This window comes from Bradyrhizobium ottawaense (assembly GCF_002278135.3).
Classification (GTDB): Bacteria; Pseudomonadota; Alphaproteobacteria; order Rhizobiales; family Xanthobacteraceae; genus Bradyrhizobium; species Bradyrhizobium ottawaense.
In genome coordinates, this window is record NZ_CP029425.2 from 5,513,137 (window position 1) to 5,570,807 (window position 57,671).

General features: G+C 65.3%; 49 protein-coding genes and 2 riboswitches (1 of these 51 running past the window's edge). Of the genes, 19 read left to right on the plus strand and 30 right to left on the minus strand.

What is annotated here, in order from left to right; translation table 11 throughout:
- The first annotated feature begins 406 nt into the window (after positions 1-406).
- From CIT37_RS26395 to CIT37_RS26405, 3 genes are all read left to right on the plus strand, one after another.
- The gene (locus tag CIT37_RS26395) at positions 407-1,753 is read left to right on the plus strand and encodes a lipopolysaccharide biosynthesis protein (RefSeq protein ID WP_028142498.1); all 1,347 of its coding nucleotides are present in this window, start codon (positions 407-409) and stop codon (positions 1,751-1,753) included.
- A gap of 237 nt (positions 1,754-1,990) precedes the next feature.
- Positions 1,991-3,166 (plus strand): glycosyltransferase family 4 protein, encoded by a 1,176-nt coding sequence (locus tag CIT37_RS26400; protein ID WP_038947968.1) that lies wholly within the window; start codon positions 1,991-1,993, stop codon positions 3,164-3,166.
- A 28-nt stretch (positions 3,167-3,194) separates the two neighbouring features.
- Entirely contained in the window at positions 3,195-4,730 is a 1,536-nt protein-coding gene (locus CIT37_RS26405; protein ID WP_095426531.1) for a glucosamine inositolphosphorylceramide transferase family protein, read from the plus strand.
- Here the strand turns inward: CIT37_RS26405 and CIT37_RS26410 are convergent.
- The 7 genes from CIT37_RS26410 to CIT37_RS26440 form a co-directional block, all read right to left on the minus strand.
- Entirely contained in the window at positions 4,713-6,434 is a 1,722-nt protein-coding gene (locus tag CIT37_RS26410) for an FAD-dependent oxidoreductase (RefSeq protein WP_095426530.1), read from the minus strand. The two genes, CIT37_RS26405 and CIT37_RS26410, sit on opposite strands and share 18 nt — an antisense overlap.
- Positions 6,435-6,480: 46 nt before the next feature.
- Positions 6,481-6,948: a MarR family winged helix-turn-helix transcriptional regulator gene (locus CIT37_RS26415; protein WP_370126384.1), complete on the minus strand. Its 468-nt coding sequence runs from the start codon at positions 6,946-6,948 to the stop codon at positions 6,481-6,483.
- 189 nt (positions 6,949-7,137) lie between these two features.
- Entirely contained in the window at positions 7,138-8,085 is a 948-nt protein-coding gene (locus CIT37_RS26420; protein ID WP_028142493.1) for an ABC transporter substrate-binding protein, read from the minus strand.
- Between the two features lie 87 nt (positions 8,086-8,172).
- Positions 8,173-9,213, minus strand: coding sequence for an ABC transporter permease subunit (locus CIT37_RS26425; protein ID WP_028142492.1), 1,041 nt, complete (start codon positions 9,211-9,213; stop codon positions 8,173-8,175).
- On the minus strand, positions 9,206-10,729 hold the full coding sequence (locus tag CIT37_RS26430; RefSeq protein WP_028142491.1) for a sugar ABC transporter ATP-binding protein: 1,524 nt from the start codon (positions 10,727-10,729) through the stop codon (positions 9,206-9,208). Before CIT37_RS26430 ends, CIT37_RS26425 begins: the two co-directional genes overlap by 8 nt.
- A gap of 130 nt (positions 10,730-10,859) precedes the next feature.
- The gene (xylB, locus tag CIT37_RS26435; protein WP_095426529.1) at positions 10,860-12,305 is read right to left on the minus strand and encodes a xylulokinase; all 1,446 of its coding nucleotides are present in this window, start codon (positions 12,303-12,305) and stop codon (positions 10,860-10,862) included.
- Positions 12,306-12,317: 12 nt separating this feature from the next.
- Positions 12,318-13,241, minus strand: a complete 924-nt coding sequence (locus CIT37_RS26440) for a LysR family transcriptional regulator (protein WP_038947957.1) — start codon at positions 13,239-13,241, stop codon at positions 12,318-12,320.
- A 107-nt stretch (positions 13,242-13,348) separates the two neighbouring features.
- On the opposite strand from CIT37_RS26440, the gene CIT37_RS26445 reads away from it, so the two are divergent.
- From CIT37_RS26445 to CIT37_RS26495, 11 genes are all read left to right on the plus strand, one after another.
- Positions 13,349-13,672: a Dabb family protein gene (locus CIT37_RS26445; protein WP_038947956.1), complete on the plus strand. Its 324-nt coding sequence runs from the start codon at positions 13,349-13,351 to the stop codon at positions 13,670-13,672.
- Complete coding sequence (locus tag CIT37_RS26450) at positions 13,669-14,748, plus strand: maleylacetate reductase (RefSeq protein ID WP_038947955.1); 1,080 nt, start codon at positions 13,669-13,671, stop codon at positions 14,746-14,748. The genes CIT37_RS26445 and CIT37_RS26450 overlap by 4 nt, the downstream gene beginning before the upstream one ends.
- 4 nt (positions 14,749-14,752) lie before the next feature.
- Positions 14,753-16,117 (plus strand): amidohydrolase family protein, encoded by a 1,365-nt coding sequence (locus CIT37_RS26455; RefSeq protein WP_095426528.1) that lies wholly within the window; start codon positions 14,753-14,755, stop codon positions 16,115-16,117.
- A 20-nt stretch (positions 16,118-16,137) separates the two neighbouring features.
- Positions 16,138-17,040, plus strand: coding sequence for an NAD(P)-dependent oxidoreductase (locus CIT37_RS26460; protein ID WP_095426527.1), 903 nt, complete (start codon positions 16,138-16,140; stop codon positions 17,038-17,040).
- An 18-nt stretch (positions 17,041-17,058) separates the two neighbouring features.
- Entirely contained in the window at positions 17,059-17,943 is an 885-nt protein-coding gene (locus CIT37_RS26465; protein ID WP_095426526.1) for an intradiol ring-cleavage dioxygenase, read from the plus strand.
- A 58-nt stretch (positions 17,944-18,001) separates the two neighbouring features.
- The gene (locus CIT37_RS26470) at positions 18,002-19,396 is read left to right on the plus strand and encodes an FAD-linked oxidase C-terminal domain-containing protein (RefSeq protein WP_038947952.1); all 1,395 of its coding nucleotides are present in this window, start codon (positions 18,002-18,004) and stop codon (positions 19,394-19,396) included.
- A gap of 10 nt (positions 19,397-19,406) precedes the next feature.
- On the plus strand, positions 19,407-20,930 hold the full coding sequence (locus tag CIT37_RS26475; RefSeq protein ID WP_028142483.1) for a sugar ABC transporter ATP-binding protein: 1,524 nt from the start codon (positions 19,407-19,409) through the stop codon (positions 20,928-20,930).
- Entirely contained in the window at positions 20,923-21,873 is a 951-nt protein-coding gene (locus CIT37_RS26480) for an ABC transporter permease (protein WP_028142482.1), read from the plus strand. Before CIT37_RS26475 ends, CIT37_RS26480 begins: the two co-directional genes overlap by 8 nt.
- Positions 21,870-22,847: an ABC transporter permease gene (locus CIT37_RS26485; RefSeq protein ID WP_028142481.1), complete on the plus strand. Its 978-nt coding sequence runs from the start codon at positions 21,870-21,872 to the stop codon at positions 22,845-22,847. The genes CIT37_RS26480 and CIT37_RS26485 overlap by 4 nt, the downstream gene beginning before the upstream one ends.
- 42 nt (positions 22,848-22,889) lie before the next feature.
- Complete coding sequence (locus CIT37_RS26490; protein WP_028142480.1) at positions 22,890-23,867, plus strand: sugar ABC transporter substrate-binding protein; 978 nt, start codon at positions 22,890-22,892, stop codon at positions 23,865-23,867.
- A 73-nt stretch (positions 23,868-23,940) separates the two neighbouring features.
- The gene (locus CIT37_RS26495) at positions 23,941-24,228 is read left to right on the plus strand and encodes a YciI family protein (protein WP_095426525.1); all 288 of its coding nucleotides are present in this window, start codon (positions 23,941-23,943) and stop codon (positions 24,226-24,228) included.
- Between the two features lie 90 nt (positions 24,229-24,318).
- On the opposite strand, the gene CIT37_RS26500 is transcribed toward CIT37_RS26495, so the two are convergent.
- The 12 genes from CIT37_RS26500 to hydA all read right to left on the minus strand — a co-directional run bounded on the left by CIT37_RS26500 (position 24,319) and on the right by hydA (position 39,189).
- Entirely contained in the window at positions 24,319-25,311 is a 993-nt protein-coding gene (locus CIT37_RS26500; protein ID WP_028142478.1) for an ABC transporter ATP-binding protein, read from the minus strand.
- Complete coding sequence (locus tag CIT37_RS26505; protein WP_028142477.1) at positions 25,308-26,297, minus strand: ABC transporter ATP-binding protein; 990 nt, start codon at positions 26,295-26,297, stop codon at positions 25,308-25,310. The genes CIT37_RS26500 and CIT37_RS26505 overlap by 4 nt, the downstream gene beginning before the upstream one ends.
- A gap of 15 nt (positions 26,298-26,312) precedes the next feature.
- The gene (locus CIT37_RS26510) at positions 26,313-27,236 is read right to left on the minus strand and encodes an ABC transporter permease (RefSeq protein ID WP_028142476.1); all 924 of its coding nucleotides are present in this window, start codon (positions 27,234-27,236) and stop codon (positions 26,313-26,315) included.
- A complete protein-coding gene (locus CIT37_RS26515; protein WP_028142475.1) occupies positions 27,233-28,174 on the minus strand; it encodes an ABC transporter permease in 942 nt (313 codons plus the stop codon). The genes CIT37_RS26510 and CIT37_RS26515 overlap by 4 nt, the downstream gene beginning before the upstream one ends.
- A 17-nt stretch (positions 28,175-28,191) precedes the next feature.
- The gene (locus tag CIT37_RS26520; protein WP_028142474.1) at positions 28,192-29,793 is read right to left on the minus strand and encodes an ABC transporter substrate-binding protein; all 1,602 of its coding nucleotides are present in this window, start codon (positions 29,791-29,793) and stop codon (positions 28,192-28,194) included.
- Between the two features lie 138 nt (positions 29,794-29,931).
- Entirely contained in the window at positions 29,932-31,602 is a 1,671-nt protein-coding gene (gene nikE, locus CIT37_RS26525) for a nickel ABC transporter ATP-binding protein NikE (protein ID WP_095426524.1), read from the minus strand.
- On the minus strand, positions 31,599-32,447 hold the full coding sequence (locus CIT37_RS26530; RefSeq protein ID WP_018315991.1) for an ABC transporter permease: 849 nt from the start codon (positions 32,445-32,447) through the stop codon (positions 31,599-31,601). Before CIT37_RS26530 ends, nikE begins: the two co-directional genes overlap by 4 nt.
- The gene (locus tag CIT37_RS26535) at positions 32,444-33,478 is read right to left on the minus strand and encodes an ABC transporter permease (protein ID WP_095426600.1); all 1,035 of its coding nucleotides are present in this window, start codon (positions 33,476-33,478) and stop codon (positions 32,444-32,446) included. The genes CIT37_RS26530 and CIT37_RS26535 overlap by 4 nt, the downstream gene beginning before the upstream one ends.
- A 28-nt stretch (positions 33,479-33,506) precedes the next feature.
- Positions 33,507-35,126, minus strand: coding sequence for an ABC transporter substrate-binding protein (locus CIT37_RS26540; protein WP_095426523.1), 1,620 nt, complete (start codon positions 35,124-35,126; stop codon positions 33,507-33,509).
- 114 nt (positions 35,127-35,240) lie between these two features.
- Positions 35,241-36,677 carry an NAD(P)-binding domain-containing protein gene (locus tag CIT37_RS26545; RefSeq protein WP_095426522.1) on the minus strand — a complete coding sequence of 479 codons (1,437 nt, stop codon included), beginning with the start codon at positions 36,675-36,677 and terminating at the stop codon, positions 35,241-35,243.
- 51 nt (positions 36,678-36,728) lie between these two features.
- Complete coding sequence (locus CIT37_RS26550) at positions 36,729-37,703, minus strand: NAD-dependent epimerase/dehydratase family protein (RefSeq protein ID WP_095426521.1); 975 nt, start codon at positions 37,701-37,703, stop codon at positions 36,729-36,731.
- A gap of 16 nt (positions 37,704-37,719) precedes the next feature.
- Positions 37,720-39,189 carry a dihydropyrimidinase gene (hydA, locus tag CIT37_RS26555; RefSeq protein ID WP_095426599.1) on the minus strand — a complete coding sequence of 490 codons (1,470 nt, stop codon included), beginning with the start codon at positions 39,187-39,189 and terminating at the stop codon, positions 37,720-37,722.
- 55 nt (positions 39,190-39,244) lie between these two features.
- Here hydA and CIT37_RS26560 point away from each other — a divergent pair, with 55 nt between their 5' ends.
- Positions 39,245-39,907, plus strand: a complete 663-nt coding sequence (locus CIT37_RS26560) for an aspartate/glutamate racemase family protein (protein WP_095426520.1) — start codon at positions 39,245-39,247, stop codon at positions 39,905-39,907.
- On the opposite strand, the gene CIT37_RS26565 is transcribed toward CIT37_RS26560, so the two are convergent.
- From CIT37_RS26565 to CIT37_RS26585, 5 genes are all read right to left on the minus strand, one after another.
- Positions 39,904-40,572, minus strand: coding sequence for a flavin reductase family protein (locus CIT37_RS26565; protein ID WP_038970516.1), 669 nt, complete (start codon positions 40,570-40,572; stop codon positions 39,904-39,906). The two genes, CIT37_RS26560 and CIT37_RS26565, sit on opposite strands and share 4 nt — an antisense overlap.
- On the minus strand, positions 40,569-41,501 hold the full coding sequence (locus CIT37_RS26570; protein WP_095426519.1) for an N-carbamoyl-D-amino-acid hydrolase: 933 nt from the start codon (positions 41,499-41,501) through the stop codon (positions 40,569-40,571). Before CIT37_RS26570 ends, CIT37_RS26565 begins: the two co-directional genes overlap by 4 nt.
- A 130-nt stretch (positions 41,502-41,631) precedes the next feature.
- Positions 41,632-42,927 carry a class-III pyridoxal-phosphate-dependent aminotransferase gene (locus tag CIT37_RS26575; protein WP_095426518.1) on the minus strand — a complete coding sequence of 432 codons (1,296 nt, stop codon included), beginning with the start codon at positions 42,925-42,927 and terminating at the stop codon, positions 41,632-41,634.
- 10 nt (positions 42,928-42,937) lie between these two features.
- Complete coding sequence (locus CIT37_RS26580) at positions 42,938-44,518, minus strand: hydantoinase B/oxoprolinase family protein (RefSeq protein WP_161966478.1); 1,581 nt, start codon at positions 44,516-44,518, stop codon at positions 42,938-42,940.
- Positions 44,515-46,524, minus strand: coding sequence for a hydantoinase/oxoprolinase family protein (locus CIT37_RS26585; RefSeq protein ID WP_095426598.1), 2,010 nt, complete (start codon positions 46,522-46,524; stop codon positions 44,515-44,517). Before CIT37_RS26585 ends, CIT37_RS26580 begins: the two co-directional genes overlap by 4 nt.
- 583 nt (positions 46,525-47,107) lie before the next feature.
- On the opposite strand from CIT37_RS26585, the gene CIT37_RS26590 reads away from it, so the two are divergent.
- The 3 genes from CIT37_RS26590 to CIT37_RS26600 all read left to right on the plus strand — a co-directional run bounded on the left by CIT37_RS26590 (position 47,108) and on the right by CIT37_RS26600 (position 49,546).
- Entirely contained in the window at positions 47,108-47,956 is an 849-nt protein-coding gene (locus tag CIT37_RS26590; protein WP_244611283.1) for an AraC family transcriptional regulator, read from the plus strand.
- Positions 47,957-48,062: 106 nt separating this feature from the next.
- Positions 48,063-48,755, plus strand: a complete 693-nt coding sequence (locus CIT37_RS26595; RefSeq protein WP_095426516.1) for an O-methyltransferase — start codon at positions 48,063-48,065, stop codon at positions 48,753-48,755.
- Between the two features lie 122 nt (positions 48,756-48,877).
- Complete coding sequence (locus CIT37_RS26600) at positions 48,878-49,546, plus strand: siderophore-interacting protein (protein WP_244611284.1); 669 nt, start codon at positions 48,878-48,880, stop codon at positions 49,544-49,546.
- A 49-nt stretch (positions 49,547-49,595) separates the two neighbouring features.
- Here the strand turns inward: CIT37_RS26600 and CIT37_RS26605 are convergent, their stop codons facing one another.
- Positions 49,596-51,017, minus strand: a complete 1,422-nt coding sequence (locus CIT37_RS26605; protein ID WP_095426514.1) for a PepSY domain-containing protein — start codon at positions 51,015-51,017, stop codon at positions 49,596-49,598.
- Between the two features lie 12 nt (positions 51,018-51,029).
- Positions 51,030-53,378 carry a TonB-dependent receptor gene (locus CIT37_RS26610; RefSeq protein WP_161966479.1) on the minus strand — a complete coding sequence of 783 codons (2,349 nt, stop codon included), beginning with the start codon at positions 53,376-53,378 and terminating at the stop codon, positions 51,030-51,032.
- 116 nt (positions 53,379-53,494) lie between these two features.
- Positions 53,495-53,696, minus strand: a riboswitch (cobalamin riboswitch).
- A 72-nt stretch (positions 53,697-53,768) separates the two neighbouring features.
- Between CIT37_RS26610 and CIT37_RS26615 the strand changes: the two genes are divergently transcribed.
- Positions 53,769-54,341, plus strand: a complete 573-nt coding sequence (locus CIT37_RS26615) for a histidine phosphatase family protein (RefSeq protein ID WP_028142456.1) — start codon at positions 53,769-53,771, stop codon at positions 54,339-54,341.
- On the opposite strand, the gene cobT is transcribed toward CIT37_RS26615, so the two are convergent.
- The 4 genes from cobT to cobA all read right to left on the minus strand — a co-directional run.
- Positions 54,334-55,386, minus strand: a complete 1,053-nt coding sequence (gene cobT, locus CIT37_RS26620; protein ID WP_028142455.1) for a nicotinate-nucleotide--dimethylbenzimidazole phosphoribosyltransferase — start codon at positions 55,384-55,386, stop codon at positions 54,334-54,336. The genes CIT37_RS26615 and cobT overlap by 8 nt on opposite strands.
- A 10-nt stretch (positions 55,387-55,396) precedes the next feature.
- A complete protein-coding gene (cobF, locus tag CIT37_RS26625; RefSeq protein ID WP_028142454.1) occupies positions 55,397-56,146 on the minus strand; it encodes a precorrin-6A synthase (deacetylating) in 750 nt (249 codons plus the stop codon).
- 46 nt (positions 56,147-56,192) lie between these two features.
- Positions 56,193-56,870 (minus strand): energy-coupling factor ABC transporter permease, encoded by a 678-nt coding sequence (locus CIT37_RS26630; RefSeq protein WP_028142453.1) that lies wholly within the window; start codon positions 56,868-56,870, stop codon positions 56,193-56,195.
- Positions 56,871-56,907: 37 nt separating this feature from the next.
- Positions 56,908-57,126: riboswitch (cobalamin riboswitch) on the minus strand.
- A gap of 45 nt (positions 57,127-57,171) precedes the next feature.
- Positions 57,172-57,671: the 3' portion of a uroporphyrinogen-III C-methyltransferase gene (gene cobA / locus CIT37_RS26635; protein ID WP_095426513.1), read on the minus strand. Its footprint extends 232 nt past the window's final position; 500 of the gene's 732 nt are visible here — the last part of the coding sequence; its start codon lies beyond the right edge, outside the window; the stop codon is at positions 57,172-57,174.

Consider the following 57,671-nt stretch of genomic DNA (forward strand, 5'->3'; position numbering starts at 1 on the left):
GCAGGACCAAACGCGATCATTTCTCGGTATCGAGGTTAATGAAGCGGGGGAGCCGGCCGCCCGGACTAAAGCCGGCACGCCTCTTGCTCGGGATTCTCCGTAAATTCCGGCTTCTGGCAGTTCTGCGGTCGGTCCCGGGGAGGCATTCGGCATTCAAGCCGCTGATCTCGCCTTTCTCGGCCGTCGATGCGGCGCTATGCCGTCAGTCGGCCTGAGCTCGGCCCTGGTCTATTTGGGACAATGGGGACGGTGATGTTCCACAGTGAAGCAACCGGCATGACCGCGACATCGACGCCGCAGGCGAGATCCTGGATGCCCTGCATTAACACTCGCATTTCTTCGGCATGCTAGGTTGTCACCGGTATCGGAACATGTCTCTTCAGGAGAGAGCAGCTCCTTAAACTTCATGATCAAATCCATCCTCCAGCTCATGCGGCGCGACGTCACGCGCGGTGTCGTCGGGACCATCCTGCTCAAGGTTGGTAGCGGCGCGCTCGCGTTTGCGCTGTTTTCGCTGGCGGCACGAACGATGTCGCCCGACGGCTTCGGTATCTTTGCGACCTGGCTTTCGGTTGCCCAGATCGCCGCCGTCGTGGGACTGGTCGGCCAGGAATCGTTGCTGGTGCGGTTCCTGAACGAGTATCAGGTCGGCGACAGGCCGGATCTCACCAAAGGTGTCCTCTTATCGAGCTTCAAGATTACCTCGATCGCAATGCTGATCGTGATCGCGGGGATCGCCATCGCGGCGAACATGAGAGGCGATGGGTGGCTGCTCATACTTGCGGTATCGGCCTACACGGCCGCGAATGCCGGCGTAATGCTCGGCAGCCAGATCGCACGCTCACTGGTCAGCATTCTCACGGGCGAAGGAAATCGCGAGTTCTTCTGGCGAGTCATCGTCGTCCTGTTTCTGCTCGCCATGCTGCTCGGTCATCGGCAACTCGATCCCGCCGAGTTGATGGCGGTGATGACAATTGCCATATCGGTGGGCCTGGTTGCGCAAATCGTTTCGATCGCGCGCGTGCTGCCGGATTTGCGCGGTACGCCGGCGCGCTCCGAAACGTCCCGCTGGCGCTCGAGCGCCCTGCACTTCTGGCTTGCATCCATTCTTGAAGCCGCAAACCAGTATTTCGACGTCATTCTGGTGTACTGGATGCTGGATCCAGTAACTGCCGGTATCTACTTTGCCGCATCGCGCCTTGCCAATATCTTCGCCATGCTGTCTGCGGCGCTATATACGTTCGGAGCCCGCCGGCTTCCCTCGCTGTATTTCAGCAAGAACCACCAGGAGTTCGAGCGAACCTTGCAGCTGATGGCGGAGGTGACCGCGCTATGCGTGGTCGCCGGGCTCGCCATGATCTGGATCGGCGGCCCCTATCTCCTCAACCTGTTCGGACCTCATTTCACCGCGCAGCACTCGGTCTTGATCGTGCTCGCAATCGGGACGGCCATCCAGGCCGCAGGCGGCCCATCTGCTGCGATCCTGCAGCTGACCGGCCACGAACGGATCTACGTTCCCGTGGTTGCCGCCAATGTCGCGCTGCGGCTCGTGGGTTTTCTCATCCTCATTCCCTGGCTCGGCGTGCTTGGCGCGGCGATTTCGGCGACCGTGTCGCTGGCGCTCGCGACCATCGCCCTGAACGTCCTCTGCCGCCGGCGAACAGGGGTGGATCCTTCGATCCTCGTGCTGCTGCGCTTCTCCGCCTTGAAGCGCCGCAATTATGCAGTGCGCGGCGCCGACTCCAGCGACTAGGCTCAATCACGCCGTCGCCCGATGGTCCGCAATCACGCGCTGGCCGCGCGCAAGATCGATTGGTTAACGCGCTCGCCGCGCAGCAGCCGGGAACCAGCGAAATGCCTGCGGGAACGATGTCGACTGCCAAGCCTGGCATTAACTCCGTTTGCTGCTAGTCGGTGTCCGCGCGATCCCCGCATGATAGGTACGGAGTTAAGAAGGTGAAGATTTCGTTTCTTTAGCGGGTCGGGATCGGTGCTCCACTATCAGCCGAATAAGGAATTGGGCGAGACGACCGCGACGGCACCCGCGCGGTCGAACGGCAGCAGACGAAAGCTGCACGTGCTTCTCGCGCAAACCCAGGCCGAGAACGCCGGAGCGCAGGAGATCTCCAGGCTTCTTGGCGCCGGGCTGACCGCGCGCGGCTACCGCGTCACCAATCTGTTCTTCTTCCGTAAATCGCATTCCTTCGATGAGCCGCCCGATACGCTCTACTGCGCGCCGAGCCGGCCGGGCAATCCGATGGCGTTGCTGCGGATGCTGTGGACACTCGGCCGCCATATCAGCACCATCAAACCCGACGCCGTCCTGACCTTCCAGCATTTCGGCAACGTGATCGGCGGCGGCGTGACGCGCCTCGTCAGCCGCGCACCTGTCATCGCCAATCAGGTTTCATCCGCGCTGTCGATGAGCTGGCCGGTCCGCACGGCCGACATCTTCATGGGTAGCCTTGGCTTCTTCGACCGCATCACGCTCAATTCGCAGGACATGCAGCGCGAATATTCGCGCTACCCCGCGGCCTACCGGTCGCGCATGGTGCATGTCCCGCACGGCTTCGATGACAAGGCCCTTACCCTGTCGAAGGAAGCCGCACGACAAAAACTCAGCCTGCCGCCGGATCGCATATTGCTCGGCTGCGCAGCGAGACTGCATCCGCACAAGCGTCTCGATCTGGCGATACGTCTGTTACCGGATCAGCCGTCCTGGCACCTTGCGCTTGCCGGCCAGGGAGCCGACGAGGGCCGGCTGAAGCTGCTGGCGAGTGAATTGAAGGTGTCGGACAGGCTGCATTTGCTTGGGGAAATCCCGCCCACCCGGATGGCGGACTTTCTCGCCTGCCTGGACGTGTTCGTATTCCCGACACAGGCCGAGACCTTCGGTCTGGCCGCGGTCGAGGCTGCGAACGCCGGTGTTCCCTCCGTCGTCACCGATCTTCCCGTCCTGCGCGAAGTGTTGTCCTACGAAGGAAGACCGACGGCACTCTTCGTCGACGCTTCCGATCATGCGAAGCTCTCCGCGGCCGTCTCCAGGCTGCTGACGGACCAACATCAAAGCGACGAACTGCGACAAAACGCCAAAGGCTTGCGGTTGCGCTATTCGGTAGATGCCATGGTGGAGGAATACGTTCGAATTCTCGGCCAGGTCATCTGACCGGACGATTGGAATAGATGGGCTCGACATGATCATCGAGTTTCGCTGTGAACGTGAGTACGCGCGGCGGTGGATGGGTCGCGAGACGCTGCTGATCGACGGCCGGGAAGTTCCGGTTCAAATCGCGTGGACGGCGAAGGCCGAGCCGCGGCCCGCAGGTCTCGACGCCCTGTTCGAGCTCGAACGCATGGTGCTGCACAAGGGCAAACACAGCAGCGTCCACAGGCTGAACGTCATTCCGGGACCGACGCGGGCTCGCACCGAGACAGCCGACGTAATCGTCGACTTCACCGGCGGCGCGCGCGATCCGAACGACTCCGCTCGGCTGTATCTCCGTCCGCTGTTCAATGGCGTTGCAGGCGAGAACGCCGCGCTCGCCGCCATTCTGACTGGCGACCTGCCGGTGATCGACATCGTCAACGAGGTCGACGGTTCGGTCCGCGATCGCGGCCATCCATCCGGAGAAATTGCCGCCGGCCTGAGCGGCGCACTCGAAACCGTCATGGCGCGAACCCTGACCATGGTGGCGGCGATCCTATCGGGACGACCGCGGCTTGTGCCGCAACTGGCGCGTCCGGCAGCGGATGGCCCGCGTCGTGGCCCCGTTGGCTATGTTGCGCGCGGCCTTGCCGTGTCGATCGCCAAGGAGATTTATCGCCTGTGCTGCTATGCCCCTCACTGGCATGTCGGGTGGCGCTTCAATGACGGCGCGGGCGTCTGGCAGACCGGAGATCTATCAGGTCCAAGCTGGAACGTTCTGGGAGATCCTGGAAACCACTTCTACGCCGATCCCTTTCCCATGACCTGGCAGGGACGAACATTCGTCTTCTTCGAAGACCTCGATCACCGCGTTGGAAAAGGCATCATATCGGCGATCGAATTCAACGACACCGGCCCGGTAGGACAAGTCGTGCCCGTGCTGGAAGAGCCCTGGCACCTCTCCTACCCGTTCCTGATCGAAGACGGCGGCGATTTGTGGATGATCCCGGAGAGCTCGCTCCACGGGGACGTCGCCCTCTACAAATGCGTTCGGTTCCCGGACAAATGGGAGCGGCACGCGACGCTGCTGTCAGGCCTTGAGCTGGCAGACGTCACGATCACGCGGCACAACGGCCTGAACTATCTGTTCGGCGCCTGGCGCGACGGAGCCGGCGGTTACTCGGATTCGCTGGCGATCTATTACGCCGTGCACCTCCTGGGCCCCTGGTTGCCCCATGCCAGCAATCCGGTCCTGATCGACCGCGCGAGCACGCGGCCGGCGGGGAATTTCGTCACGATCAATGACAAATTGTGGCGACCGGTTCAGAACTGCACCGACGGATACGGCGCTGCGCTCGCGCTGGCGGAAGTGATCGAACTGTCGCCGACCGCCTTCAAGCAGATCGTGCGCCATTCTCTGAAGCCCGGACCGGTGTGGCCCGGCAGGAAGCTCCACACCCTGAACCGCTGCGGCCGGCTCGAGGTGATCGACGGATCGCGTGTCCAACCCAAGACCCGCGCCTTCGCGGGCAGATTTCCGTCCGCCGTTCAGTCTCCGCGCACCAGTTCATACACCGCCGGCTGAAGCCGCCGGCGCGCTGTCGCTTGCGCTGCGTCCGAGCGCTCGGGCAAGGACGTGCCCGAGCGTTCCGGCCTGTGACGCGCCGCCGCGCCAGGCCACGATCTGGTCGGGGCGTATCATAGCGAGGTCCGCCTCATAGAGGTCGCGCAAGGATGCCGGCAGCGTGACGAGCTTCACGTCGACGCCGAGGTTGCGGACGGCATCGGTGACCGCCGCGTGAGACGACGCGATCTCGCCGAACTGGAGCAGCGTCCATTCGAACCCGAACAGGTCGTACAGGGACACGCCATCGTCCAACCACGCATGCGGTGCGCGGCCACCGGGGCAGGCGCTGGGAACGTAGACGTTTGCGGCATCGGGCGGCGGCTGGCTGCCATCGGAGACGATGATCGGCGAGCCGTGGTACCGTCCGCCGAAGGTGACACCGGGGATGTTGAATTCGGCACGGGCGTGCTGCTCGAGATAGATGCCCGCCGTCCGCCGCGCCTCGCTGCCTTCGTCGGTGCCGTCCTCGATCTCAGGCGCCGGTGCGAACAGACCAAGGGAGTCCGCAAAGCGCCGCGCATAGTCGGTATTGCGGAGCGCCACCGGACGCCGCTCGACCTCGTAGCTGTCGAGCAGCGTTGCCGGGCTCAGACTCTTGACGACGCTTGCGAGCTTCCAGCCGAGATTGACCGCATCCTCGATCGCGGTGTTGTATCCGAGCCCGCCGGTCGGCGTGAACAGATGCGCGGCGTCGCCGCCGAGGAACACCCTGCCCCGTTGCATGCCGTCCGCCACCAGCGCGTGACCGGCGGTCCAGGTCAGGAAGGACAGCACCTCGCAATCGATCGGCGCGCCGCACGCGCGTTGGAACGCGGCCTTGGCCTCGTTGATCGTGATCGCACTTTCGTCCTCGCCCGGCCGAAGCTGCGTGTGAAACGCGAATTCGTCACGCCCGTTCACCGAGGCCATGAAGGCGCGGCGGTCGCCGTTGAAGCAATTGTACATCCACGCCTTGGCATGCGGGATGCTCGCGTAGAACTCCGGTGAGCGGAGATAGACCGCCAGCATGCGGCCGCCCATGAAGTCACGCTGCGTTCCGGTCTCGCCGCCATAGACAATGCCGAGCGACTGGCGGACCGTCGAGCGCGGCCCGTCCGCTCCGACCAGGAAGTTGGCCCGGACCTGAAAACGGCTGCCGTCCTCAAGACATTCGATCTCGCCGACGATGCCGTCATCGCTTTCGACGTAGCCGATCAGCCGGTGGCCATAGTTCAGCTTGATGCCGGCAAGCCGTTCGGCATGGCGACGCAGCACCGCCTCGACATATTTCTGCGAGACCCGGTGCGGCAGCTCCGCCGCGCTCCAGGAGCCCGACATGCCCTTGATCAGCTCGCCCGCGCGCGACGAGGACGGCAGGGCAAACCGCGCCAGCTCGTAGCCGGCATAACGGGTGAAGTACGCAACGTCGGTCGGGTAGTCCGCGGGCAGGCCTTCGCGCCTGATCTCGTCGGCAAAACCCAGCCGCCGGTAGTGCTCCATCGAGCGCGCCTGCGTTGCATTGGCCTGCGGATTGAACGCGGTCCCCGGCTTCTCGTCGACCAGGATCGCGGACACACCGCGACGGCCGAGCTCGTTGGCCAGCATCAGCCCGCAGGGCCCCCCGCCCACGATGAGCACCGCGGCCGTCAGACGTGTTTCCAAGACGCTTCTCCCTACCAGCATTATCTTGCATGGTAAGGAAGCCTGACGATATCGTCAAGTCGCCTGACTAATCGACATCCTCGAGCGTGTCGAACCTCTCGCCATAGACCGCCAGTCCCTTCAGGATCGCGTCCATCGTGGCCTTGCCGAGCTCGGCGCGCATCTCCTGCTCGGCGATGTCCACGGCATCGCGGAACGCATCCAGCCATTTGCGCCCGGCGGGCGTGAACATGACGATGCGCGCGCGCCGGTCGGTCGGATCGGCGATACGATTGACGAGGCCGAGCTCGGCGCATTGATCGACCAGCTCGCCCATCGCCTGCTTGCTCATGGAGGCGCGGCGGGCGAGCTCGGTGAGCCTCGTTCCCTCGACGTCGAGATTGCGGGTCAGGCTGACATGCGCGATGCGCGTCTCGTCGTGCCCCTTCTCGCTCATCAATTCGAGCACGCGGCCTTCGAAGCGCCGCACGGCGTTGTTGAGCAGGCGACCGATATTGGCATGCCGCCACGCGGTGCCGGATGTGGCGCCGGATATCCTGGATTTCACGAGAACTGCTTCCGATTCGGACTGATCGAGATTGCGCGAGGCTAACACATGAGGCAGGCCGCGCGCTCATACGGCAGATCAGCACGTGCATTGGCGGCTATCGCACCACGGGCGGCGTGGTTTCAAAACGCCGCCCGCCATCCCCCGTTTCAAGCGCTGCCGGTAAGGGACGGCATCTTACTGGGAACGATCCGAGGTCCAGCCCTTGTACTCGGCGACATTGTCTCTGGTCACCAGCTTGGACGGCAGCAGCTCGACGGTCGAGGCCGGCTTCTGGCCATTGAGAATGCCGACGCCCACCTGCACAGCCCGCCGCGCCATGAAGAACGGGTCCTGCGAAGCCGAGGCCTGGATCTGCGGCGACTGCGGATCCTTCAGCGCGGCCTCGATATCGGGCGCGCCGTCGACCGCGGTGATGACGATTCCGCTGCGGTTCTGCTGGCGCGCCGCAAGGTCGGTGCCGATCGCCTGCGGGTCGTTGATGGCGAAGATGGCGTCGATCTTGGGGAAGCGCGTCAGATAACCCTGCGCGACGGTGAGGCCGCCTTCGCGCGAGCCTTTGCCGTCCTGGTCGTTGGACAACACCTTGATGCCGGCATTCTTCGAGAAGACGTTCTTGCAGCCGACGACGCGGTCGATCACGGCGGAGACCTGCGGCCCATTCTCGATGATGACGTCGCCCTTGCCGCCCAGCTTGTCGACGATGTACTGGCAGGAGATCTCACCGGCCTGCACGTTGTTCGTGGTCACGGTGGCGTCGGCGCCTTCGGCCGCGGTGTCGACCGCGACGACGACGATGCCTGCCGCCTGCGCCTTCTTGATCGCCGGCCCGATTGCCTTGGGATCGCCGGGGTTGAGCAAGATCAGGTCGACACCAGCGGCAATGAAATTGTCGATCTGGGTGACCTGCTTGCCGAGGTCGTATTCGAAGCCGACGGCGGTGATCTTCACATTGGGATTGGTCTTCTTCGCCTCGAACTCGGCGCCCTTCGACAGCGCGACGAAGAACGGATTGCCCATCGATCCCAGCGAGACCCCGATCGACTTGAGCTCCTTGGCGAAGGATGGCGCGGCGCTGAGGGCAAGCGCCGTCGCGGCGCCGGCGAGCATGATCGTCTTCAACATGGACTTCCTCCCTGGTCTGTCTTCGTCCCCGGCGCGGCAGACCAGTTGCCGCAACGGAACCTCGCATTCACGTTCTGGCAGAGCCCTTCAAGTTCTGGCGGAGCCCTGCAGCCGGTAGCGATCGAGCGCCACGGCGCCGATGATCACCAGGCCCTTGATGACATATTGCCAGATGTCGGAGACGCCGACGAGGATCAGGCCGTTCGACAGCACGGCGATGATCAACGCGCCGACCAGCGTGCCCCAGATCGAGCCGATGCCGCCGACGAAGGAGGTGCCGCCGAGGATCACGGCGGTGATCGCGTCGAGTTCGTAGGACTGGCCGAGCTGCAGGCCGTTGGCCGCATAGAGCCGCGCCGCCTGCATGGCGCCGCCGAGCCCGGCGAAAAGCCCGGAGACGCCGTAGACGAAGATCAGCACGCCCCAGACCTTGATGCCGGCAAGCCGCGCCGCGCTTTCATTGCCGCCCACCGCATAGATGTGCACGCCGAGTACGGTCCGGCGCAGCACCAGCCACGAGACGAGGATGACGAGCAAGGCGATCACCGAGAGCCACGGGATCGACGCGACGCCGGGGATGAGGGTCAGCGAGCCGTTGCCGATGAAGGCATAGGGAATGGACGGATTGAACACGGTGGTATCGGCCCCGAGCAGTCGCGCCAGGCCGCGTACCGCAGTGAGCGAGCCGAGCGTGACGATGAAGGGCGGCAATCGGAGCAGCGCGATCAGCGCGCCGTTGACGACACCGAAGCCAAGGCCGGTGAGCAGCGCGGCCGGCAGCCAAAGCATCCCGAGCTCCGGCATCTTGGAGAGCGTCAACCCGGCCATGGCGGAAGCCGCCAGGATCGAGCCGACCGAAAGGTCGATGCCGCCGGTGAGGATGACGAAGGTCATGCCCGCGGCGAGCACGGTGTTCACCGCGGCCTGCTGCAGCACGATGCCGAGATTTTGTCCGGTGAAGAAGCGGCCCTCGGACAGGAAGTGGAAGCCGATGCAGAGGATCAGGAGCACCGGCAACATACCGAGCGCGCTGATCAGCACCCTCACCCGCTGGCGCTTTGACTCTGCGGCAGCACCGTTGGTCGTCGCCGGTGCGGGCTTGGCCTGCGAGGCACCATTGTCAGGCATCGAGATGCTCCATCCCCGTGGCAAGCGCCATGATGTCTTCCTGGTTCAACGGCGCCGTCTCGGTTCGCCGGACCTCGCCTGCAACCAGTCCCGACCGCATCACGACGACGCGGTCACAGATACCGATGATCTCGGGCAGGTCGGACGAGATGACGAGGATCGCGGTGCCGGCTTTGGCAAGATTGTCGATGATCGAATAGATCTCGGATTTGGCGCCGACGTCGACGCCGCGTGTCGGCTCGTCGAGGATCAGCACCTTAGGCGCAATGGCAAGAAGCCGCGACAACAGCAGCTTCTGCTGATTGCCGCCGGACAGGCCGCCGGCGGGAACGCCGACATTGGCGGCGCGGATGCTGAGCCCTGCGAAGGCCCGATCGGCGCGCTCGCGTGCCTTATCGCGATCCAGGAACCAGCCGAGCTTCGCATCGCGGCTGAGGACCGCGAGGTTGATGTTGTCCAGACATGACATGTCGAGAAACAGGCCGAGCGCCTTGCGGTCCTCCGTCAGATAGGCGATGCCGGCCTCAAGCGCCTCACCCGGCGTGCGGATCTCGACCGGCCGTCCCTCCAGCTCGAGCCGGCCGGAGGTTTTTGGCAACGCGCCGATGATGAGATGCGCAAGCTCGGTACGCCCGGCGCCGATCAGGCCGGCGAGACCGACCACCTCACCCGCGTGCACGGTCAGCGAGCAGCCCTTGACGCGCAGGCCATCGGCCATGTCGATCGCGGCGAGCACGGGATGGCCGCGTCCCGCCTCCGGATCATGGTCCTTCTTGTAGAACGATGAGACGTCGCGCCCGACCATCAGCCGCACGATGGTGTCCGCACGGATCTCGGGCTTGTCGAGCGAGCCGACCAGCCGGCCGTCGCGCAGCACGGTGACGCGGTCGCCGAGCGCGTAGACCTCGTCCATGCGATGCGAGATGTAGATGATGGCGAGGCCCTCGGCGCGAAGCTGGCGGATCAGCGCGAACAGCCGTGCGCTCTCGCCGGCCGACAGCGCCGTGGTCGGCTCGTCCATGATCAGGATCCTTGATCTCGCGTGCAGCGCACGCGCGATCTCGACCAGTTGCCGCTGCCCCATGGACAGATGCGCCACCAGCGTCGACGGCAGGAAGTCCGCACCGAGCCGCTTCAGGATGGGACCGACGCCCTCGCGCATGGCGCCGCGCGCCAGCAAGCCTGTCCGCGATATCTCTCGCCCCAGATAGATATTCTCGGCAACGCTGAGATTGGGCGCGAGCGACAGCTCCTGATAGATGATGGAGATGCCTGCCGCGCGGCCGCCGAGCGGACCTTCGATCCGTACCGGCTGTCCTTCGATGCGGATCTCGCCGCCGGGATCCGGCCGATAGGCGCCGGACAGGATCTTCATCAGCGTCGACTTGCCGGCGCCGTTCTCACCCATCAGGGCATGAATTTCACCGGCATAGACAGTGAGATCGACGGCGCGCAGCGCCTTGATGCCGAAGAAGGACTTTGAGACCCCGCGCATCTCGAGGATCGGATCGTTCATCGTGCCTCCCGGCGCACAATGCGTTTCCCACCCGCGTCTCAATCATTCTGTCAGCGCGGCTTGCGCATTAAACAAAAGGCCGCGGCACAGGGCAATACCGAACAGACGGGAATGTAGCATCGAGGCGATGCTAGTGGCGCGGCCGATACAGTTCGCGCCAGGCGGGAAGCCGCTCGGCATAAGCATCAGTCAGCCCGGTGTCAGGTTTGTACGTCTCGATGCGCTGCGGCCGGGTGCAAACGGTGGCGATCGCCTCACCGGTGACAGCAAGTCGCCCCAATCTCGCCGCACCGAACGCTGCGCCGGTCTCACCTCCGGCGAAGCGGTGGATCGGAATATTCAGCACGTTCGCCAGCACCGAGAGCCAGAAGCCGGACCGTGAACCACCGCCAATGGCATCGGCTTCCGTAATCACAATGCCAGCATCGGCGAGCGCGTCGCGGCAATCGGCTAGCGCGAAGGCAACGCCCTCGAGCACCGCCTGCACGATCGCCGCGCGATCGGTGCCATGGCTCAAACCATCGAGCATGCCGCGCACGACGGGATCGTCGTGCGGGGTCCGCTCACCCGCGAGATAAGGCAGGAAGCTCACCGGCGACGGCGCCTGTGGATGCGATCCAAGCGGCGCCAGCAACTCGGCCTCGCTGACGCCGAACAGGCGCGCGGCCCAGGCGAGGCAGGAGGCGGCCGACAGCATCGCGCCAGCCTGAATCCACATGCCGGGAATGGCGTGGCAGAAGGTATGCACCGCACAGTCCGGGTTCGCAGCGATTGTGCTGGTCGGCGCCAGCAGGGCACCCGAGGTTCCCAAAGATACGAACGCGGTTCCCGGCTGGATCGCACCGATGCCGACGGCGCCCGCCGGATTGTCGCCAGCGCCGCCCGCGATCACCGGCTGCCTCACCATGCCCCAGCGCTGCGCGAGGTCGCTGCGCAATGTTGCTGCTGCCGCGCATCCCTCGACCAGCCGCGGCATGTGATCGCGCGACAGGCCGGTCGCGGCCAAGGCCTCGTCCGACCAGTCCCGGCGCGCGACGTCGAGCCATAGGGATCCCGACGCATCCGACACGTCCTCGACGGCCTCGCCTGACATCACCAGGCGCAGATAGGCCTTTGGCAGCAGCACCAATTTCGTCGCTGCAAAGACTTCAGGTTCGTGCGTCGCGACCCAGAGCAGTTTCGGCGCGGTAAAGCCTGGCATCGCCTTATTGCCCGTCACGGCACGCAAGGCAGGCCAGCGCTGCTCCAGGACGCGACACTCGGCGGCAGCGCGTCCGTCGTTCCACAGGATGCAAGGCCGCAGCGGCCTCGAGCTCGCATCGAGCAGCGTGGCGCCATGCATCTGGCCGGACAGCCCAATGCCCTCGACCGTCGCCAGCTCTTTTCCATGCGACGTCTTCAGGGCATCGAGCGTGGCGAAGGTCGCCTCGATCCATTGCGCGGGGTCCTGCTCGTAATAACCCGATTGCGTCGAGGTGATCATCAGCGGCCGGCTCTCGCTTGCAATCACGCGCTGGGCGCCGTCGACGAGAACGGTCTTGACTGCGGAGGTGCCGAGATCGATGCCGAGATACATGACTGCTTCCGCTCACTTCGCCGCGTCGATCCAGATCCCCGGCTCGGAATGCTCGCGGATGTGGCTGACCAGGAAGTCGGAAAACACCCTGATCTTGGCAGGCAGCCGGACGCGGTTTTGATAGGCGATGTTCATGGTGAGCAGCGGCAACTCCCAGCCCGTCAGGACAGGCACCAGCCGGCCGGCCGCGATATCGCTCTGCACGATGTAAAGCGGCTGGATCAGGATGCCGAGCCCCGCGCGTGCCGCACCGCAGATGATCTGGCCATCATTGCTGTCGAGCGTCGGCGCGATCCGCACCGTCTGCGTCGTGCTGCCCTGGCTGAGCCGCAGCGAATAGGGATCGTTGGCGAGATTGTAGATCAGCATGTTGTGGCGGGCGAGATCGGCGGGGTGCTCCGGCCGGCCGTGCTTCTCCAGATATGACGGCGCCGCCGCGAGCACGCGGTGCATCTGGCCGATGCGGCGGACGATGATGTTGGAATCCGGCTCGTGCTCGCGCGTGCGGATCGCCACGTCGATGCCGGCCTCGATGAAGTCCAGGTAGCGGTTTGCGCTGATGATCTGCACGCTGAGATCAGGATACAGCGCGCGGAAGGCGGGCAGCATCGGCGCGAGATAGATCATCGCAAAGGACAGCGAACTCGTCACGCGCAGCATGCCCTTCGGCGACAGCGCGCGGTCGGAGACGGCATCCTCGGCTTCGGCGAGCTCGTTCAACAACGTGCTGCAGCGCTGCAGAAGCTCCTGCCCTGCCTCCGTCAGCCATAGCCGGCGCGTGTTGCGTTCGATCAGCCGGACTGCGAGCCGTTCCTCCAGCGCGCTGAGGTGGCGGCTGGCGGCCGCGTTCGACATCCGCAGGATTTCGGCGGCCTTGGACAGGCTGCCGAGTTCGGCGGTTTTGGAGAAGACTTCGAGTTGGAGCAGCCGGTCCATTTTTGCTAAATGAGGAAAAGAGACTTACAAATTTTGGCCTTTATTTCCGTTTTCTGCAAGGCAAAATAGCCACAACGAGACATAATCGCAGGCGAGGAAATCAGGAAATGTCGGGCCCGATCAGGCACATCGTGATGTGGCGGTTGCGCGGGGAAAGCCCCGAGGAGCGCTCCGCCGCCCGGGTCAAGGTCAAGACCCTGTTCGAGGGCCTCAAGGGTAGGATCGATGGCCTCACCCATATCGAAGTCGGCATGGACGTCAGTGCGGTCGACTACGCCTGCGACGTGGTGCTGTTCTCGGAATTTACCGACCAGGCCGCGCTCTCGGCCTATGCCAACCATCCCGAACATCTACGCGTGCGCGAGGCGCTTGGCGACTTGCGGATCGGGCGCTTCCAGGTCGATTATCCCATCAAAGAGACCGGCGCATGATCGGTTCGTTCACCTTTGAAAACCTGCCCTGCCGCGTCGTCTTCGGTAGCGGAACGCTTGGCTCCGCCAAGGCCGAGGTGGAACGGCTCGGCGGCAAGCGCGCGCTTGTGCTGACGACGCCGCAGCAGGAGGCGCAGGGCAAGAGCCTTGGGGCGGCGCTCGGCCCGCTCTATGCCGGCATCTTTCCCGGCGCCACCATGCACACGCCGGTCGAGGTCACGGAGCGTGCGCTCGCGGCAATGAAGGCGTGCGAGGCCGATTGCGTCGTCTCGCTCGGCGGCGGCTCGACCACCGGCCTCGGCAAGGCGCTGGCGCTGCGAACCGGCGTCAACCAGCTCTGCATTCCCACCACCTATGCAGGCTCGGAGATGACGCCGATCGTCGGCCAGACCGAGAACGGCCTGAAGACCACCGTGCGCGATGCGGCTATCCTGCCGGAGACCGTGATCTACGATGTCGATCTCACTTTGACGCTGCCGGCGGGTCTCGCCGCGACATCAGGCATCAACGCGATCGCCCACGCGGTGGAAGCGCTTTACGCGCGCGACACCAATCCCGTGACGTCGCTGATGGCGGAAGAAGGCATCCGCGCACTGGCCCGCGCCCTGCCCGCCATCGCCGCCAAGAGCGACGACCGTGAGGCCCGCACAGAAGCGCTTTACGGCGCCTGGCTGTGCGGTGTTTGTCTGGGCACCGTCGGCATGGCGCTGCATCACAAGCTCTGCCACACGCTCGGCGGAACCTTCGACCTGCCGCATGCCGAGACCCACACCATCGTGCTGCCGCATGCGCTGGCCTACAATGCGCCGGCGGTGCCCGACGCCATGATGCGCATCTCGCGCGCGATTGGCGCTGCCGATGCATCGCAGGGACTTTTCGAACTTGCGAAGCGGCTGGGTGCGAAGACGGCGCTGCGCGATATCGGCATGCCCGAGGGCGGCATCGACAAGGCGGCTGATCTTGCCGTCACCAACGCCTACTGGAATCCGCGCCCGCTCGAGCGCGGCGCCATTCGCGATCTGATCGCACGCGCCTGGGCCGGCGAGCCGCCGGGCGCTGTCAAAACGGCGGCGTGAGATCATGCGACGCACGCTGATCAGATCCGCGACCGTCATCAGCATGGATGACGCGATCGGCGACCTCGGCACCGGCGACGTGCTGGTCGAGGGCAACCGGATCGTCGAGGTGCGACCATCGATCGATGTCGCGACCGATACGGAGATCATCGACGGAAAGGGTCGCATCGTCATCCCCGGCCTGATCAACGCGCATATGCACACCTGGCAGACGGGCCTGCGCGGCTATGCCGCGAACTGGACACTGCTGGAATATTTCCGCCGCATGCATGCCGGGCTGGCCACCGTGTTCCGGCCCGACGACATCCATATCGCGACGCTGGTCGGCGCGCTGAACCAGATCAACTGCGGCACGACAACACTCGTCGACTGGTGTCACAACAATCCGACACCTGATCATACCGACGCTGCCGTGCGCGGCCTGATCGAGAGCGGCATTCGTGCCGCGTTCTTCCATGGCTCGCCAAAGCCGGAGCCAAAGCCCGGCGAGCCGCATTTCTCGGAAGTGCCGCATCCGCGCCGCGAGGTCGAGCGGCTGCTCACGGGTCCCCTCGCCGACCGCGACGGCCTGGTCACGCTGGGCCTGGCGATCCTCGGCCCGCATTATTCGACGCTCGAGGTCGCCATGCATGATTTCCGCATGGCGCGCGAGCTCAAGCTGATTGCATCGATGCATCAGGGCGGCGGTCCGGCCAAGACGCCCGGCGGCTGGGAGAAGTTGATCGAAGCCGGCCTCGTCGGCACCGACATCAACATCGTCCATGGCAACGATTTGCCCGACAATCTCCTCGACATGATGGTCGATCTCGGCGTCTCCTTCTCGGTGACGCCCGAGAACGAGATGATCCAGGGCCATGGCTTTCCGATCACCGGACGGTTGCTCAGGCGTGGCGTGCGGCCGACCATCGGCATTGACCTCGAATCCATCCTGGCCGGCGACCTGTTCTCCGCCGCGCGCATTGCGCTCTCGATGCAGCGGTCGCTCGACAATGCGGAGTCCCGCAAGACCCGCGGCACCATCCCCGCGACGACCACGATCCCCGTGCGCGAGGCGCTGCGCTGGATCACGACGGAAGGCGCCCGCATGCTCGGCCGCGAGCGCCAGATCGGCTCGCTGACGCCAGGCAAGCTCGCCGATCTCGTCATCATCAACGTCTCCGATCTCAACCTCGTCCCGGTGCATGATCCCGTCGCCACAGTCGTGATGCAGACGAGCCTCGCCAATATCGAGGCCGTCATGATCGGCGGCGCCTGGAAGAAGCGGAACGGCCGACTGCTGGCTGAGGGGTTGGAGACCAAGAAAGAGCTGCTGGCGCAATCCGGCCGGCGGCTGGTGCAGGACATCGAACGACAGGGACGCGCCGCCTGAGGCACCAACGGACAACAACAATGACAGATACCTCGAAAAACATCGCTTTCATCGGAATCGGCAAGATGGGGCTGCCGATGTCGGCGCTCGTCGCCAAGGCCGGTTTTGCCGTCACCGCGTTCGACCAGAGCGCGGCGCGGATCAACGAGGCACGCGCGCAAGGTATTGCGATTGCCGCATCGCCGGCCGAGGCCGTGAGCGGCAAGGCGGCTGTCGTCACCTCCCTGCCCGACGACGTCGCGTTGCGCGGCGCCCTGCTCGGCCCCACCGGCGTCATCGCCGCGATGGCGCCGGGCGCCATTTTGATCGAAACCAGCACTGTCAGTGTCGAGGCTTCTACTGAAGTCGCGGCCGCGGCACAGGCCCGCGGGATTGCCTATCTGCGCGCACCGGTCTCCGGCAATGCCAGCATCGTTCATACCGGCGCCTTGACCTGCTTCGTCTCGGGGCCGAATGACGCCTTCGAAAACGCAAAGCCGCTGTTCGCCGCCTTCACCCGCGCACAGACCTATCTTGGACCAGCTGAGGAAGCCCGCTACGCAAAGCTCTCGGTCAATCTGATGATCGCGGTGTCGGCCGCGATGATGGCCGAGAGCCTGGCGCTGGCGCGCAAGGGCGGCATCGCCTGGCAGGATATCTTGAAGGTGCTCGACGACAGCGCGGTGGCCTCGCCGATGGTGAAATACAAGACCGCGCCGCTACGAACCCGCGATTTCGAGTCGACCTTCTCCTGCAAGCAGATGGCCAAGGATCTCGACCTGATCCTGGGTGCCGGCCATGCCGTCGGCGTGCCGTTGCAGCTCGCGGCCCAGGTGCGCGAGACCTACGGCTCGCTGGTCGCGCAAGGCGACGGCGACACCGACTTCATCGCGACGGTCAAGCACCTGGAACGGCTGTCCGGGCTCGGCGAGCCCAAACTCTGATCGGCGGAAGGCACACATATGCGCAATTTCAACGAGAACACGATCACCGACGCCGTGCTGGAGCGGATCAAGGACGCAACCGATCCGCGCATCAAGCAGGTCAGCGAAGCGCTGGTGCGCCACCTTCATGCCTTCGTCCGCGAGGTGCGGCCGACCCAGAAGGAATGGGAATTCGGCATCGATTTCCTGACCCGCACCGGCCACATGTGCGACGACAAGCGCCAGGAGTTCATCCTGTTGTCGGACACGCTCGGCGTCTCCATGCTGGTCGACGCGATCAACCATCCGGTGCCAGAGGGCGCGACCGAAACCACGGTGCTCGGCCCGTTCTTCGTCCAGGCCGCACCGGAAAAGGACAGCGGCGCGGATATCTCCGGTCCGATGGAGGGCGATCCGATGCTGGTCACCGGCTCGGTGGCGACCGTCGACGGCAAGCCGCTCGTGGGTGCCGTCGTCGACGTCTGGCACTCCGACGATGATGGTTATTACGACGTGCAGCAGCTCGATGCCATTGGCGATCTCGCGATGCGCGCGCGCTTCCACACCGACGCCGATGGCAGATTCCATTTCTGGTCGATCAAGCCGGCCGCCTATCCCGTTCCGCATGACGGCCCGGTCGGCGAGATGCTGGAGGCGCAGGGCCGCCATCCCTGGCGCCCCGCGCATGTGCATTTCATGATTTCCGCGCCCGGCTTCGAGCAGCTCGTCACACATGTGTTCGTTGCCGGCGACCAGTATCTCGACTCGGACGTGGTGTTCGGCGTCAAAGACAGCCTGATCCGCGAATTCACCAGGCATCCGGCCGGCCGTGCGCCGGATGGTCGCATGGTGGACAGCGAGTATTTCCATCTCAACTATGATTTCGGCCTAAAGCAGGTCGCGAGCAACGCAAGAGCCGCTTAAGCTAGAGCGGCGACGGACCAGCAAGAGTCCGGCAACAGGGGGCAGACGGGAGCTGAGGATGGGACCGCGGGTCAGCACGAGCATCTTGGCCGAGCGCCTCACGGGCATGATCGGCCCGCGCGCGAGCGTTGCGCGCGGCGTGCTCGATCAGCACGGGCAGAGCGAGTCGCATTATCGCAATTTGCCGCCGGACATCGTCGTCTTCCCTGAGACCACGCAGGAGGTCGCGGAGATCGTCAAGCTGTGCGCGAGCGCGGGCATGCCGATCGTCCCGTACGGCGCCGGCACCTCGCTCGAAGGCAATGCGGCCTCGGTCGCGGGCGGCGTCTGCTTCGACTTAGCCCGCATGAACAGGGTGCTCAGCGTGCACGACAGCGACATGGATGTCGTGGTGCAGCCCGGCATTACCCGCAAGCAGCTCAATGCAGAGCTGCGCAACACCGGCCTGTTCTTCCCGATCGACCCCGGCGCCGACGCCTCGATTGGCGGCATGACCTCGACGCGCGCCTCCGGCACCATGGCGGTGCGCTACGGCACGATGAAGGACAATGTCATGGCGCTGGAGGTGGTGCTGGCCGACGGCCGGGTGATCCGGACCGCGAAGCGTGCGCGGAAGTCGGCAGCCGGCTACGACCTGACGCGCCTGTTCGTCGGCGCGGAGGGCACGCTCGGAATCATCACCGAGATCACGCTGAAGGTGCATCCCGTCCCACAGGCGATCTCGGCCGCGGTCTGCAGCTTCGACACCCTGCACGACGCCGTCGATACCGCGATCTCCGTGATCCAGTCCGCGATCCCCGTGGCGCGCATCGAGCTGCTCGACGACGTCATGATGCGCGGCATCAATGCCTATGCCAAGCTCGGTTACCGCGAAGCGCCCACCCTGTTCTTCGAATTTCACGGATCCGAGACCTCGGTCGACGAGCAGGCCGAGGCCGCGCAGGCGATCGCCGCCGACCATGGCGGCCATGGCTTTGCCTGGGCCAAGGCACAGGAAGACCGCAGCCGGCTCTGGCACGCCCGCGACAACACGCTCTATGCCGGCCTCGGCCTCCGGCCCGGCGCACGCGCCGTGATCACCGATGTCTGCGTGCCGATCTCGCGGCTGGCGGAATGCCTGACCGAGACGCGGCGCGACGCTGACGAGCACGGCTTTACCGCGCCGATCGTTGGCCATGTCGGCGACGGCAATTTCCACATGCTGATCCTGATCGACCCGGCTCAGCCCGAGGAGGCCGAAGGCGCTAAGGCGCTTCAGGCCCGCATGGTCGCCCGCGCCATCGCCATGGACGGCACCTGTACCGGCGAGCATGGCATCGGGCTCGGCAAGATCGACTATCTCACCGACGAGCTTGGCGAAGCCGTCGATGTGATGCGATCCATCAAGGCCGCACTCGATCCGAATGATCTGATGAACCCCGGAAAGATCTTTGCGAGCGGAGCCAAGGCATGAGTGACAAGGCATGAGCGACGCGCTTCCGATCGAGGTCACCTCGCCCACCCCGCTGCTGGAGCTGCGCGGCATCAGCAAGGAGTTTCCCGGCGTCAAGGCGCTGGATGACGTGTCCTTTGCCGTCTACCCCGGCGAAGTCCACATGCTGCTCGGGGAGAACGGCGCCGGCAAGTCGAGCCTGATGAAGGTGCTGTGCGGTGCCTACCGCGCCGACGCTGGCGAGTTCTATTTTGAGGGCAAGAAGGTCGCGATCTCCTCGACCGCGGATGCGCAGAAGCTCGGCATTGCCGTGATCTTCCAGGAATTCTCGCTGGTCCCCTATCTCGATATCGCACAGAACATCTTCCTCGGCCGCGAGCCGAAAGGCCACATCCCCGGCGCCATCGACCGCCGCAAGATCCTGGCTGACGCAAAGCGCGTGCTCGACACCATCGGCTTCGACATCGATCCCTCCACCATCGTCGACAAGCTCGGCGTCGCGCAGCAGCAGATGGTCGAGATCGCCAAGGCGATCAGCCAGGACGCCCGCATCCTCGTGATGGACGAGCCGACCGCGGCGCTGTCCGACCGCGAGACCGAGCTGCTGTTTGCCCTGATCGCACGGCTGAAGGCCGACGGCGTGTCGATCGTCTACATCTCGCACCGCATGGCCGAAGTGTTCGCACTCGGTGATCGTATCACGGTACTGCGCGACGGCCGACGCATCGACGGCGTCCGGCCCGCCGACGTCACGCCGGACCAGCTCGTCCGCATGATGGTCGGCCGCAACGTCGACATGACCTATCCGCGCAATTTTGCCGACAAGCCTGGCGAGCTGCTGCTCGAGGTCAAGGGCCTGACCGCCTCGACCGGCATCTCCGACATCAACATCGAGGTGCGCCGCGGCGAGATCGTCGGCCTGTGCGGCCTGGTCGGCTCGGGCCGCAGCGAAGTCGCACGCGCCATCTTCGGCGCCGATCCCGTGACGTCGGGCGAGATCATCTTCGACGGCAAGGCCATCTCCGGCGAGCCGGACCTCGCCGCTCGCCGCGGCATCGCGCTGATCCCGGAGAGTCGCAAGAGCGAAGGTCTCGCGCTGCTGCGCTCGGTGAGCGACAATCTGGTGGTGTCGGCGCTGCGAAAGCTGTTCCCGAGCGGGCTGTTCGACCAGCGCGGTGCGCAGCGCACCTCCGATGCCCTGATCCGGCAATTGAGGATCGCGACACCGAGTGCGCGTCAGACCGTCGGCCTGCTCTCGGGCGGCAACCAGCAGAAGGTCGTGATCGGCAAATGGCTGGCGGCCGGCTCAAAGCTCTTCATCTTCGACGAGCCGACGCGCGGCATCGACATCGGCGCCAAGTCCGAGATCTTTGCGCTGATCGACCGCCTGGTCGCGGAAGGCGCGGCGGCGCTGATGATCTCGTCCGAACAGGTCGAGATCTGCCATGTCTGCGACCGCGCCTATGTGATGCGCGAGGGGCGCATCGCCGGCCACCTGAACCGCAACGAACTGACCGAGGAGAACATCGTGCGACTGGGGATGCATCATGCGTGAAGCCGCGGTCGTTTCACAGCCCAATCCGCTGCAACGCATTCCCGGCGTTGCCATCGTGCTCGTGCTCCTGGTCACGCTGTTCAGCGTGATCGCGCCGGGATTTCTGTCGGTCGCCAATCTCTCCAACGTGCTCGTGCAGTCGACCATCCTGACCATGCTCGCGCTGCCGATGACGCTGATCATCATGACCGAGGGGCTGGACCTGTCGATGGGCGCGGTGCTGACGCTGACCTCGCTCTGCGTCGCGATCGTGTCGCTCGCCACCAAATCGATGCTGCTCGGTTTAGGCGCCGGCCTGCTGGTCGGCGCGGCCTTCGGCGTCGCCAACGGCTGGCTGGTGGCGATCCTGGGCATTCCGCCCTTCGTCGCCACGCTCGGTACGCTCGGCATGGCGCAGGGCCTGTCGCTGATCGTCAGCGACGGCCAGAGCGTGGTCGGCATCCCCCACGGCGTCCGCGACATTTATTCAGCGACGCTGCTCGGCATTCCCGTGCCGATCGTGATGGCTCTCGTGACCTACGCGGCGTTCCACGGCCTGCTCTATCACACCCGCTTCGGCACCTACATTTTCGCACTCGGCGGCAATCGCGAGGCGCTGCGCTATGCCGGCCTCTCGCCGAACCGTCTGCTGATCGCGGTCTACGCGATCGGTGGCGCCATGGCGGGCATCGCGGGCCTGTTGATGACCGCGCGGATGAATTCCGGCCACCCCACCGCCGGCCTCGGACTTGAATTCGATGCCATCGCCGCCGTCGCGGTCGGCGGCACCTCGTTCGAGCGCGGCAATGGCTGGCTGCTCGGTACCCTGCTCGGCGTCCTCTCGGTCGGCGTGTTGCGCAACGGGTTGAACCTGATCTCGCTGCCGTCCTCGGTGCAGGTCGCAAGCGTCGGCGTCCTCGTCATCGTCGCGCTGTTCCTCGATGGTCTCAGGAGCCGGGCATGACCGACATCACCAAAGAGGCGATGATGCCGCCCCGTTCCTTCCTGTCGCAGGATGCGATCCAGGTGTTCTATCGCCTGCTCGCGGCCCTCTTGATCTGCGCGGTGCTCGCCGTGCTCAGCGATTCCTTCCTGAGCCTCGGCAACATCCTCAACGTGCTCCGGCAGGCGAGCCTGACCTTCTTCATCGCCTCCGGCCTGACGCTGGTGGTGCTGACGGCCGGCCTCGACCTCTCCGTTGGCGCCAATGTTGCGCTGTCGGCCTGCATCGCCGGGACCGTGATCCACAAGACCGGCTCGCCGGCGCTCGGCATCCTCACCGGGCTTGCCTGCGGCGGCATCGTTGGCCTGCTCAACGGCGTCATGGTCACCGCGCTGCGCATCCCCTCCTTCATCGCCACCTATGGCATGCTCTGGGTGCTGAACGGCCTCACCTATTGGTACATGGCCGGCGAGACGCTGCACGGCTTCCCGGCGGGCTTCCGACAGATCGGCAGCGGTTATCTGTTCGGCCTGCCCATCCCGGTCTATCTGCTGCTGGTGTTCCTCGGGATCGGGACGCTGTTTGCGCAACGGACGATCTGGGGCCAGGAGATCTATGCGATCGGCGCTAATCCGGTCGCCGCGCGCCTCTCCGGCATTCCGGTCCCGCGCCGCCTGCTGCTGGTCTATGCGGTCTCAGGCACCATGGCGGGACTTGCCTCGATCATCTTCCTGTCGCGGCTCAATTCGGCCGAGGCCGATATCGGCGAGAGCCTGACGCTGCCGGCGATCGCGGCCGTTCTGATCGGCGGCACCTCGCTGTTCGGCGGCGTCGGCACCGTGTTCGGCACCTTCATCGGCGCGCTGATCCTGACGCTGGTGCTGAACGGCATGAACCTGCTCTCGGTCAGCGCCAACTGGCAGCCGCTGGTGACAGGCATCATCGTCATTCTCGCGGTGTGGCTCGACATGAAGACCCGCCGCCGCGCGCAATGAGTTCATTGAGTTCCAACAAGCAAAATGAGGGATGGAGGCAACATGAGACAACAGAAACTGGCTTACCTCGCACTGCCGCTGCTGATGGCGGCCGCGTTCACCAGCGAGGCGCGCGCCGACGGCGAGACCATCGCCGTCTTCACCAAGAACCAGACCAACCCGTTCTTCCAGACGGTGCGGGTCGGCGCCGACAACATGGCGAAGACGCTGAACGCCAAGACGCTGCAATACATCCCGACCAAGCCCGACAGCATCCCGGAGCAGCTGAGCCAGATCGAGGACGTCGTCGTGAAGAAGCCGAGCGCGATCGTGTTCACGCCGGTTGACTACAAGGCGATGGTGCCCGGGGTCGAGAAGATCAACGAGGCCAAGATCCCCGTCGTCAACATCACCGACCGCTCCGCGGGCGGCAAGTTCCTCTCCTTCGTCGGCGCCGACGATTACAGCCTCGGGCTCGAGACCGCGCGCTTCCTGCTCAAGACGCTGGGCGGCAAGGGCAACATCGTCATCATCGAGGGCGTCAAGGGCTCGCTGACCAATGTCGATCGCGTCCGCGGCTTCAACGACGCGCTGAAGGAGACCCCCGGTGCGAAACTCCTGGCGTCGCAGCCGGGTAACTACCAGCGCCTCCAGGCGCTCCAGGTGATGGAGAACCTGATGCAGTCGAATTCGCAGATCGACGGCGTGCTGGCGGCCAACGACGCCATGGCGGTCGGCGCGATCGAGGCGCTCGACGGCGCCAACCGCAAGGCCCAGGTGATCGGCATCAACGGTACCAAGGAGGCGATCGACGCGATCAAGTCCGGCAAGCTGCTCGCGAGCGGCGACTACAACGGATTTGCCCAAGGCTGCCTCGGCACCATGATGGCGATCCGGTCCTTGCGCAACCAGCCCGTCATCGCCGAGATCGTGCTGAAGCCGACTGTCATCACCAAGGACAATTTTGGGCCGTTCGACGTGCCGCTGGAGCAGCGGACCTGCCCGACCTTCGAGGAGGCCGGCAAGCTCAGCGCGAAGTAAGCGCACTCACGACAATCTCGGACGGCCGTCGCGGCGGCCGTCCCAAGAACCGAGTCAAGAAACGGAGACCACCATGCTGTTCGCCATTCACGCCGTCGACCGCGCCGGCGCGCTGCCGACCCGGCTTGCCAATTACGATGCCCACAAGGCTTTCCTCAGCGACACCTCGCGCTTCGGCGTCAAGATCGTGATGTCGGGGCCGCTCGTCTCCGACGATGGTCAGACGATGATCGGCAGCCTGTTCCTGATCGAGGCACCGGGTCGTGGCGAAGTCGAAGCCTTCAATCGCGCCGACCCCTTTGCCGCCGCCGGCATCTGGGAAAAGGTCACGATCACGAGCTTCCTGCGCCGGCAGGGTTGAGGCCGGCCCCATCAAAAATGCGAAAACAACCCCATGCACAGTAGAATGGGGTTGTTTTTGCTGACGAATTTCCGGCGCGAATCTCACCCTTCAGCCGCTCGTCGCCACAGCTCCGTCTTCGAGATGACAGGCCACCCACTGCTCGGTCCCAACTGCGCGAAGCACCGGCTCTTCGACCCGGCAGCGATCGAAGACGAGCGGGCAGCGAGTGTGGAAGCGGCATCCCTTCGGCGGATTGATCGGGCTCGGCACGTCGCCCTTGAGGATGATGGGATTGCGCTGGGCGCCCGGCTCGGGGAGCGGCACCGCGGACAGCAGCGCTCTGGTGTAGGGATGCCTTGGCGCGGCAAAGATCTCTCGGCGCGGCGCTATCTCGACGATCTTGCCGAGATACATCACGGCGACGCGGTGGGTCATGTGCTCGACGATCGCGAGGTCGTGGCTGATGAACAGCAGCGCGAGCCCGAACTCGCTCTGGAGATCCTGCAGCAAATTGACGATCTGCGCCTTGACCGAGACGTCGAGCGCCGAGACCGCCTCGTCGCACACGATCAGCTCGGGTTCGGCCGCGAGCGCCCGCGCGATGCCGATGCGCTGGCGCTGGCCGCCGGAGAACTCGTGCGGCCGGCGGTTCAGCGCCTCGCGCGGCAGCCGCACCGTGTCCATCAGGGAGGTGACGCGGACCTCGAGATCTTCGGCGGATTTGGCGAGGCCGAAATTCCGGATTGGCTCGGCCAGAATGTCACGCACTCGCATGCGCGGATTGAGGCTGGAGAACGGATCCTGGAACACCACCTGCACGCGCCGGCGCATCTGGCGCATCGTGCCCGGATGTGCGTCGTCGATACGCTGGCCGTCGAGGATGACTTGGCCCGCGGTGATGTCGAACAGCCGCAAGATGGCGCGGCCGACCGTCGACTTGCCGCAGCCGGACTCACCGACGAGCGACAGCGTCTCGCCGCGCGCGATCTCGAAGGAGACGCCGTCGACCGCATAGACGAATTCGGACTTGCGGCCGAACAGGCCGGACTTGACCGGAAAGTGCTTCTTGAGGTCGTTGACCTGGAGCAGCGGAGGGCTCATGCCGCGACAGCTCCTTTGGCCGCATAGTGGCAGGCGGCGACGTGACGAGGGCCCTTCTCCTCGAGCCCCGGCGCATATTGGCGGCACAGATCGGTCGCGAGCGCACAGCGACCGGCAAAGACGCAGCCGGTGATCGGCTTTCTGAGATCGGGCACCTGCCCGGGAATTTCGGCGAGCCGTCTTGCCGTGCCCGTGAGCGACGAGCCGAGCCGCGGCACCGCACCTAACAGGCCTTGCGTATAGGGATGACGCGGCGAGCGGAACAGTTCCGCCACCGGCGCCTCCTCGACCTTGCGGCCCGCATACATCACCATGACGCGCTCGGCGATCTCGGCGACAACGCCGAGGTCGTGGGTGATCAGGATGATGGCCGCGCCGACACGGCGCTTGAGGTCCAGCATCAGCTTCAGGATCTGCGCCTGGATCGTCACGTCGAGCGCGGTGGTCGGCTCGTCGGCAATGAGAAGCTTGGGATTGCAGGCCAGCGCAATGGCGATCATCACGCGCTGGCGCATGCCGCCGGAGAGCTGGTGCGGATATTCGCGCACGCGCCGCTTCGGCTCGGGAATGCCGACCAGCGTCAACATCTCGATCGCGTGCGCCTCGGCCGCCTGCTTGTCCAGGCCCTGATGGATCATCAGCGTCTCGCGGATCTGCCGGCCGACGGTCAGAACCGGATTGAGGCTGGTCATCGGCTCCTGAAAGATCATCGAGATGTCGTTGCCACGGATCGCGCGCATCTCGCGATCGGAGAGTTGTAGCAGGTCTCTCCCGGCAAAGCGGATCGCACCTGCGATCCTGCCCGGCGGCTCCGGGATCAGCCGCATCAGCGACATCGATGTCACCGACTTGCCGCAGCCGGACTCCCCGACGATGGCCAGCGTCTCGCCCTCGTTGACATGGAAAGACACCCCGTCCACCGCGCGGTTGATGCCGCCGGGGGTGCGGAAATGAGTCTGGAGGTTATCGACTTCGAGCAGCGCCATCGCGATCAGCCCCGGTCAGAGACGCTTGGCCATGCGCGGATCGAGCGCATCGCGAAGGCCGTCGCCGAGCAGATTCACCGCAAGCACGGTGACGGACAAGAAGGCCGCCGGAAAGAACACGATGTAGGGCTTGACCTGCCACAGCGCGCGGCCCTCGGCCATGATGTTGCCCCAGGACGGAATGGTCGGCGGTGTTCCGGCGCCGATGAAGGACAGGATCGCCTCGGTGATCATGGCGCTGGCGCAGATGTAGGTCGCCTGCACCAGCATCGGCGCCAGCGTATTCGGCAGGATGTGACGGAGGATGATCATCGGCGTGCGCGTGCCGCAGGCGACCGCGGCATCCACATAGGGCTGCTCGCGCAGCGACAGCACCACGCTGCGCACGAGCCGCGAAACGCGCGGGATCTCGGCAACCGTGATGGCGAGGATGACGTTGCCGACGCTGCCGCGCGTCAGCGCCATCAGCGCAATCGCCAGCAGGATCGGCGGGATCGACATCAACCCGTCCATGAAGCGCATCAGGATGCCGTCGGCCCAGCGGATGAAGCCGGAGACCATGCCGATGGCCAGGCCGGCCACGGATGCGAAGATCGCGACCGACAGGCCGACCGTGAGCGAGACCCGCGCACCGAACAGCACGCGCGAGTAGATGTCGCGGCCGAGCACGTCGGTGCCGAACCAGAAATCGGCGGACGGCGCACGCGTGCGCTTGGCGGGGGCGAGCGCGGTCGGATCGACCGTTCCGAGATAAGGCGCGAAGACCGCGATAAGAACGAGCGTCAGCAGCAGCGCGCCACCAATGGCGACCGTCGGATGGCCGCGCAAAAACCCGACGAAGCCGCGCCGGATCGTGACCGGCCGCAGGATTTCCGGCAGTTGTGGCGCAAGAACGAGCCCGGCCGGGAGCGCCTGCGGATTGATGGTCGTGTCGGTCAATAGCGGATCCTCGGGTCAACGAGCGTATAAATGACGTCGATCATCAGATTGACGAGGACGTAGACGAAGCTGAACAGCAGGACGATGCCCTGAATCACCGGATAGTCGCGGCGCAGGATCGCGTCGATCGTGAGCCGACCGAGACCCGGAATCGCGAACACGCTTTCGGTGACGACCGCGCCGCCGATCAGGAGCGCGATGCCGATCCCGATCACGGTCACGATCGGCACCGCCGCGTTCTTCAGCGCGTGAATGAACAGGATGCCGCCCTGCCCGAGGCCCTTGGCGCGCGCGGTGCGGATATAGTCCTGCTGCAACACTTCGAGCATGGCGGCGCGCGTGATGCGCGCCACCAGAGCGATGTAGACGCAGCCGAGCGCGATCGCGGGCAGGATCAGGTTCTCGAGCCACGGCCAGAAGCCTTGCGTGAGCGGCGTATAGCCCTGCACCGGCAGCCATTCGAGCTCGAGCGCGAAGATGTAGGCGAGCATGTAGCCGACCACGAAGACGGGCAGCGAGAAGCCGAAAACGGCAAAGCCCATGATGACGCGGTCGATCAGGCTGCCGGCCTTCCAGGCCGCCACCACGCCGAGCGGCACTGCCACCACGATCGTGAGCAGCAGCGTGACGATCATCAGCGACAGCGTCGGCCCTAAGCGCTGTCCGATCATCGCCGAGACCGGCAGATTGGTGAAGATCGAGGTGCCGAGATCGCCGTGCAGGATGCGCCAGACCCAGCCTCCGAACTGGACCAGGAAGGGCCGATCGAGACCGAGGCTCTGGCGGATGCGCTCCACATCCTCCGGACTCGCCTGGTCGCCCGCGATCACCACCGCGGGATCACCCGGCGCAATGTAGAGCAGGCTGAACACAAACAGCGCGACGATTGCCATGACCGGCAGGGTCGCGACGATGCGACGGAGGATATAGGAGAGCATCTGGCCTCAACGCACGATCATGCAGACTTCGACACGCCCCAGAAGAACGGCAGCGGCCCCTTGGTGATGCCGGAGACGTTCTTGCGCCAGGCCGTGTAGGTCAGGAAGAAGCCGGTCGGCGCATAGACGACATCCTCGAGCGCCGCCTTGTTGACCCGCCCGATCGCCGCCTTCTCTTCCTCGATATTCTTGGCGTCGAACCAGGTCGTGATCTCCTTCTCGGTATTCGGACTATTGGGCCAGCCGAACCAGGCCTTTTCGCCATTGGCGCGGATGGCGGTATAGGCGGCGGGCGTGATGCAGTCGGCGCCGGCGTGCCAGCTGTGGAACATGTTCCAGCCACCCTGCCCGGGCGGCGTCTTCGCCGCGCGGCGCGAGCCGACCGTGCCCCAGTCCGTCGCGACGAAGTCGACATTCATGCCGAGCCGCTTCAGGAGATCCGCGGTCACGTCGCCTTGCGCCTTGGTGATCGGCTGATCCTGCGCCACCAAGCAAGTCACCGGCTGGCCGGAATAGCCGCTTTCGGCCAGCAGCTTCTTGGCCGCATCGAGATCGCGCTTGCCCTTCAGGATCTCGCCGCCGAGCTCGCTGTAGAGCGGCGTATCCGGCGTGAAGAAACCCGGCAACGCCTTCCACAATGCGTTGTCGTCGCCGACGATCGCGCGCATGTAGTCTTCCTGGCTCATCGCCATCAGCACCGCGCGCCGCGCCCGCACGTCGTTGAACGGCGCGAATAGATGGTTCATGCGGAACGAGCCGATATTGCCGAGGGGATCGCCGATGTCGACGCTGATGTTCTTGTTCTTCTTCAGCACGGGCACGAGATCGGCGATCGGATTCTCCCACCAGTCGACCTCGCCGTTCTGCAGGGCGGCGGCCGCGGTGGCCGGATCCGGCATCACGATCCATTCCACGCGATCGACCAGGATCTGCTTGCCGCCGGCAAGCCAGGAGGCTTTCTCCTGCCGCGGGACGTAGTCTGCGAATTTCTCGAACACGGCCTTGGCGCCGGGGACCCATTCGCCCTTGGCGAATTTCATCGGACCCGAGCCGACATACTCGGTGATCTGCTTGAACGGATCGGTCTTGGCAATGCGCTCAGGCATGACGAAGGAGCACGGCGCGTTGTTCTTGGCCAGCGCGTAGAGCATTTTCGGGAAGGGCTGCTTCAAGACCCATTTGAAGGTGCGGTCGTCGACGACGGTCAATTCCTGCTGGTTGGCGAGGATCATCAGCCCCATCGGATCGCGCGCAGCCCAGCGCGACAGGCTCGCGACGACATCCTTGCTCAGCACCGGCTCGCCGTCGTGAAACTTGAGACCGGGGCGCAATTTGAACGTCCAGGTCTTGCCGTCGTCCGAGGTCTCCTCGGACTCGACCATCTGGCGCTGCGGCTGCAACGAGGAATCGATGCCGTAAAGCGTGTCCCAGACCAGAGCGGCGGCATTGCGCACGACATATTGCGTGCCCCAGATCGGATCGAAATTGGCGAGATTGGCTTGCGGCACGAAGCGGAGGGTGCGGGCTGATGCGCCTTGCGCGATCGCGGGGGCCGAGAGGCCCGTCAATGCCAGACCGCCCGCGCCAGCCAGTCCCTTCAATACGGTCCTGCGATCCATGAAATCCTCCCAATGCCGTGATGCCGGCCATCGTTGGCCAAGAGCAGGTGAAACCAGAACCCATTGGCGTGCAAATGGTATGCCACTAACCGGACCTTCGCCAGCGGGATCTCACCGCCATTTGGGCCGGCCCAGGCCTCACAGAGCTGCCGCCAGCATCTCGCCGGTCTCGATATGCGGGATCGCCTCGACCAGCTTGCGCGTGTAATCGGTCTTCGGATTGTCGAACAGCGCCCGGCTCTCGCCCTGTTCGACGATTCCGCCATTGCGCAGCACGATGGTGCGGTCGCAGAGCATGCGCACCACGTTGAGATCGTGGCTGACGAACAGCAGCGCGATGTCGTTCTCGCGCCGCAAGCGGTCGAGCAGTTGCAGCACAACCGCCTGCACCGAGACATCGAGCGCGGCGGTCGGCTCGTCCAGCACCAGGAGCCGCGGCCGGCAGGCGATGGCGCGGGCGATGCCGACGCGGGCCTTCTGGCCGCCAGAGAGCTGGTGCGGAAACCGCGGCAACAGATCCAGCGGCAATCCCACCCGCACGGCGCATTCCTCCACCCGTTCGCGAAGCGCCTCACCCGGGCGCATGCCGCCAAGCCGCATCAGGGGGTGGGCGATACAATCGAAGGCCGTAAAGCGCGGATTGAGGCTCTCATTCGGATCCTGGAACACCATCTGGATGTCTTTGCGCAAGGGCGAGCGGTGAAAGTCGCGCGAGGCCACGTGTCCGATCGAATGCCCGTCGAACACGATGTCGCCTTCGCTTGGGTCGATCAGGCGGCAGATCATCCGCGACGTCGTGCTCTTGCCGGAGCCGGACTCCCCGACGAGACCGACGCTCTCGCCGCCGGCCATGGTCATCGAGAAGTCGGACACCGCAGCAGAGCCCTGGTCGAAGCGTTTTGCCAGTTTTCGCACTTCCAGGAGCGGCGGCGTGCCGTGCGCTAGCTCCGTTCGGGGCTTGCCGACGACAGTCGCGTAGCGCTCTCTCTCCTCTTCCGTCACGAGGTCTTCGATACGGGACGTCGCGGTCGGCGATGCCGCGACCAGGCGCCTGGTATAAGCGTGCTGCGGCGCGCCGAAGAGTGTCCTGGAACTCGCCTCCTCGACGATGCGGCCACGTTCCATCACGGCGATGCGGCGGCAATAACGCGCCGCGAGCCCGAGATCGTGCGTGATCAGGATCGTGGCCATGCCGCGCGCGGCGGCGATATCCGCCAGGAGATCCATCACCACTTTCTGGGTGGTGACGTCGAGGCCGGTGGTCGGCTCGTCCGCGATCAGCAGCGCGGGATTGCAGGAGATCGCGATCGCTATCATGACGCGCTGGCACATGCCGCCGGAGAGCTCGTGCGGATAGGCGTTCATCCGCGCCTCGGGTTCGCGGATCTGAACGGCGCGCAGCAGGTCCAGCGCCTCGGCGCGCGCGGCGTCCTTGGAGATCCGCTTGTGGGTGAGGATCGCGTCCGCGATTTGCAGGCCGATGGCCCGGATCGGATTGAGCGCCGCCCGCGGGTTCTGGAAGATCATCGACATCGCGGCTCCCTGGAGCTGACGAAGGTCATCGCCCCTGAGTTTGGTCACGTCCTGTCCACGAAACAGGATCTTGCCGCCGGTGACGCGCCCCGCTGCGTCGAGCAGCCGCGTCGTGGCGAAGCCCGTCACAGACTTGCCCGAGCCGCTCTCGCCGACGAGGCCGAGCATCTCGCCCTTCTCGAGCGTGAGCGTCACGCCGCGCACGGCCTCGACCATGCCGCGTCGCGTCGAGAACGCGACGTGGAGGTCGTCAATGCTGAGCAGCGCCTCGCTCATGTGCGCATGCGGGGGTCGAGAATGTCCCGCATCCCGTCCCCGAGGAGATTGAAGCACAGCACCGCCATCATCAGTGCCAGGCCCGGAAATGCGACCAGCCACCACCGCCCGGTCGAGATGAAGCGCGCGCCCTCCGCGACCATGATGCCCCATTCCGGCGTCGGCGGCTTGACGCCCAGACCGATGAATGACAGGCCCGCGGCGTTGAGAATGGCCCAGCCGAGGTTGAGCGAGATCTGCACCGCCATCGCCGGCAGGATGTTCGGCAGCAGGAAGCGCAGCACCACCGAGAAATGGCTCTCGCCGCAGGCCCGCGCCGCCTCCACCCAACCGACATTCCGGCGGACATTGACCTCGGCCCGCGCGAAGCGGATGTAGAAGGGAAGATTGATGATCGCGGTCGCGATCACGATGTTCTCGATCCGGTTGCCGAGGGCTGCGACCATGGCCATCGCCAGCACGAACAGCGGAAAGGCCATCATCACGTCGACGAAGCGGCCGACGCCGCGATCGAGCCGGCCACCGGCATAGCCACAGAACGAGCCGACCACGGCTCCGATCGCGAAGGAGATGCCGACGGCCGAGACCGCAATGGCAAGATCTAGACGCGCGGCGATGATAAGACGGCTGAACACGTCGCGCCCGAGTTGGTCGGTGCCGGCAATGTGCGCCGCGCTCGGCGGCAGCAACGCCTCCGAGACATTGGAGGCCACGGGATCGTAAGGCACGATCCACGGTCCGAAGATCGCGACCAGCACGAACAGGAGCACGCCGGTGGCGGCAACGGCGGTGAGCGGGTTTCCGCGCAGGATCCAGACCGAATGGCGGAGGGTTGCGCTGGTCATCCGATCGACACCCTGGGATCGGCGATGCCGTAGCAGATGTCCACGACCAGGTTGACCAGCACAAACAGGCTGGCCATCAGCAGCACAAAGCCTTGCACCGGCGCATAGTCGGAGGACAGCAGCGCATCGAGCGCATAGGAGGCAACGCCCGGCCAGGAGAACACTTTCTCCACCAGCACATTGGCGCCCAGCATAGTCGAGAATACGATGCCGGCGATGGTGATCACGGGGAGGATCGCATTGCGTAGCGCGTAGGTCACGACCACCTTGCGCCAGGACAGTCCGACCGAGCGCGCGGTGCGCACGAAGTCACTGCCGAGCGAGACCAGCATCGAGGCACGCGTGATCCGCGCCAGCGGCGCAATCACGAACAGCGCCATGCTCACCGCCGGCAGGATCAACTGCTTGCAGGCCGCCCACCAGCCCTCGAAATCGCCGGCGAGCACGAAGTCGATCGAGAGAAACCCGGTGTGCTGCGGCGGCAGCGACGTGAAGACGTCAATCCGCCCTGTCGGATCGGGTGCAAGGCCGAGCAGATAGTAGAAGACGTAGATCAGCAGCAGGCCCGACACAAAAGTCGGCACGCAGACGCCGAGCGCGCAGAACAGCCGGACGCCGTGATCGACGACGGAGCCCGGCCTCAAGGCCGCGAGCACGCCGAGCGGCACCGCGGCGATCAGCGCGATCAGGAGCGCGGTGAAGGTGAGCTCGAGCGAGGCCGGCAGCCGCTCGCGCAGATCCTTCAGCACCGGCTGCCCGGTCATCATGGAACGGCCGAGATTGCCGCGGCCGATGTCGGAGAGATAGAACACGAGCTGCTCCGGCACCGACTTGTCGAGCCCCATCTGCTTGCGGATCTGCTCGATCTCCTCCTTGCCGGCGTTGGGCCCGGAGGCGAAGAACACCGCGGGGTCGCCGGGCAGGACGCGCATCAGGAGGAAAGTGAAGACCAGCACACCGAACAGCGCCGGCAGCGACGACAGCAGCCGCCCGCCCGCCCGCACCATCGTTGCGCCAAGACCGGTCCTCACCTTCCAGAGCTCCTTTCGTCTGACGCTATCACTTGCGGCTGACATCGCGATAGTCGACCTGGCGGTGGAACTCGTAGGTGTAGCCCTCGATCGAGGACGCCATCACCGCATCCTGATTTGGCTGCCACAGCATGATTTGCGGCATCAGATCGAAATGCATCGCGTTGAGCTTGCGGCCTGCTTCCTCATACTTCGCCTTGTCCGGCTCGAAGCGGGCTTCCTGCGCGATCGCGGCGAGCTCCGCGTTGTTGATCGAGCTGTAATTCCAGCGCTGATTGCCGGTGTAGAAGTTGCGGTAGAAGTAGTCCGTGGACGGCAGCCAGGCAACGATGCCTTCGGTGTAGAAGGGCAGCTTCTTCTCGTTGATCTGCGTCGACATCTGCGCATCCGGCAGCTTCTGGATGTCGACCTTGATCCCGATCTTGCCGAGCGATTCCTTCACCAGCGCCGCCATCGGCTCGGCGGTCGAGGCTTGGCCGACATTGAAGCTGAAGGTGGTCGAGAAGCCCTCGGGGAGCCCGGCGGCCTTGAGATATTCCCTGGCCTTGTCGAGATCGATCTTGACGGGTTGCTGGAACGGATAGATGCCGTTCAGCGGCTTGCCGTCCGGCCAGCTCGCACCGAACAGCGGCGCGCCGCGGCCGAACAGGGCGGCCTTGAACATGTCGTCATAGGGCAGCGCGAAGGCGACGGCGCGGCGGACATTGACGTTGTCGAAAGGCGGGATCTGATTGTTCATCGAGACGAAGGTGATCGAATTGTATTGCGGCGTCGAGATCACCTTGAGCTTGCCCTTGGACTCCAGCGACTGCACGTCGCTGGCCTGCAGATCAACGACGAGATCGGCATCGCCGCGCTCGACCAGATTGGCGCGCGTCGCCGGCTCCGGCACCGACTGAATGATCACGCGCTTGAAGAACGCCGGCTTGTCGGGCGAGCCACGATTCCAGGCCTCGTTGCGCTTGACGATCACCTGCTCGCCCGGCTTGAACGTCTCGATCACATAGGCGCCGCTGCCGGCGGTGTGCTCCTTCAGCCAGGCGGTGGCCCAGGGATCATCCGCTGTCGCGTGCTCCTTCGCCACCTTCGAATTGATGATCATGGGATAGACGGTGGCCAAGTTCGGCAGCGCGAGCTTGTCGGGCTTCGGCAACGTCACCTCGATCGTGAGGGGATCGATGACCTTGAACTGGTCGGCCGACGTCAGGGAGCCAGTCAGCAGCTGCGCCTTGCCGAGGATCGGCGCGGTGACGCAGCGATCGAGCGACCATTTCACGTCCTCGGCCGTGACCGGCGAGCCGTCCTGGAATTTTGCATCCTTGCGCAGGCGGAAGGTGAGCTTCAACCCGTTGGGGCTGACGTCGTAGGATTCGGCGAGCTCGCCGGTGATCTTGTCGAGATCGAACACCCATTTGCCATTGAGCTGCTTGCGACCGAACGCCACCAGCCGGTCGTAGGTGCTCATGCTCAGCGCGAAGGATTCGCGGGTCGAACCGGGGATGTTGGGATCGAGCGTGTTGACGGATGCGCCGGTGACATAGCGCAGCGTCTCCGCCCGGGTTTGCGCCTGCGAAGGCGCGGTGGCGATGAGCAACAGCGCAGTGGCGGCGAGCACGGAGGACGCCGGCCTGAAAGACACAAAACGCATTCGTTTTCCCCAAGATTTCGACAACAACGCAAGGCAGGTTAAGAAAGAAGCAAGTTGCGCGCCAGTCTCATGATGCGCTTCTGCGGACGCTTCGTCGCGGCGGCGCATGGATGATCATCGCAATTTCCCGCTGCTTCGCGCTTGCCGCGTGACCACGGCCTGCGGCACGTCATAGGCGCTGAGCGAGGCCCAGTGCCGCGCAACATCGGCGCGGAACAGGCCACGCGTCAGGCCATGAACCAGCTTGGGCACCGCGGTCGTCATCGCGTTGATCGACGATCCCGACGGGCCGAAACTCATGGTCGAGGCGATGGCGAACAGATGGATGTCGGAAATCCAGGGCGTCTCGCCCGGCACGCGTTCAGTGAAGGCGTAGTCGTCGGCGAGATAAGGGAAGCGGCCGAGCCGTTCGTTGCGCTCGTTGTCCGGCGGCTGGTAACGGTCGGCCCAAGTCGCGATATTGCCGGCAAATCGGCTGAGTTCGCCGCGGCCAGCAAAGTTCATGTCGATACCGGTCCCGCAGATGACGAAGTCCGCCGCGATGGTTCCGCGCGGCGTGTGCAATTCAATGCCTTTTCCGGTCGCGCACGCGGCTTCGATCGGCGCGCCCTCGTGCAATGTGAAATTGGCGTGGCGCGCGCAGCGGTCGTAGGTCGCTTGCGGAAATCCCTCGCGCATTTCCAGGATCGTGCGCATGAAACGCCAGCGCCAGGCATCATCGAGATCGCTGAGATGACGCAGGAAGCCGCGGAAGGTCAGCCAGCGATAGGGCTGGATCACCTGGATCTGCGCACGGCGACACAGTAGGTGCACTTCCGCAGCCCCCGCCTCCAGCGCCGTGGCCGCATTGTCGAACGCAGATGCGCCGGCACCGATCACGGCGACGCGCTTGCCGCGAAGGTTTTCGAAATCGATCTCGTCGGCGACAGTTGCGACCGACCCGGCCGGCAGATCGCGCAGCGGCTCGGGGATCATCCAGCCGCCCATGCCCTCCTGCCCCGTCGCGAGCACGATCTTGCGCGCATGGAGCGTCTCGACGCCGTCGGCACGTGTCACGAGGGCAGCCAGCAGGCCGTCGGCCGCTGGCGCAATCTTCAGTAGCTCGCAGCCATTGCGCACCGGCAACGCGATCGTGCGCCGCAGCCAGAGCAGATAGTCCGCCCAATGCTCGCGCTCGATCAGGCCAAGCCCCTGCCAGCTCTCCTTGCCGAAACGGGCTTCATGCCAGGACTGATAAGTCAGGCTGGGGATATCGAGGTCTGGCCCCGTATAATCCTTCGGGCTGCGCAAGGTCGGCATGCGGGCATAGGTCAGCCACGGGCCCTCTTTCCCCTCCGCGGCCTTGTCGAGCAGCAGGATGTTGCTGACGCGGGAGCGCATCAGGCCGAAGCCGATAGCCACGCCGGATTGGCCGGCGCCGACGATGAGCACGTCCAGCGCAGGCTTGCCGTTCGGGCCCATCTTCGGCTCGAGCCAGGCGGCGCCGGGATGCGCGATCCTGGCGAGATCGGCGCGAATGCTCGCTTCGAGCTCTGTCAGTGCGCCACTCATGCCGCGAGCCAACCTCCGACGATGATGGCCGAGCGCCCTTGCGGTGGCATGTCAAATCTCCTCCCGGTGCTGCATCCACCAGGTGCTCATCGCCGCCGCAGACTCTGCGCAGCCGAACCGCGCGTGCCAGCCGAATTCGTCCGCCATCCGTGTAACCGAGAGCGGAGCGCGTTCCGGCCCTTGCAGTCTGATGAAGGTGCTCTCTCCGGGTGCCGCCAGCCGGCATTGCAAACCGGGATGCAACGCCGCAAAGGCCTCGCCCCATTGCAGCGCAGACCACGCCGCACCGCTGGAGATGTTGTAGAGCCGGTGGCGTGGCCGCTCTGCCTCGATCAGCACAGCGACGGCTTCGGCGGCGTCTACGGCATAAATCCAGTCCTTCACTCCTGGACCTGGCATGAGCGCCAGCCCGCAGCGAGCGAACTCGGCAAGGATCTGAAACTGAAGGCTCGGCGTATCCCGCACTTTGCCGATCCGCTCCCAAGGACCGAACACCGCGCTCAAACGCACGCTCAGGAAATCACCGCCAAAGAGCTCGGCGTGCCGCGCCACCGATCGTTCCGAGGTGAATTTGCTGATCGCGTAGAAGGAAATGGGATCGCACGGCGTTTCCTCGTCGAGGACCGGGTAACGGTGCCCCGCGGCACCATAGGCGGACGCCGAAGACAGATTGATCACGCGCCGAACGCCACGGCGGATCGCCGCGCTCAGGATCGGCATCTGAGCCATCACATTAATTTCGAGGATGTTCGAGGTCGTGGATCGCTCGAGCTGATCACCGGCCGTTATCGCAGCGCCAAGGACAATCGCATCGAAACGCTGTTTCAGAAGTACGTCGATCCTCTCGACGTCCGTGATCTCGCCCTGAACAAGGGTAAGCCGCTCCCGGTAGTCGACAAGGGATCGCTCCGCTCCCACCGGCAATTGCTTGCGGTCATACAGCGTCACCTCATGCCCGCGCGCGAGCAGCACCTCGGCGAGGTTGAGCCCGACAAAGCCGGTGCCGCCGAAGATGACGGTCCTCATCGCGCGCGATCCACCATCACAGCAGTTTTGCCCCGAAATTCCGTTCCGGGTCCATGTCGGCGACGAGACGGCCGGTGGGCTTGGCCGCCTTGCCGCCGCTGCGTGCCAGGAATTTTCCGCTGCCGGCATCGGCGAGGCACTTGTTGCCGTCGATGATGACCCGGCCGCGCGACAGCACGCTGACCGGCCAGCCCTTCAGCTTGCGGCCTGCAAACGGCGTGTAGCCGGCGAGGTCGTGCATCATCTCATCCGCGATCACGGTCTCGCGGTTGGGATCCCAGATCGCGATATCGGCGTCGGCACCGATCGCGATCGAGCCCTTGCGGGGGTGCAGATTGTAAATCTTGGCAGGCGCCGTGGAAGTCAGCTCGACGAACTTTTCCAGCCCCAGCCGCCCCCTCGACACCATCGCGTCGAACAGCAGCGGCAGCCGCAGCTCCAGCCCCGGCAGGCCGTTCGCGACTTGCTTGAAATTCGGATTGGGACCGGCCCGCAGCTTGCCGGTCTCGTCGTAACGATACGGCGCATGATCGGAGGAAATGGTCTGGAGATCGCCGAGCGCCAGCGCCTGCCACAGCGCCTCCTGGTCTGCATGCGTGCGCGGCGGCGGGCTGCACATCCACTTGGCGCCTTCCGCGCCGGGCTTGTCGAGATCGTTCGCGGTCAGGAACAGGTATTGCGGACAGGTCTCGGCGAAGACCTTCAGCCCCTGCCCGCGGGAGTCACGGATCACTCTGGCGCCTTCGGCGGTCGAGACGTGGAAGACCATGATCGGCTGATCGATCAGCGCGGCCATGCCGATCAGCCGCGTGAAGGCTTCGGCTTCGGAGACACGGGCATGACTGACGGCGTGGTATTTCGGCATCGTGTAGCCGCGCGCGAGCAGGCGCTTCACCACCCAGGCGATGATGCCGTGATTTTCGGCATGGGCGCACAGCATCGCGCCGGACTGGCGCGCGGCGAGCAGGATGTCGAGCAACGGCTCGTCGTCGACCTTGAGGCGGTCATAGGTCATGAAGATCTTGATCGAGGCGTGGCCCTGCTTCACCAGCGCGGGAATGTGCTCCTCGACCGTCTCCTTGGTCGCGTCCGCGATGATCATGTGAAAGGCGTAGTCGATCACGGCGCCCTTCTTCGCCAGCGCATGATAATCCTCCACCACCTGCGGCAGCTTCATGCCGACATGTTGGGCGGCGAACGGGATCACCGTCGTGGTGCCGCCAAAAGCGGCAGAGACAGTCGCGCTCTCGAACGTATCGGCGTTCATGATGCCGGCAGCGGACAGCTGCTCGATATGGGCGTGGCTGTCGACGCCGCCGGGCAGCACCAACTTGCCGCGCGCGTCGATCTCGCGCCTGGCCGCCGGAAGCCTGCGGCCGATCGCAGCGATGGTCTCGCCGGAGATGGCAACGTCGGCCTCGAACACGTCGGTGGTGGTGGCGACGCGTCCGCCGCGGATGATCAGGTCGTAGGTGGGTTCAGTCATGAGGCACTCCGTGATAGGCTTGGGCAAATGCTCTCCATTTCGCAGGAAGACCATCATGTCCCGGCCGCGCATTCTCGTCATCAATCCGAACTCCAACCCCGCGGTCACGCAGGGGCTGGAGGACGCCTTGAGGCCGCTCGGTTTGGAGGGTGGACCGGAACTGGTCTGCCAGACGCTGGCCGAAGGTCCGTTCGGCATTGAGAGCCAGGCCGATGTCGACGGCGTCGCGATGCCGCTGCGACGGCTGGTGGAAGGTGACAACAGCTCGGCTGCCTTCGTCATCGCCTGCTACAGCGATCCCGGTCTTCAGGTCTGCCGCGAAGGCACCGAACGGCCCGTGTTCGGCATTGCCGAGTGCGGCGTGCTGACGGCGCTCGCCCGCGCCGAAACGTTCGGCGTCATCGCCATCGCGCAGCGCTCGATCCCGCGTCACATGCGCTATCTCAGGCAGATGGGACTGACCGATCGCCTCGCCGGCGAGCGGCCGCTCAATATGAGCGTTGCGGAGACCGCTTCGGGCGAAGGCACGCTGGCGAGGATGATCGACGTCGGCCGCGCACTGCGCGACCAGGACGGCGCCCGCGCCATCGTGATGGGCTGTGCCGGCATGGCACGGCACCGTCGCCCGCTCGAAGACGCGCTGGGCATCCCCGTGATCGACCCGACACAGGCGGCCGTCAGCATGGCGCTGGGTACGGTGCAGTTCTCGGCTCACTAGGCGTCCTTCAGCTCTTTGGCATCCTGCCGCGCGCGCCATTGCGCATGGCTCTCGCGCGTCAGCGAAAAGACATCCCGCTGGGTGGTGTAGAGATTGCCAAACATGCGGCCGATCGGCCGGTAAGCGTCGAGATCGACATACATGTTGGCCTCGTCGACCAGGCCCTCGCGGGCGTGAATCCTGAGCACCTCGCCAACCAGCAACTCCCGGTCAGGCGAGAAAGTCAGCACCACATGGCGGCGGCATTCCAGCGCAAAGGGCGCAGCAGCGAGCCGCGGCACTTTCACATCGACTGAGGGAAGAATCGCAAGCCCGGTCGCAGCCACCTCGCTGTCGCCGGAGGGGAAATCGACCGCGCAATCGTTCATCGCGACCGACAGCGCCTCGTCCACCATGTGCACGACGAACTCGCCGTCGCGATGGATGTTGCGGGTGGTATCCTTCGGGCTGTGATCCGGCTTGTGCTGAAGACCGAGCACGATCAGCGCGGGGCTCTCGGAGAACACATTGAAGAAGCTGAACGGGGCCGCATTGACCGCCCCGTTCTCGTCCAACGTCGTCACCAGCGCGATCGGCCGCGGCACGATTACGCCGCAGAGCAGCTTGTAGCGATCGCGCGGATCAAGCTCGCGCAAGGAAATGCCATGATCCGACATCGGCGTCATTTCTGCGGCGGCGGCACCGCGCCGGTTTGGCTGGTGATCAGGCCGTAATGCTCGATCCGGCGATGCTGCGCGAAATTGAAGATCGTGGTCTTGCCGAAATTTGTGGCGTCGAGATCGCAGGGATGGACCAGAAGCTCGTCGTCCTCCGTCCTGGCTTCCGCGACGATCTCGCCGTTAGGATCGACGATCAGGCTGCCGCCGAACAGCGGATGGCCATCCTCATTGCCGGCCTTGGCCACCGCGACGACCCAGGTCGAATTCTGATAGGCGCCGGCCTGCACGGAGAGGCGGTTGTGAAACAGGCGCTTCTCGACGCCCTCCTCGATTCGCTCCGCATTGACGGAGGGCGTATTGTAGCCGATCAGCACCATCTCGACACCTTGCAGGCCCATGACGCGATAGGTCTCCGGCCAGCGCCGGTCGTTACAGATCGCCATGCCGATGATGCCACCCAGCTCGCGCCAGACGTTGAAGCCGAGATCGCCCGGCTCGAAATAGCGCTTCTCCAGATGCTGGTGCGAGCGCTTGGTGTCGTACTCCACATGGCCCGGCAGATGGACCTTGCGATATTTGCCAACGATCTTGCCAGACTTGTCTGTCAGGATCGCCGTGTTGAAGTGATGGCCGTCCGGCGTCAGCTCCGCATAGCCGAAGTTCATTGCCATCCGGTGCTGCGCCGCGCGCTCGAACAGCGGCTTCGTCGCCTCGTTCGGCATCTCGCGCTCGAACCAGATGTCGAACTCGGCGCGGTCCTCCGCGTACCAGCGCGGGAAGAACGTCGTCAGTGCCAGTTCCGGATAGACGATAAGGTCGGCGCCTTTGGCCTTGGCTTCGTCCATCAGCGCGATCATGCGCTTGACCACGGCCTCGCGGCTATCGGCCTTCTGGATCGGGCCCATCTGGGCGGCGGCAACATTGACGATACGCATCAGCGATTTCCCGGTGATCTCTTGGAGGAAGTGAAAGCTTCAACAAATTGCCGGCGCCTGCAACATAACGCGGCACCGCCGATGGTTTCCAGCCGGATGGGCTGGACGGCTTGCAAGGCGTGATCGGCGCTCATCGGTGCTCCTCGTCGGCAATATCGAGGCCATGGTCGAGCGCATCCAGAAGCTGGTCCGCCTCGCGGTCGGAAATGACGAGTGGCGGTGCCAGGAACAGCGAAACCTGCTCGCCGCTGGTTCCGATCACCGCGCCGGCTTCCAGCGCCCGCGTCGCGACGCGCGAGGCGATCGGATCTTCGGTAGTGTCGGCGCGCCAGGAGCGCCAGTCCGGTCCGTGCAGCTCCACCGTCCAGTGCAGCCCCTGCCCCGCCACGCGCTGCACGCTGGGGTGTTTCTGAGCGATCGCAAGCAAGCGGCGGCTGAACAGCTTCTCGAGGCTCTTCACATGCTCGAGAATATTGTCTTCGCTGACAACCTTCAGGTAGGCGCTGACGGCGGCCATGCTGATCGGATGGCCGCGCAAGGTGCCGTAATTCTGCCAGCTCGTGCCCTTCAATCGCTCGACGATCTCCTTCGACACCACGACTGCAGCGACGGCGGCGGCACCACCGCCAAGCGATTTTCCAAGCGTCACGATATCAGGACGGCTTTGCGCGCCCTGAAACGCGAACCAGCGCCCCGCGCGCCCTGCACCGGTGACGACCTCGTCCGCGATCCAGTATGATCCAGCCTCTCGCGCGCAGCGGGCGACTTCGTCCTGATAGGCGCCGTCGTAATAGATGCCGCCCTGGGTGTAGTCGATGATCGTCGCCGCGGTATCCGACAACAGACGCCTGGCGTCGGCCAGATATTCGCTCGGTGGCTTGCTGTTGGCCGGTCCACCGTAGATCGCGCCATCCGGCGCCGGCAGGATTCGCACCGGCGCCATCGGCGCCGGCAGCTTCGAGCCGCCTGCATGCACCGCGAGTCCGCCGTGCCATTGCGGCTGCACCGTCATGCTGCGCGACAGACCCGTGATGCCGTGATAGGCGCGCTCGCGCGTCGCCAGCGCGGAGCGCTGCGTCATGGCCTGGCAGAGCGACAGCGCCATGTCGTTAGCCTCGCTGCCGCTGATGCAGAAGCGCACCGCGCCGACCCAATCGTCCTCGCCCTTGAACGCAATGGCCATCAGATCGTCGGCGGCCTGCTCGCGACCGACCCAGGTCCAGCCCTCGTTGACCACGGGCGTGTCCGCCGCCCGGCGGATCGCCTCCACCATCGCGGGATGACGGTGACCGAGACCGCCGCCGGTGTTGCTGCCGTCGATGAGCTTGCGGCCGTCCGCAAGATGAAAATAGGCGCCCTCGCCGCCGACCACGGCCATGGGCGCGCTGTCGCCCGCGTTCAGCCCGGTTCGCAACAATCTGCTCATCGCAATCCCTTCACTCCGCAGCATCAGCGCCGTAGCCACCGCCGCCGCAAGTCTCGACGGTGACAAGATCGCCTTGCTGCAGCACGAGGTTGGATTTGCCGTCGATCGCGACGTTGGCGCCCTGCCTGACAAGCGAGATGCGACAGGCCTTCCCGGGTTCGCCGCCCTGCATCCCGAATGGCGGAATCACCATGCGCTCGATGCAGGTCGTCAGATGCATCGAGGGCGCCAGAATGCGGTAGGCACGCACGACACCATCGCCGCCGCGGTGGGCGCCAGCGCCGCCGGATTGCCGGCGAATGGACTGCTGCTCGAGGCGGATCGCGTAGTTCGCCTCGATCACCTCGACCGGCGTGTTGGAGGTGTTGGACAGATGCACCCGGGTCGCCGAGATGCCGGCCCGATCGTGCCGCGCGCCTTCGCCGCCCCCGTGGACCTCGTAGAGCATCTTCCAGGAACCGTCCTGCCGCGGCTGCGCAAAGAACAGGACGCCCGCGGTGGTCGCGCCGCCCGCGGACAATCGTTCGGGGATGGTATCCTGCATGGCGCGGAAGATCGCATCGACGATGCGCATCGACGTCTCGTGGTTGCCCGCGGCGACGGAGGCCGACCAGCCCGGCTCCAGGATCGAGCCCGGGCGGGTGACGATGGTCAGGGGGCGGAGCGCACCGGCATTCTGCTGCATGTCGCGCCCGCTCATGATGCGCGCGGCGTAGGCGACGGCCGAGCGCGCCATGAACGGCGTCGTGTTGCAGAAATTCGAGACGCGGTCGCAGCTCCCCGAAAGGTCGAAGGTCGCCTCGTCGCCGGCAATGGTAATCCTGACGTGGATACGCGCGGGCGCGTCGTTCACGCTGCCGTCGTCGAGATGGTCTTCGCCCTCGTAGACCCCGTCCGGCAACGCGCGGATAGCCTCGCGCATCTCGATTTCGGAGAGGTCGTGCAGGCGCGACTGCGTCGCGGTGAACACCGCCTTGCCGTGCTCGCGGCAGAGATCGACGATGCGCCGCTCGCCGGCCTTGGTCGCCGCGATCTGCGCGAGAAGGTCGCCCTCACAGGATTCGGCGTCCCGAACGTTGGCCTTGAGCAATTGCACGATCGGCGCGTTGATTCCGGCCGCGGTCGCGATCAGCACTGGCGGGATACGCATCGCCTCCTGAAACGTGTCGATGGCTTTTGCAAAATAGCTGCCGGGCCAGGTGCCGCCGATATCCGGCCAGTGCGCGAGGCTGACCGCGAACGCCACGATCTCGACATCGACAAAGACGGGGCGGACGACCTTGACGTCGTTGAGATGATTGCCGCCGAGCGCGCCGACATTGTAGATCAGCACGTCACCGTCGTTCAGGCTGTCGCGCGGCACCACCTTCAGCAATTCGGGGACCGTGTAAGCCATCGCGCCGAGGTGGATGGGGATGTCGCGGCCCTGCCCGACCAGACCGCCATGGCCGTCCGTGATCGCCGACGACAAATCGCCGGCCTCGCGCAGCAGCGGCGAGCGCGCCGAGCGCGTCATCACCAGGCTCATCTCCTCGGCCGCAGCCGAGAGTCCGTGCCGGATGACTTCGACGACGAACGGATCGAGCTTCACGTTGCCCTCCGCGTCAGGAACAAATTGCCTGAAACGTCCGGCCTCGCCTGCCAGCCCGGCGGCACCACCACCGTCGACCACGCGTCTTCGATGATGGCCGGGCCACTGACGGTGTCGGCCAGCGATGCGCGGTCGATAATCCCTGTCGCGATGTCGTGGAAGCCGTCGAACGAGCAGAGGCGCGTGCCTGATGACAGCGCCCTCGCCGCCGTCGCCGGCCGGCCCACCACCGTTGTCGACGGCCGACGCGCCTGTATCCGCACGGATTCGATGACGCAGGGCTCGCTCGTCGCATAGCCGAAGAGTTCGTGATGCCGCGCCAGAAAATCGCTCTTGAGCCTGATCACGTCGAGCGGCAGTGCGAGCGGGACTGGAATGGCGTCGTTCTGCGCCGCGTAACGCATCAGCGCCACCAGCTCGACTTCGATCTCCGCCTTCGCGACACCGTTGGCGATCAGGGGCGCCGACGCATCGTCAATGAGCGTCCCAATGCGCTCCGATACGCGCACGAGATCGATGCCGTCGAGATCGGCGCGCAGGGTCTGCTGCTGCAGGAAGCTGAAATCGGCGGTGAGACAGCCCAGCGCCGAGAACGCGCTCGATGCGCTGGGCACGACGACCTGCGCAATCCCGTAGAGATCGGCGAGGCCCGCAGCATGCATGGGGCCGCCGCCGCCGAAGGCGAGCAGCGTGCAGTCGCGCCCGTCGATGCCGCGCTCGACCGTGACGCGGCGCAGCGCGCGGGCCATCGTCGCGTTGGCGACCTTGATGATGCCGAGCGCCGTTTCGGTCAGGCTCAGCCCCAACGCCCGCGCGATCGGCGCGATGACGCGCTTGGCCGCATCGATGTCGATGCCGATGCGGTCGCCAAGCTTCGTTTCGGGATTGAGATAGCCGAGCACGGCGTTGGCGTCGGTGATGGTTGGCTCGCTGCCGCCGCGGCCGTAGCAGGCCGGACCCGGCTCGGAACCGGCACTCTCCGGCCCGACCGTCAGGCCACCCGGGCCGTTGCGCACGATCGATCCGCCGCCCGCCCCGATGGAGTGGACCGCAAGCATCGGCTGGCGCAGCGGCTTGTCGCCGAGCATGCGGCCGTCGGTCATCTCGGCCTGGCCGTCGACGATCAGGCACACGTCCGTCGTGGTGCCGCCCATGTCGAAGGTGAGCATGCGCGGCGTGCCGAGCTGGCGCGCGATGCTGACCGACGCCGAGACGCCGGCGGCCGGGCCCGACATCGCCATCACAAGCGGGCGACGCTTCACCGCGGAGATCGGGATCATCGCGCCGGCGGAATGAAACACCTGCAGGCCGGGGCCAATCGGCAGGCGTTGCTCCAGCTCGCTCAGATACTCGACCGCAATAGGCATCGCGGCCGCGTTGAACACGGTCGCCGAGGTCCGCTCATACTCGCGTGCCTCGGGGTTGACCTCATGTGACAGCGAGACATGGGCGACGACGTCCTTGAGGCGCTCGCCGAGCATTTTTTCGTGCACGGGATTGGCATAGGCGTGAAGGAGAGCCACCGCGACGCTCTGAACGCCGGTCTCCTTCAGCCAGGCCACCAGGCGCTCGATCTCCGCTTGTTCCAGCGGCTTCAGCACCCGTCCCTCGTGATCGAGGCGCTCGGCGAGCCCGAAGCAGCGCTCAGGCGGCACGAGCGGCGGCGATTTCGGCGGAATGTCGAGACGGTAGAGATCGCGGCGGCGATAACGCGCGATCTCGAGCACATCGGCAAATCCCTCGGTCGCGACCAGCGCCACCTTCGGCAGTCGGCCCTCGACGATGGCGTTGGTCACGCGCGTGGTGCCGTGGACGAAGCGCCTGACCTCGCTTCTGCGCAGGCCCACCGCCTCGATCGCCTCCAGCATCGCCTGAACCGGAGCGTCGGGGCGCGACGGCACCTTTGCAATCCGCGCCTCCGATGAATCGCGCCGGATCGCGATGATATCGGTGAAGGTGCCGCCGATATCGGTGCCGACCTCCCAGTGATTTTCGGGGGAGCTCATGTGCGGGGGCAGCGACGGATGAGGTCCGAACCGGACGCCGGGCTGTTACCGTCCATCGCGACATCCAATGCCCAACCGAGAGCGCTCATCATGCATCCCTTGTCTTGCCATTGTCCGCGAGTGTGCGACAGAGCGGTCAGGTCGGGATAGAGCCAGGTTTGTCGCAAACCACCGGGCTGGCGCCGCGAGCTGCAAGTTCGGTTGCACGTTTTGGTGCAGCTGTGCCCGCGCGGAGAGCATGCAGATGTCGAGTGCTGGACGCCAGCAGAGTGCATCGCACCACGGATTTTTCGGCGCAAACCGTCACGTCCGTTGCGCTGCAATCCGAACATCCGAAATCACCTGTCTAATTTGCAGGCGATCGAACGGCGCTGCGCGAGGTTCGGATGCCCATGAGCTATGCACGGCAGGCGGCTCAGCCTTTCTTTATTGTACGGTCAGTAAGCGAGGATATCGTCCGGTCCAATCGATGGGCGACAGCGCAGCCATCCGTTGAGACCAGCTCGTTAGAAACCATCGAGATTCGGACGTCCTGCGTTGAAAGTCACGATCGCGGGCCAGATATTGCCTGAACCCGCCAGTCATGTTCGGATCGACCATCGCCCGCATGCCCTTCTTCCGGCTCAACGACGACCATATGAACCCCGATGATCTCGGGGATTTCGATCCTGAAACCGTGCCTCGCGCCGTCGCCGCTTTCGGGGGCCACATGGTCACCAAGGGCATGGAGCTGGCCATGCACGAGCATCGCAAGGACGAGCTCGTCCTGACCATGCGTGGCATCGTCAGGCTGGAGGCCGGTCACGGCGTCTGGATCGTCCCGCCGCGCTGTGCGGTGTGGATTCCCGGCCATGTTCCGCACAGCGTCAGCGTCGCTGGCGACGTCGAGATGCATTGCCTGTTCGTCGAACCGGATGCGGTGCCGGCGCTCCCGCGGCAATGTTGCACGCTGACGATCTCGCCCTTGCTCGAGCATTTGCTGGTGCACGCCACCCACATGCCGGTCATGTACGATCCCGACGGCGCCGACGGCAGGATCGCCGCGGTGCTGCTCGACCAGCTGTCGCTGGCCCCCGCCGAAGAGCTGCGCTTCCCCATGCCGGCCGATGCCAGGCTGCGCCGGATCGCCAGCGCGATGATGACCGATCCTTCCGATCGCGCGACGATCGAGGATTGGAGCCGGCGCATGGCCGTCGCCCCGCGCACCCTCACCCGCATCCTGCAACGCGAGACCGGCATGAGCTTCGGCCGCTGGCGCCAGCAGCTCCACATCCTGATCGCGCTTCAGCGCCTCGACCAGGGCGCATCGGTCCAGGCCGTGGCGCTCGATCTCGGCTATGAGGGGGCCAGCGCCTTCGTCACCATGTTCCGCAAGGCACTGGGCAAGCCACCGGCGCGATACCTGGCCGAACGCCGCATCGGCGCACACTGACCGGAATTCGCAATCGATTGTCCCGTTCGCGGAATGCGGTCTGAGGGACCATTTCGTATCCAGGCTCCGAAGCGCCCGGCGGGCGCATCGCAAGGAGCCGACCGACATGGATTCACTCAGCAAGGGCGTCGTCGCCGACGTCCTCCATCGTCTTCATCAGGAAGCGGAGATCGCCGACGGCCAACTGATGCAAACCTTCGCGAACGAAGCGAAGAGCCGGGATGAGATCATCAGCAAGGCCATCGCGGCCGAGAGCCGCGATCTGAACGAAGTCTATCGCGGACTTGCGGACAATTTCCTGAGCGTCTCTCCGCGGTTCGGACGCTTCCTCTACATGTGCGTCCGCGCCTCCAAGGCACAGCGCATCGTCGAGTTCGGCTCCTCGATGGGGATTTCCGCGATCTACATGGCGGCGGGCTTGCGCGACATCGGTGGCGGCCGCCTGATCGGGACCGATCTCGAACCCGGCAAGATCGAGCGGGCGCGGGCAAATCTTGCCGCCGCGGGGCTCGCCGACCTCGTCGAGTTCAGGCACGGCGATGCGCGCGAAACGCTCAGCTCCGGCCTTGGCGACGAGATCGACATGGTGATGCTCGATGGCGCTTTCACTCTTTATCTTCCCATTCTCAGGCTGCTGGAGCCGCACTTGAAGCGCGGCGCGCTCATCGTCGGCGAGAACGCGCTCGAGGAAGCCTCGGGCTATATCGACTACGTGCGCGATCCCGAGAACGGTTACCTCTCACTGTCGCTGCCGTTCGAGCCGGGACGCGGCAACGAATTCACGATCAAGACCAGATGATCGGCATGGCGGTGAACCCTGCGATGGAGCCAAACTTGAACGAGCCCGCTCACGAGCCACAAACGTCCGAGCCATCGCGGGCACCGCAGGGACGGGTCACGCGGATGTTGCTGCGATGGCTGATGCGCCCTGCGCGCGTTGCCGGCATCAAGACGCTCTCGCCGCACTTCCGGCTCGTCGAGCTCGAAGGCGAAGCGCTCAGAAACGTCGCCTGGGCGGCCGGCGACAAGATCCAGGTCGCGATGGGCTCGGGCCTGAGCGCGCGCACCTATACGCCGATGTGGTGGGACGCCGGCAACGGCAGAACGCGGCTGCTGGCCTTTGCACATGGCGAAGGCCCCGGCAGCCGCTGGGCTAGCAGTTTGCGCGAAGGTGACAGCTGCCAGTTCTTTGGTCCACGCCGCTCGCTCGACCTTGCCGACCTCCAAGCGCCCATCGTTCTGTTCGGCGATGAAACCTCGTTCGGCCTTGCGGCGGCGTTGCGCGACAGCCTGCAGGCTTGCGGCGCGCTCCATCTGTTCGAAGCCGCTGATATCGCGGAGTCGAGACTTGTGCTGGGCTCCATCGGCCTCGGCCACGCCAGGCTAATGGCACGCAGCGCCGATGACACCCATCTTGCAACCGCCGAATCCGAGTTGCTCCGCCTTGCCGCAAACGGCGCACAGTTCGTCCTGACCGGCAAGGCATCCTCGATCCAGCGTGTCGGCCGCGCCTTGAAGGCCGCCGGCGTCGCATTATCGCGGATCAGGGCAAAAGCCTATTGGGCACCGGGCAAGACCGGCCTGGACTAGAGAGGAGCCGATAGAACCGCCGGCCGTTGGTCAAGACACGCGGTCTCGGTCAGGACCGCAGACGCCGCCAGCCAATCGCGATCCCGGTGACGGAGAACGCCAGTCCCAACGCACACAGTCCAACGATAAGGGCATCGCGCAGACGCGGATGCGCCAGCAGGACCGGAAAATCGAGCGTGTGGAGCGCGCTGTAGAACCAGCGGTAGGCTCGCCGCGAGGCATCCAGCCTTTGCAGCACACTGCCATCGGCACCGTCGATATCGAACCAGAGGTCGCCGCAGCGCAAGCGGTAGACGGGCGCACCGGGAATAGCTGATTGCGCGGGGTAGTCGTCGTTGCCAGCAAGAACGGACGGCGCGCCGCAGCCGGCGGCGAGGCGCGCCACCAGATTCTGGATCTCATGCACGTCCAGAAATTCCGTTGGTCCATCGCGGGGCGCGTCCCCTGCCTTGATCAAGACCTGACGGTCGAGGCCCACCCGGTCGCGCCGGTAGACAGTGCCGTTGAAGGCAAACCATTCGATCTCCCGGGCCGAGAGCGATATCGGCTGCCGATCGAGCCATGAGGCAGCCGCCCAATCAGGCAACGCGTTCATCACGCCGGATTCGGCCGCGGTCAATTGTCCGCGCGAGAACAGCCGGCCGTGATCCATGGAGAGCCAGCCGCTGAGACTCCATGTCAGCACGAACATTGTTGCCGTGAGGCCAATGACGTGGTGCAACGCGTGCCAGCCACGATAGGGCGAGGACATCCGGCGCCCTCGCAGCTGCACTCGCGCGATCCCGAGCACCGCGCCAAGCATCGCCGCGATCAAGGCCAGCAAGGACAGCGTCCAGACGACGCGATCCCACAGCGACCAATTGCTTCTCAGGACTGTCGGGTAAATCCAGTGCAGCACACTGCCGGCCCAATTCCAGCCCCGCTCGCGCCGCCTCGTGTCCAGGACGATCTCGCCGGTGGACGAGGAGACATAGACTTCCGTCCCGGCGGCATCGCCGAGCGCCACACGAAACAGCGGCCGGTGGCGATCGAAGCCGTTCGGCACGCTCCACTGATCATGGTCCGAGAGCGCAACGACCGCGGCCCGCGCGGCATCGGGCCCGCGATTGCGCCCGTGCTCCCGCGCGATGGCAAGCGCGGTATCGGCAATCGCGACCGACGCATCGCCTCCGTCGGAGGCGCGGACCGCGCGCACGCGCGATGATCCCGACACGATGTAGACCGCTGCATCGCTCCGCTGGATCAGCCGGACGTGCACGGCGCCCGCGACCCCGCTCGCAGCGACCGCCTCCACAACCGGGATCCTCGCCGCTCCGCGATCCACCGGCGCAAGGCCGGCAAACCGTTCCGCTTCCGTCAGCGACGGAAACGGAACGAAGTGCATCACGATCCCCGTCGCAAACCACATCGCGAACAGCAGGCAGAACGCGATCCCGAGCCAGCGATGCGTAACGACGATCGCGCTCATCATCCGTTCAGCGCCCTACCATTTGAACGCGGCCGAGAGCTCATAGGTGCGCGGCGCACCGAGGAGGATCTGGTCGGGATAGAATGGATCGCCCCAGATCGCATAGCGCTTATCGGTGATGTTGCGCACGCGGAAGGTCAGGCGGGCCTGGTCGACCGCGTTGAATACCGTCTTGGGGATATCGACGAAGGCGTAGACGTCGGCGACGGTATACGCCTTCATCGTCACGACATTGGCATCGGTGTTGTAGCGGTCGCCGACATGGCGGCCGGTGATGCCGAGCTCCACCGGCCAGGGCGTGAAGAAGCGCCAGGATGCACCCGCATTCGCCACGATGCGCGGCACGTTCGGCGGCGTATTGCCGGAGAACGAGCCGCCGACGAAATTGTAGTCGGCATAGCGGGCGTCGACATAGGCGATGTTGCCCCACAGACGCAGTGGATCGATCGGACGGACCGAAGCGGCGAGCTCGACGCCCTTCGACTCCTGTCGCCCGGCGATGTTGAGCGCCATGCCGCCGGCCGCGGCATAGACGTTCTTGCGCACGATGTCGTAGGCCGAGAAAGACCACTCCGCCCTGTTGTCCCAGAACAGGTGCTTGACGCCGGTCTCGTAGGTACGCGAGGTCGTCAGGTCGAGCGGCTGGGTCGGCGACAACAGGAAGCTGGTGTTCGCGGAGACGTCGGCGCCGGTGGCGTACTGGCTGAAGAAAGTCATGCCGGGCACGACCTCCCACGTATAGCCGATGCGGCCCGTCACCGGCGCCCAGTCTTTCGTGAACGGGAAGCCCGCGTTCACCAGGCCGGCGGCATCCGTCGAGTTGCGATCGAGCCCGATATGCTCGACGCGCAGGCCGCCGATCAGCGCGAAGGTCCGCGTCAGCTTCAGCCGGTCCTCGAACGACAGCGCCTCGTTGTCGATACGCGCGGTCTGCTGCTTGGTCGTGAGCAGACCGTAGAAGCCGCGGTTGGGATCGACCAGCGAAACATAATCGTTCGGGAAGTTTGCCGCGCCCGGCCTGACGAAGTCGAGATAGCTCGACGACAGCGTCGTGACCAGCCGGTTGTCGAAGCCTGCGATATTCGTGTCCCAGATCAAATCGGTGATGTTGCCGACGAGGCGCTGGCTGTGCGCGACATAGAAGCGCTCGCGATACACCTGGTTGTTGGTGGAATCGAACGCCTCGATCTCGTTGTTGAACCAGGTGCGCTCCGCACCGTAACCATAGGCCTGACTTTTCAGCGTCAGGTCCGGCGCCAGCTTCAGCTCGAAACCGCCGCGCAGCCACACCTCCTGCGCGACATTGCGGTTGTCGAGGACATTGTAGTTGGTATTGAAGGTGCGGTCGTCGATCGTGACAGCCCCAAGATCAGTCCTGTTGAAGTAGTTGCCGGAGACGATCCCCGTCGTCGCGTGCGATCCACTGAAAGCGATCGGCACCAGCGGCGCGCCCCAATAGGCTTTCGAGCGATCCTCGCGATACTCGATCGCGCCCCAGATCTTGAGACTGTCCGAGATGCGATAGTTGAGCTGGCCCGACACATCGAGCATCTTGGTATTGGTGTCGTCGGCAAAGCCGTTGAGCGCCGAACTGCTGATGTCGAAGCGGTAGTCGAGGCCCTGCACATTGGTGCTGCCGCCCGAGCCGTAATGCGCGCGGAACGAATTCAGCGAATCCCAGGAGAAATCAGCTTCGTTCCGGATCGCTCCCGTGTGCGGCTGCTTGGTCACAAAATTGATCGCCCCGCCGGCGGCGCCCTCGCCCGAGATCAGCGATGCCGGGCCCTTCAGGAATTCCACGGCTTCCAGATTGGCGGTGTCCATGATCCGCGAGGTCATGTTCTGCGGACCGATCTTGATGCCGTTGTAGAGCGTGTTGATCTGGCTGTTGGTGAAGCCGCGCATCGAGAAGGCGGAAGGCTCGGCCGGATTATCGCCGGAGGTGACGCCGACCGCCCCCTGCGCCACGTCGGACACGGTGCGATAACCCTGCTCGCGCATGGTCTCCGCGGAGATCACCTCGACGGTCGCGGGCGTCTCGCGCACCGTCAGGCCGAGCCGCGAGGCGCTTTCGGCCACGGCATTGCTGTTGAGCGGCGTCGGGGGTGCCGCAGTCGGCACGGCAGGCTTCGGCATCGCTGCTGCGGTCGCCGGCCTGCGCGCTGCTGCGCGGCGCGTGCTCTGCGCCTCCCGGCCGGCAGGCTTGGCCTGCTTGCGGGATTGGGCCGGCGACACCTCGACCGGCGGCAGGGGCTCTCGGGCCTGCTGCGCCAGCGCAGCGGGCGGATCGAGAGCGGCAAAGGATGTGAGTGCCGCGGAGGCGAGCAGGAATTTTCGCGGTCGTACGATACGGATGGAAGACACGGTTTCGGGCCTCGGTATGACGTCAGTGGCACGTCACAGCGAACGAGGTCTCACCTTTTGGCCCTTCAGCCGTCCGATGAAGCCGAATGTCTGTACTCCCCGACCGACATCTTCGCGTGTGACCACGGCTGACGGCAGGTCTCCTGGCTCGCGGGTCATCACCACTTCGTCGCCTTCCCGGGACCGAGGACCCAGTGGCTTCTGACGAAGGATTATCCGCTCACAGTTGCGGGGGCAGCCACGGCGTTGGGGACAATGTCCCCGCACCGTATTCCCTTTTCATCCCCTCTCGGGGAAACCGTCGCGAGCATCTAGGATTACCATCACAACAGAGTCAATGTGCCAGTTGCGGCGTTATGGCCACAACGACCAACTTCCTTGGAGATGAGCATGGAAGGCGAGACCTTCCTCTGGTTGATACGGCACGCGCCCGTCGCGGGCGTCACAGGCACGATCCACGCGTCCGACGCGCCGGCCGATCTCAGCGATCGCGCGCAACTGGACGCTGTGCGACGGCACCTGCCACCGGATGCCGCCGGCTATGCCAGCCCGTCGCGGCGTACGGTCGAGACGGCGCGCGCGCTGGGCCTCGAGCCGGAGCCCGTCAGTGAATTCCGCGAGCAGGATTTTGGTGACTGGACCGGCCATCGCCATGACGAACTCGAGGCGACCCGCGGTGAGGCCTATGCGCAGTTCTGGAACGATCCAGCTGGCGGACGACCGCCGGGCGGCGAGAGCTTTGCGGATCAGGTCGCGCGTGTCCGGCTGGGCCTGTCGCGGATCGCAGCCGGATCGGCCACGCTCGTCGTGCATTCCGGCACCATCCGCGCCGCGCTCTGCATCGCGCTGGACCTGACGCCGACGGCGGCCTTGCGCTTCGTGGTCGATCCGCTGTCGCTGACCCGGATCGATCGCCTCCTGAGCGGCTGGCGCGTCGTCTCCGTCAATCAGCGGATCAGTTAGGACGATCCGGCACATTGGCCTGCGCAAACGTCGCCATGCCGTTGTGGAGGCTGCAGGCGAGGCGCACCAGCGGCAGCGCGATGGCGGCGCCCGATCCCTCGCCGAGCCGGAGATCGAGGCTGATCAACGGCTGCACGTTCAGCGCGCGCAGCACCAGCCGATGCCCTTGCTCCGCCGATTGATGCGACGGCAGCAGGAACGGCTGGCACGACGGATTGAGACGTGCCGCCGCCAGCGCCGCCACCGATACGATGAAGCCATCGATCAATACAGGGATGCGGCGCTGCGCGGCCGCGATGATCGCACCTGAGATCGCCGCGATCTCCAGGCCGCCAACGGCGCATAGGATTTTTTCCGGCGAAGCGCCGCCAACGCCGTGACGCGCGATCGCAGCATCAATCACACGGGACTTGTGCGCGCGCCCCGCCGCATCGATCCCGGTGCCGCTCCCCGCAATCTCTTCGGCGCTGATGCCGAGCAGGCCCGCCGCGATTGCCGCCGAGGTCGTGGTGTTGCCGATCCCCATCTCGCCGAAGATCAGGAGATCAGGCTGATGGGCAGCCGCACGTGCGACGGCGCGCTGGCCGGCCTCGAACGCATACCCCAGCTCGGCGGGTGCGAGAGCGGCTTCGACGCTGAAATCGCGTGTGCCGTGGCGCGGCTTGTCGGTGACGATTCCTGCCATCTCGTCCTGCGCCAGCGTGCCGGCGTCGACCACCTCCAGGCTCGAGCCAAGCTCGCGCGCCAGCACCGAGATCGCGGCGCCGCCGGCGGCGAAATTCGCCATCATCGCGATAGTCACGGCTTGCGGATAGGCCGATACGCCCTGCGCGACGATGCCGTGGTCGCCGGCGAAGATGATGATCGGCACCCGTGCGGCACGCGGCTGTTCGGTCGCCTGCAGGCCCGCAAGCTCGATTGCGAGCTGCTCGAGCCGGCCGAGCGCGCCGGTCGGTTTTGTCAGTTGCGCCTGCCGCGCAATCGCCGCCTCGCGATGGGCCGCGGAGACATCGGGGCAGTTCTGGGGGACCCATTCGGGGAGCATGCTGCCTCGCTTAACGTGCGCGCTTGAGAATGTAGCTGTCCATGATCCAGCCGTGCCGCTCGCGCGCTTCCTGCCGCGCCGCGACGATGCGCGGGCCAACCTCGGCGAGCGCGCCGGACATGATGATCTGGTCGGGCATGCCGAGATAGGCGCCCCACCAGATCTGCAAGCCCCGCTGATCGAGCGATTGAAACGCCGTGCCGCCGTCGAGCATCACCACCACGGTATCGACATCTTGCGGCCAGCCGCCTTCGCGCAAGCGCCGCCCCGTCGTGACCAGAAAAGGCTCGCCGATGTCGTTGAGCGGCAGCGCATGCGCCGCGCACAGCGCCTGGATCGAGGTGATACCGGGCACGACCTCGATCGTCGGCAACGGATTGAGCCGTCGTGCAATGCGCAGCGAGGAGTCATAGAGCGAGGGATCGCCCCAGATCAGCAGCGCAACCTTGCCTTCGCCTTCGAGATGGTTTGCGATCGCTTTCGACCAGGCCGCGGCAACCGCATCATGCCAATCGTCCACGCCCTTGCGATAGTCAGCTTCACCAGCGTCGCGCACGGGAAGGTCGAATTCGGCAATGATTGTCTTGTCGCTGGTGAGCACGTCCGCGCAGATCGTCCGCCTGAGATCGGCGAGATCGGACTTTGCCGCCCCCTTGCGCGGAATCAGGACGAGATCGGCGGCGTTGATCGCCTGAACAGCGGCGCGCGTGAGCTGGTCGGGATCGCCGCAACCGATGCCTATCAGGGAGAGTGTGAGCATCGCGAACGCGACGGGCGGCCCTGCTGGCCGCCCGTTCGCTTGTCTCTCAGGCCGCGTTGTGCAGGCGCGGGGTGACGAGGCCGGGCGCGGTGACGCCGCGCAGCGACTTCGCCAGTGCCAGCACCGCGAGATCGGCGAGCGGCTCGATCACGATGACGAGCGCATAGGACGCCGCGAACGTCGCGATGTTGGCGAGGTTGCTCATCGCAAAGCCCGAGCCATAGAGCGCCCAGAACGCCACCCAGGCGATCACGCCGGCCTGGTAGGTCGTCGAGAGCGCCAACGCCTGCCGATACTTCAAATCGACATAGGCGGTGTTGCGCGAGATGATCCGTGTGGCGATCGCCTGGATCGCGAACAGCGGCACCAGCAGCGTGGTGACGTTCATGCCGTATTGCGGGATGTCGGCCGGCTCGAAGAACACGCCCTGGAGCAGCAGACCGAAGGCAAGGCCGAACGCCGCCGGCGCCGCGCCGAACAGCAGGAACAGTGTCGAGCCGAGAATGAAGTGCACCTCGGAGACGCCGACCGGGAAGTGCGGCAGGATCTCGAAGAAAGTGAAGACGAGGACTGTGGTGGCCAGCGTCCGCGCCGCGAACGACGTGATGCCCTGCTCACGCACGGTCTCGACCGCGAGCTTCAGCGCAACGCCGCCTGCGGCGATGCCGGTTGCGTAACTCAACACGAGCTTGGCGCCCGTCACGACCCCGGGTTCGATATGCATGGCTCAGTTCCTTCCTGCCGTCACACCCGACGGCCTTGGCCTCAAAACGTGCAGGGCCGGTCTCCTGGCTCGCGGTTCCCCGGGATTTCCGGCCTTCCCGGACCTTGCGGCCCAGTGGCTGATCGGAGTCCCTCACCGCTTACAGTCGCGGGGGCGGCTGGGGTTTTGGGCGCCGCAACTGGGTCCGCCCACCCCCATTCCCGATTATGCTCCGGCGCTTTGCGCCGCGTCGAGCACCATGCCTCTCTTGTGTGCCCCTTTCGCTGAGCCTGCGTCAAGGGGCGAAGGGCGGCCAAGGCCGTCATGTGGGATAATCCCCCGCCAGCGCCCCAAACAGGATCACGGCGGCCGTCGAGGCGGCCCCGCCGCGCGCAAGCTGCTCGGCAAGCTCGGCGATGGTGGTGCGGACCAGCCGTTCGTCGGGGCGTCCGAGGGATTCGGCGAACAGCGCGGGGGTATCCGCAGCGAGCCCGTGCGCGATCAACTTTGCGGCAAGCGCCGGAAAGGTGCGCCGGCCCATATAGACCACGGTCGTCGCTTCCGGGTCGGCCAGTGCCCCCCAGTTCAGGTTAGGCGGCAACGCGCCGGTGACATCAGCCCCGGTCACGAACTGCACCCGGCGCGAGGTATGGCGCCGGGTCAGGGGAATGCCGGCTTGCGCCGCGGCAACGCAGGCCGATGTCACGCCGGGAACGATCTCGTAGCCGATGCCGGCCTCACGCAGCGTCTCAAGTTCTTCCTCGAGCCGGCCGAAAATGCCGGCGTCGCCCGACTTGAGCCGCACCACGCGTGCGCCTGTCG

Bases quoted from the DNA above. Each gene is read 5' to 3' on its own strand.
- CIT37_RS26395 (WP_028142498.1), top strand. From the start codon at position 407: ATGATCAAATCCATCCTCCAGCTCATGCGGCGCGACGTCACGCGCGGT.
- CIT37_RS26405 (WP_095426531.1), top strand. From the start codon at position 3,195: ATGATCATCGAGTTTCGCTGTGAACGTGAGTACGCGCGGCGGTGGATG.
- CIT37_RS26410 (WP_095426530.1), bottom strand. From the start codon at position 6,434: ATGCTGGTAGGGAGAAGCGTCTTGGAAACACGTCTGACGGCCGCGGTG.
- CIT37_RS26420 (WP_028142493.1), bottom strand. From the start codon at position 8,085: ATGTTGAAGACGATCATGCTCGCCGGCGCCGCGACGGCGCTTGCCCTC.
- CIT37_RS26425 (WP_028142492.1), bottom strand. From the start codon at position 9,213: ATGCCTGACAATGGTGCCTCGCAGGCCAAGCCCGCACCGGCGACGACC.
- CIT37_RS26430 (WP_028142491.1), bottom strand. From the start codon at position 10,729: ATGAACGATCCGATCCTCGAGATGCGCGGGGTCTCAAAGTCCTTCTTC.
- xylB (WP_095426529.1), bottom strand. From the start codon at position 12,305: ATGTATCTCGGCATCGATCTCGGCACCTCCGCAGTCAAGACCGTTCTC.
- CIT37_RS26440 (WP_038947957.1), bottom strand. From the start codon at position 13,241: ATGGACCGGCTGCTCCAACTCGAAGTCTTCTCCAAAACCGCCGAACTC.
- CIT37_RS26445 (WP_038947956.1), top strand. From the start codon at position 13,349: ATGTCGGGCCCGATCAGGCACATCGTGATGTGGCGGTTGCGCGGGGAA.
- CIT37_RS26450 (WP_038947955.1), top strand. From the start codon at position 13,669: ATGATCGGTTCGTTCACCTTTGAAAACCTGCCCTGCCGCGTCGTCTTC.
- CIT37_RS26455 (WP_095426528.1), top strand. From the start codon at position 14,753: ATGCGACGCACGCTGATCAGATCCGCGACCGTCATCAGCATGGATGAC.
- CIT37_RS26460 (WP_095426527.1), top strand. From the start codon at position 16,138: ATGACAGATACCTCGAAAAACATCGCTTTCATCGGAATCGGCAAGATG.
- CIT37_RS26465 (WP_095426526.1), top strand. From the start codon at position 17,059: ATGCGCAATTTCAACGAGAACACGATCACCGACGCCGTGCTGGAGCGG.
- CIT37_RS26470 (WP_038947952.1), top strand. From the start codon at position 18,002: ATGGGACCGCGGGTCAGCACGAGCATCTTGGCCGAGCGCCTCACGGGC.
- CIT37_RS26475 (WP_028142483.1), top strand. From the start codon at position 19,407: ATGAGCGACGCGCTTCCGATCGAGGTCACCTCGCCCACCCCGCTGCTG.
- CIT37_RS26480 (WP_028142482.1), top strand. From the start codon at position 20,923: ATGCGTGAAGCCGCGGTCGTTTCACAGCCCAATCCGCTGCAACGCATT.
- CIT37_RS26485 (WP_028142481.1), top strand. From the start codon at position 21,870: ATGACCGACATCACCAAAGAGGCGATGATGCCGCCCCGTTCCTTCCTG.
- CIT37_RS26490 (WP_028142480.1), top strand. From the start codon at position 22,890: ATGAGACAACAGAAACTGGCTTACCTCGCACTGCCGCTGCTGATGGCG.
- CIT37_RS26495 (WP_095426525.1), top strand. From the start codon at position 23,941: ATGCTGTTCGCCATTCACGCCGTCGACCGCGCCGGCGCGCTGCCGACC.
- CIT37_RS26500 (WP_028142478.1), bottom strand. From the start codon at position 25,311: ATGAGCCCTCCGCTGCTCCAGGTCAACGACCTCAAGAAGCACTTTCCG.
- CIT37_RS26505 (WP_028142477.1), bottom strand. From the start codon at position 26,297: ATGGCGCTGCTCGAAGTCGATAACCTCCAGACTCATTTCCGCACCCCC.
- CIT37_RS26515 (WP_028142475.1), bottom strand. From the start codon at position 28,174: ATGCTCTCCTATATCCTCCGTCGCATCGTCGCGACCCTGCCGGTCATG.
- CIT37_RS26520 (WP_028142474.1), bottom strand. From the start codon at position 29,793: ATGGATCGCAGGACCGTATTGAAGGGACTGGCTGGCGCGGGCGGTCTG.
- nikE (WP_095426524.1), bottom strand. From the start codon at position 31,602: ATGAGCGAGGCGCTGCTCAGCATTGACGACCTCCACGTCGCGTTCTCG.
- CIT37_RS26530 (WP_018315991.1), bottom strand. From the start codon at position 32,447: ATGACCAGCGCAACCCTCCGCCATTCGGTCTGGATCCTGCGCGGAAAC.
- CIT37_RS26540 (WP_095426523.1), bottom strand. From the start codon at position 35,126: ATGCGTTTTGTGTCTTTCAGGCCGGCGTCCTCCGTGCTCGCCGCCACT.
- CIT37_RS26545 (WP_095426522.1), bottom strand. From the start codon at position 36,677: ATGAGTGGCGCACTGACAGAGCTCGAAGCGAGCATTCGCGCCGATCTC.
- CIT37_RS26550 (WP_095426521.1), bottom strand. From the start codon at position 37,703: ATGAGGACCGTCATCTTCGGCGGCACCGGCTTTGTCGGGCTCAACCTC.
- hydA (WP_095426599.1), bottom strand. From the start codon at position 39,189: ATGACTGAACCCACCTACGACCTGATCATCCGCGGCGGACGCGTCGCC.
- CIT37_RS26560 (WP_095426520.1), top strand. From the start codon at position 39,245: ATGTCCCGGCCGCGCATTCTCGTCATCAATCCGAACTCCAACCCCGCG.
- CIT37_RS26565 (WP_038970516.1), bottom strand. From the start codon at position 40,572: ATGACGCCGATGTCGGATCATGGCATTTCCTTGCGCGAGCTTGATCCG.
- CIT37_RS26570 (WP_095426519.1), bottom strand. From the start codon at position 41,501: ATGCGTATCGTCAATGTTGCCGCCGCCCAGATGGGCCCGATCCAGAAG.
- CIT37_RS26575 (WP_095426518.1), bottom strand. From the start codon at position 42,927: ATGAGCAGATTGTTGCGAACCGGGCTGAACGCGGGCGACAGCGCGCCC.
- CIT37_RS26585 (WP_095426598.1), bottom strand. From the start codon at position 46,524: ATGAGCTCCCCCGAAAATCACTGGGAGGTCGGCACCGATATCGGCGGC.
- CIT37_RS26590 (WP_244611283.1), top strand. From the start codon at position 47,108: ATGTTCGGATCGACCATCGCCCGCATGCCCTTCTTCCGGCTCAACGAC.
- CIT37_RS26595 (WP_095426516.1), top strand. From the start codon at position 48,063: ATGGATTCACTCAGCAAGGGCGTCGTCGCCGACGTCCTCCATCGTCTT.
- CIT37_RS26600 (WP_244611284.1), top strand. From the start codon at position 48,878: ATGCGCCCTGCGCGCGTTGCCGGCATCAAGACGCTCTCGCCGCACTTC.
- CIT37_RS26605 (WP_095426514.1), bottom strand. From the start codon at position 51,017: ATGATGAGCGCGATCGTCGTTACGCATCGCTGGCTCGGGATCGCGTTC.
- CIT37_RS26615 (WP_028142456.1), top strand. From the start codon at position 53,769: ATGGAAGGCGAGACCTTCCTCTGGTTGATACGGCACGCGCCCGTCGCG.
- cobT (WP_028142455.1), bottom strand. From the start codon at position 55,386: ATGCTCCCCGAATGGGTCCCCCAGAACTGCCCCGATGTCTCCGCGGCC.
- cobF (WP_028142454.1), bottom strand. From the start codon at position 56,146: ATGCTCACACTCTCCCTGATAGGCATCGGTTGCGGCGATCCCGACCAG.
- CIT37_RS26630 (WP_028142453.1), bottom strand. From the start codon at position 56,870: ATGCATATCGAACCCGGGGTCGTGACGGGCGCCAAGCTCGTGTTGAGT.